We start from the raw sequence: 57,671 nt of genomic DNA on the forward strand, positions 1-57,671 counted from the left end.
GTCAGCAGTCTGAGGCCCCGCCAATGCGGGGCTTTTCTGTGTGTGCGCGTTGTTCGTGCGCACACGGCCGGGGTTGCTCGACGCCTGGCCGTCGCTTTATTCGTTGCTTATTCGCCGCTTATTGCTCGTTTGCCTGCACGCCGCCGCTTTCGAGCGAGCCGTAGAACTTCACCTTCGAGCGCTCGCGCAAGGCTTCGACATACGCTTGCACATCGGACTGCGCATTGACTTGCGCGATCTGCTGCTGCGCGGCGGCCAGATGCTGCGGATCCACCGCCGCACCCGCCACGACCGAGTTCACGCGATAGATCGCGTAGCCGTCGTCGCCGAGGTCGACGCCGACGTAAGCCGGCAATTTCTGCGCATCCGCCTTGTAGATTGCACTCAATGCAGCCGGCGGCACGCCCTGCGCGTCGTTGCGCGATACCTTCAACGGCGACGAGAAACCGGTAGTCGCCTTCGATTTCTCGAATTCGGCCAGCTTCGCCACGCCATCCTTGTGCGCCGCATCGTTCGACTGTGCCGCGATCACCCTCTGACGCACGGCGTCCTTGATGGTGTCGAACGCCGGCACGGCCGCGGCTTTGTAGTCGGTGACGCGCGCCGCGATCAGCGTATTGCCGCCGACGTCGATTGCCTGCGTGTTGTTGCGCGCCGTCACCGAGTCGTTCGCAAATACCGCAGCGAGGAACTTCGGGTTGTTCAGCGGGCTGTCGGGCGGCAGCTTCGGATCCGGCCGCGGCGTCACCGTGGCGGTCTGCAGTTGCAGCTTGAACTTCTCAGCGGCCGGTTGCAGGCTCTTCGCCTTTTCATAGACGATCGACGTGAAGCCTTCCGAGCCATCGCTGAATGCCTTGCTCGCCAGCTGCGTCTTCAGGTCTTTCGCGATCTGATCTTTCACTTCGTCGAACGGCTTCGTGGCCTCCGGCTTCACGTCCGTCACCTTGATGATGTGATAGCCGAAATCGGTCTGCACGATGCCACTGACTTCGTTCTTCTTCAGCGCGAATACGGCGTCGTCGAATGCCTGGCCGCCCGCGATCATGCCGCGGCCGAAGAAACCCAGATCACCGCCCTTTGACGCCGAACCCGGATCCTGCGAATTCGCCTGTGCGATCTGAGTGAACTGGTCCGGATGCGCCTTGATCTGCGCGAGCAACTCTTCGGCCTTCTGCCTGGCCTTGGTCTTGTCGGCCGCGCTCGCGTCTTTCGGCGCGACGATCAGGATGTGGCTCGCGCGCACCTGAGCCTCCGTGCGGTAGTGCGCGATGTTGTCGTCGTAGTACTTTTTCAGATCCGCGTCACTCGGCTGGATCGACGCGCCCAAGGTTGCCGCCGACATCACCAGGTACTGGATCGTGGCGGTCGCCGGCGTCGCGAAGTCGTTGCGATGCGCGTCGTAATACGCCTGCAGCTGCGCGTCGGTCGGCTGGACCTTCGCTGCGTAATCACGCGGATGGAACGCAATGCCCTGCACTTCACGCTGCTGCTCGGCCAGCTCGGTCAGATGCTGCGCGAGCGTCTTCGACGTGAACGCGCTGCCTAGAATGCTCGCCGGCAACTGCTGCGTGGCGATGCTGTAGCGCACGCGTTCGTCGTACTGGTCGGGCGTCATACCCTGCATCGCGAGCATCTGCTTGTAACGTTCGACGTCGATCGAGCCGTCGGGATTCTTCAACGACGAAATCACCGGATCGTTGAGCAGTACGCGGCGCACGGCGTCGTCTGACGCAGTCAGATGCAGGCGTTGCGTTTCATCGGCCAGCACCCGCTGCTCGATCAGACCATCGAGCATCTCGCGACGTCGCTCCGGGGTATCGAACGACTTCATGTCGAACTGTGCGCCCAGCATCTGACGCGCGCGGTCGAGCTGCTGACGCATCACGTCGTCATACTCGACGCGGGTGATCTTGTGACCGTTGACGCTTGCGACGTTTGCACTTTCGTCAAAGAAGCCGCGGAAGCCCTGGATACCCACAAAACCCAACCCCGGCACAATGACGAGGATGAGCATGAACATCATCAGGCGTTTGTGATTGCGGAAAAAATCGAGCATGCGTGAGGAGTGCCAAAAACAGAACGCCCGATCTTACAACAGCGGGCAACAAAAAAGGCGAACCGGAGTTCGCCTTTCGTAGATACTGGCGGAGTGGACGGGACTCGAACCCGCGACCCCCGGCGTGACAGGCCGGTATTCTAACCGACTGAACTACCACTCCTTATACTGCGCTTATACTGCGCTGACTGCACCGGAACACTGATGCCAAACCGGAAACTGGTGGGTGCTGAGAGGCTCGAACTCCCGACCTACGCCTTGTAAGGGCGCCGCTCTACCAACTGAGCTAAGCACCCGTTTCGCGATTCAGCGTGCTTCCGTTGTTGCTGCCTGATGATTCAGATTCACTTTGGTGCAAAGTCACGCGGCACCAAGCTTACAGTGTTCGCCATACTTCTCGCACTTCCGTTCGGGCGAATCCGGCCTTCCTCAAGCAGCAAGCCCGTTAGTTTAGCGCATCCTTCAGCGCTTTGCCAGGCCTAAATTTAGGAACTTTTGCCGCCTTGATCTTGATAGCGGCTCCGGTGCGCGGATTGCGCCCCGTACGCGCCGTGCGCTTGCCGACCGCGAACGTGCCAAAACCCACCAGCGTCACTGAACCGCCTTTCTTCAACGTACCTTTGACGCCACCGATCACCGCGTCGAGTGCACGGCCTGCTGCAGCCTTCGAAATGTCGGCTTGCTGTGCAATGTGATCGATCAATTCCGTTTTATTCATTCCAACCCCCGAGAATGTTTATGGCAACCGTGACGGCGCTTTTCTAGCACCTGGCATCACGCCGCTGGCGGGTAGCGCCGAGCCGCCTCATTAGAATTGGCCGAAACCTTAGTGTCAAGCGGGATTGAGCCTGATTCGGGGCGTTTGGAGGTGGCATTTCATCACCAGATCTTACTTGCCATCTAAACCCAGGCGATCAGAAATAAAAAACCCGCGGCCGTGACCGCGGGTTTCCTGCCCTGCAAACAGCTTCGTTGCTGACTGCCTCAGTGCTTGACGACTTCGGTCGCGGGTTCTTTGCCCGGCTCCCCTGCGACAGGCGCAGCAGTCTTCGGCTCTTCTTCCGGCAACGCTTGCGGCACACGTTCGAGCGCCAACTCGAGCACCTTGTCGATCCAGCGGACCGGCACAATTTCGATCGCGTTCTTCACGTTGTCCGGAATCTCCGTCAGATCCTTGACGTTTTCTTCCGGAATCAGCACCAGCTTGATACCACCGCGATGCGCCGCGAGCAGTTTTTCCTTCAGGCCGCCGATCGGCAAGACTTCACCACGCAATGTGATTTCTCCCGTCATCGCGACGTCGGCACGCACCGGAATACCGGTCAATACCGACACCAGCGCGGTCGTCATCGCGATACCGGCCGAAGGACCGTCCTTCGGCGTGGCGCCTTCCGGCACGTGAATGTGAATGTCCTGCTTCTCGAACGCTTCGTCCTTGATACCGAGACGACGCGAACGCGAACGCACGACCGAGCGCGCCGCTTCGACGGATTCCTTCATCACGTCGCCGAGCGAACCCGTGCGGATCACGTTGCCCTTGCCCGGCATCACCGCGGCTTCGATGGTCAGCAGATCGCCGCCCACTTCCGTCCACGCGAGACCCGTGACCTGGCCGACCTGATTTTCCTTCGCAGCCAGACCAAAGTCGTACTTGCGCACGCCGAGGAACGTGTCGAGATTGATGCCGTCGACCTTCGCCGCGCCTTCCGCCTTCTTCAGCAGCAGCATCTTCACGACCTTGCGGCAGATCTTCGAAATTTCACGCTCGAGCGAGCGCACGCCCGCTTCGCGCGTGTAGTAACGAATGATGTCGCGGATCGCCGTTTCCGTCACTTCGACCTCGCCATCCTTGAGGCCGTTGTTCTTCTTCTGCTTGGGCAAAAGATAACGCTGCGCGATGCTGACCTTTTCGTCTTCCGTGTAACCCGACAGACGGATTACTTCCATCCGGTCGAGCAACGGCGGCGGGATGTTCAGCGAGTTCGACGTCGCCACGAACATCACGTCCGACAGATCGAAGTCGACTTCGACATAGTGATCGGCGAACGTGTGGTTCTGTTCCGGATCGAGCACTTCCAGCAGGGCCGACGACGGATCGCCGCGGAAATCCTGACCCATCTTGTCGACTTCGTCGAGCAGGAAGAGCGGATTGCGCACGCCGGCCTTGGTCAGGCTTTGCAAAATCTTGCCGGGCATCGAACCAATATATGTGCGACGGTGACCGCGAATCTCGGCTTCGTCACGCACGCCGCCCAGCGCCATGCGCACGAACTTGCGATTCGTGGCGCGAGCGATCGACTGACCCAGCGACGTCTTACCGACACCCGGAGGCCCAACGAGGCACAGGATCGGCGCCTTGACCTTGTCGACACGTTGCTGGACCGCGAGATACTCGAGAATGCGTTCCTTCACCTTTTCGAGACCGAAGTGGTCTTCGTCGAGCACGCGTTCCGCATTCGAGAGGTCGTTGTTGACCTTGCTCTTCTTGCGCCACGGCAAGCCGATCAGCGTATCGATATAGTTGCGCACGACCGTCGCTTCCGCCGACATCGGCGACATCAGCTTGAGCTTCTTCAGCTCGCCATCGGCCTTCTTCTTCGCCTCCTTCGGCATGCGGGCAGCCGTGATGCGCTTCTCGAGTTCTTCGAGATCCGCACCCTCTTCGCCCTCGCCGAGTTCCTTCTGGATCGCCTTGACCTGTTCGTTCAGGTAGTACTCGCGCTGGCTCTTCTCCATCTGGCGCTTCACACGCCCGCGGATGCGCTTTTCGACCTGCAGGATGTCGATCTCGGCTTCGAGTTGCGCGAGCAGATGCTCGAGGCGCTCGATCACCGGGAACATTTCGAGGATGTGCTGCTTCTGGTCGAGCTTGAGCGGCAGATGCGCCGCGATCGTGTCGGCCAGACGCCCGGCTTCGTCGATACCCGACAGCGACGTCAGGATTTCCGGCGGAATCTTCTTGTTCAGCTTCACATACTGGTCGAACTGCGACACGATTGCGCGACGCAGCGCTTCGGTTTCAGCGCTGTCGGCGTGGTCGGGCTCGAGCGGCATGACTTCGCACGAGAACTGCGTTTCCTGTTCTTCGATGGAGAGCGTTTTGGCGCGCTGCAAGCCCTCGACGAGCACTTTCACGGTGCCATCGGGCAGCTTCAGCATTTGCAGGATGTTGGCAACACACCCTACTTCGTACATGTCCTTTTCGGTCGGTTCGTCTTTCGCAGCCGTTTTCTGGGCGACGAGCATGATGTGCTTGCCGCCTTCCATGGCTGCTTCGAGAGCCTTGATCGACTTCGGGCGGCCTACGAAGAGCGGAATCACCATGTGCGGGAAAACGACTACGTCACGCAGCGGGAGCAGCGGGAGCGTAATGCGTTCCGGCGGAAGGAGTTGGGTTCCTGACATTTCATTTCCCCATGAGTGGAATCAGTTCGTTCGATAGGTGAGGCCAGCAGAAAATATTGCAAGCCTCCGCGTGTGGGAAAAGTTCAGTGACTCCATAGTGAAAACAACCATCCTGACCACACGATAAACGAAAAAGCCGTTCACGTCGCCATGAACGGCTTTTTTGCAGAACCCGCAAGCCGATCAGTTCGAACCCGCCACCTTGGGCGCGTCTTCGTAGATCAATAGCGGTTTGCCGTCGCCGTCAATCACGTTGTCGTCGATGATGACCTTGCTGACACCTTTCATTTGTGGCAGATCGTACATCACGTCAAGCAACGCCTGTTCCAGGATCGAGCGCAGACCACGCGCGCCCGTCTTGCGGCGGATCGCCTTACGCGCCACGGCCTGCAGCGCCGCCGGACGAATCTCCAGTTCGACGCGCTCCATGTTGAACAGCTTGTGGTACTGCTTCACCAAGGCATTCTTCGGTTCGACGAGAATTTTCATCAACGCTGCTTCGTCGAGCTTGCCGAGCGTGGCGACCACCGGCAGACGGCCGATCAGTTCCGGAATCAGACCGAACTTGATCAGATCTTCCGGCTCCACTTCGCGCAGCACTTCGCCGGCGTCGCGGTCCTGCTTGCTCTTCACGCTCGCGCCGAAACCAATGCCGGTCTTCTCGGTACGATCGACGATGACCTTCTCGAGGCCATCGAACGCGCCACCGCAAATGAACAGGATGTTGGTGGTGTCGACCTGAATGAAGTCCTGGTTCGGATGCTTACGGCCACCCTGCGGGGGCACGGACGCCATCGTGCCCTCGACAAGCTTCAGCAAAGCCTGCTGCACGCCTTCGCCCGACACATCGCGGGTGATCGACGGGTTGTCGGACTTGCGGCTGATCTTGTCGATTTCGTCGATATAAACGATGCCGCGCTGGGCCTTATCGACTTCGTAATTGCAGTTCTGCAGCAGCTTCTGAATGATGTTCTCGACGTCTTCACCGACGTAGCCGGCTTCCGTCAGCGTGGTTGCATCGGCAATCACGAACGGAACGTTCAGCAGGCGTGCGAGCGTCTGCGCGAGCAGCGTCTTGCCGGAGCCGGTCGGGCCGATCAGCAGGATGTTGCTCTTGGACAGCTCGACCTCGTCCTTCTTGTCGAGATGCTTGAGACGCTTGTAGTGGTTGTACACCGCGACCGCGAGAATCTTCTTCGCCCGCTCCTGACCGATCACGTACTGGTCGAGGATTTCACGGATTTCCTGCGGACTGGGTAGGTCGGACTTGGACAAGCCCGCCTCGATGCCCGCGCCAGCAGCCTCGTCGCGGATGATTTCGTTGCACAGGTCGATGCACTCATCGCAGATGAATACCGACGGCCCCGCAATCAGCTTTTTGACCTCATGCTGGCTCTTGCCGCAAAACGAGCAATACAACAGCTTTTCGCTGTTAGAACCTTTCTTGTCCGCCATAGATGTGTGAGCCTCCGGACCACTGTGTTACATGATACGCCGTTTGCCCCCGCCTCGCAGTTTGGGCGGGGCGGGGCTAGTGAGCAAGGTGACGGCGCTTGCCGCAGGCGCTCGGACGAGCCTTGATTATTTCACATTCGACCGGACGGCGAATTTGCCCCAATCTGGGGCAAATTCCCATTCGATCAAGGGCGCTTGTGCGCGACCTGGTCAACCAGACCATAAGCTTGCGCGTCGTCGCCCGACATGAAATTGTCGCGGTCGGTGTCGCGTGCGATACGCTCGACGGGCTGTCCCGTATGGTGCGCGAGCAGATGATTCAGCCGTTCCTTCAAATACAGGATTTCGCGCGCCTGGATTTCAATGTCCGACGCCTGACCGCGCGCGCCGCCCAGCGGCTGGTGAATCATCACGCGCGAATTCGGCAGCGCGAAACGCTTGCCCTTCGCACCCGCTGCCAGCAGGAACGCGCCCATGCTGGCCGCGAGCCCCATGCAGAGCGTGGAGACGTCCGGCTTGATGAACTGCATCGTGTCGTAAATGGCCATGCCCGCCGACACCGACCCGCCCGGGCTGTTGATGTAGAAATAGATGTCCTTGTCCGGATTCTCGCTTTCGAGAAACAGCATCTGTGCCACGACGAGATTGGCCGTCTGGTCGTTCACTTCGCCGACCAGGAAAACGATGCGTTCCTTCAGCAGACGGGAATAAATGTCGTACGAACGCTCGCCCCGGCCGCTCGTTTCCACGACGATCGGCACCAGTCCGAGCGCCTGCGCTTCGAGATCCCGGGACGACTGGGAGGTCAACGTGTCCAGCATTTGGGCGCGAAAGGTCATGCAATGGATCCTTGTCTGGAAATATTCTAAATATCAGATGCTAGACAGGTGTGTGCGACGAGCCCCGTATTCAAGTGCACGATCAGTGCAAACGCGTTGCGCGACACCATGCAAAACGCAATGCACGTTCACAGCACAAAAAAACGGCGTGCGGGCCGTCGCTCCGACAGCCGGCACGCCGTTGCAGCGACGCTTACGCTTGCGCCGTTGCGCTTGCCAGTTCTTCGAAGCTCACTACCTTGTCCGTCACCTTCGCCTTACCGAGAACGAAATCGACGACGTTCGCTTCAACGACGTACGCTTCCATTTCAGCAAGACGTTGCTGGTTCGAATAATACCAGCGGACGACTTCCTTCGGGTCTTCGTAGCTTTTCGCGAATTCGTCGACCTCGGCGCGAATCTGCTCCGGCTTGGCCTGCAGCTCGTTGGCCTTGACCAGTTCGGCCAGCACGAGGCCCAGCTTGACGCGACGCTCGGCCTGTTCCTTGAACATGGCGGCCGGGATCGGCGCGTCCTTGGCGTTCGGCACGCCGCGTTGCTCCAGATCCTGACGGGCCATCGCGACGAGGCGCTCCTGATCCTGTTCGATCAGCGCATTGGGCACGTCCAGCTCCGAAATCTTCAGCAGCGCGTCCATCACCTGGTTCTTGACGATGGCTTGCGTGCGGCGCTTCGCTTCACGCTCGAGGTTGTCCTTGATCTCGCCGCGCATCTTGGTCAGATCGCCGTCTTCGATACCGAGCGACTTCGCGAAGTCTGCGTCGATTTCCGGCAGGTGCGGCCACTCGATCTTCTTCATCTTGATCGTGAATTGTGCCGTCTTGCCCGCCACTTCCTTGCCGTGGTAGTCGTCCGGGAATTTCAGGTCGAATTCGTTCGACGCGCCGGCCTTCAGACCCAGCGCCGCCTTTTCGAATTCCGGCAGCATGCGGCCTTCGCCCAGCACGAATGCGAAGTCTTCGGCGCTGCCGCCCTGGAACGCCTCGCCGTCGATCTTGCCGGCGAAGTCGACCGTCACGCGATCGCCCTCTTTGGCCGCCGTGTCCGCGCCGCCGTCACCGTGCTCACCGGCTTCGCCGCGAGCGTGGAAGTGCACGCGCTGCTTGCGCAGGATTTCCAGCGTGCGGTCGATTTCGGCTTCGCTGATGGTGGTCGTGGTGCGCTCGATTTCAGCCGCGGCGACGTCGCCCAGCTTCACTTCCGGGTACACCTCGAAGGTCGCGTCGAACGCGTAGTTGCCCTCGGCGACGTCGGACTTCGGCGCAAAGCTCGGCTGGCCGGCAACGCGCAGATTTTCAGCGCGGCTGATATCGAAGAATTCCTTGCCGACCTTGTCGCTCAGCACTTCAGCTTCCACCTGGCCCGAATACTGTTGCGTCACCATCTTGAGCGGCACCTTGCCCGGGCGGAAACCCGGCATGCGCACGTTCTTCGCGAGTTGACGGATACGCGAGTCCACTTCCTTCTGCACGGCGTCCTTCGGCAGGGAAATCGTTACGCGGCGTTCGAGCTTGCCGAGGTTTTCAACAACGTTAGCCATGGCTTCAATCGTCCTAAAATTATTCGAGCGAATCAGTTATCTTCTACGTGCCGCTTTTCGATGTCGCTTCGCATCGATTGCGCGCCTGCGCCGCGGGCTTGCAGGCCGCCGGCAGCACGGTTGAGTCCAAAGAGCCGAATATTTTAGCAAACTATTGGCGCGCCTAGCGGGATTCGATGATTCAGCGCTTTTTTATCGGCATTCCGACCGCTTTCCGGGTTGTTTCAGTACGGTTTTCGCGATCTGAACGCCCCGCTTGCCGAGCGGGCGCTGCCGCGATGCAGAACCGCTCGACCGGCGCTGCATTGGCATATGGCGCGCAGCCGACGCACCGCGCGCACGATGTCGCCTATGCCGTTCGACATATTCAGTCGGCACGCCCATGCTGATAAGCTAATGCACGCGCTCGGGGCTACGCCCGCATCCAGTCATCTGACCGCCCTTGCAACGATTCCAACCATTCAGAGACACCATGCCGAATTCGTCGTCTTCACCTGTCGTCGTCATCGCTCCGGACTCTTTTAAAGGCTCGCTTAGTGCGGAACAGGTCGCGCAGGCGATCGCGTCGGGCATCCAGCGCGCCCGCCCCGACGCCAGCGTGCGCATCTGTCCGATGGCCGACGGCGGCGAAGGCACGCTCGACGCGATGCTCACGCGCGGCGGTGAACGCCGCAAGCTGAGCGTGCACGGCGCGGCCGGCCCGGAACGCGAAGCGCTCACCGGCCTGCTCGCGGATGGCAGCGCGATCATCGAAACCGCTGAAATCGTCGGTATTACAGATCCGGTCGGCATGGGCGTGCCGGTCGAGGCGCGCAGCACGCGCGGCATGGGCGAGGCGATTCGCGCGCTGCTGGACGCCGGCGTGCGGCGCTTTTTTGTCGCGCTGGGCGGCAGCAGCACCAACGACGGCGGCGCCGGCCTGCTGGTCGGCCTCGGCCTGAAACTTTTCGACGCGCAAGACAAGGAACTCGAAGGAACGCCCGAGCAACTCGCGCGTGTCGCACGGCTCGACGTCTCGCAACTCGACGCGCGGCTCGCGGACACACGGTTCGTCGGCATGTCGGACGTCGACAACCCCCTAACAGGCGAGCACGGCGCAACCGCGGTGTTCGGTCCGCAGAAAGGCGTCAAGCCGGAGCAGGTTGCCCCTATCGACGCCGCCCTCGCCCGCTTTGCCGATCTGCTCGAGGCCGCGCTCGGGCGCGCGGCGCGCGATCAACCCGGAGCGGGCGCGGCCGGCGGCCTCGGCTTCGCGCTGCATATGCTCGGCGCGCGGTTCGAGCCGGGCGCGGAAACCGTCGCGCGTCAGATCGGCCTTGACGCGGCACTCCAGGGCGCGAACTGGCTGATCACGGGCGAAGGTCGCTCGGACGTGCAAACGCTGCATGGCAAGGCGCCCTTCATCGCCTGTGGCCATGCGCGCACGGCCGGCGTGCCTGCCACGCTGCTGTCGGGCGCGGTGGATTCCGCGGCCTTGCCTCGCCTTGCCGAATACTTCAGCGGTTGCTTCTCGCCGGCACCCGGACCGATCACGCTCGAGGTCGCGATACGCGACGCGGCCCGCCTGCTCGCCGACGGGGCCGAACAGCTGACGCGCCTGAAATACGGCGCGCGTTGACCGGCAAGACGGTTGCGGCAACAATCAAAGCGCCGCGACCGCTCCACTCAACTACGGGATGACAATGAAGGACTCCGCTAAAGCCGGGCTCGAGCAGTTCCTCACCTATCGTCTGCATGTGCTGAACAAACTCTCCGAGCGTGGCGTCAGCGAGCGCTTCCGTGCAAGGCTTGGCGTGAGCCTGCCGGAGGCTCGGGTGATCGCGTCGGTGGGTTCGTTCGGGCCGTTCTCGATCATGGATCTGGCGCGGCATGCGAATCTCGACAAGAGCCAGGCGAGCCGCGCGGCCGAAGCCATGATCAGGCAAGGCCTCGTGCAACGCCAGCCAAGCGCCGAGGACGGCCGCGTCGTGCTGATTTCGCTCACGCCGGACGGCCGTGCGCTATACCGGAAGGTGATGCCGATCGCGCGCAAATGGAACGACGATATGTTCGACTGTCTCGACGAGCAGGAAAAGGCCGCGTTCGGTCACGCGCTCGACAAGATCATCGAGACGATGACGGCCCAAGAGGAATAAGGAAGCGTGGTGTGCAACAGATTGCGCATGCCTTGCGTCGTTCCCTTTGGAAGCACACCGCTGGTCGCCCCGCCCGATTCAGATCACGGCCCGAGACGGCCCGAAACCGCCGCGATGGAAGCCATACCCGACAAGGGCCGCCCCGGCAGCGCAAATCATAGCGCCCGCACGCGATGCCGGTGAATCGTGCAACGACACGGCGCGCTTGTGCAGCGCCATTCGGGTGCGCACGTCGTAACAGGACGCCACTGCAGCAATAACGACGTACCGCCGACGCCGCCCCGCCACGACGTCAGCAGATTCGCGACGAGCCATCAACCATGTCAAAATTCGGGATTGGCCAGCGAGCCTTCACTCTCCCACTTTCAGCCAAGGAAGTTTCAGTGGACATCAACAAACAGGTCGCGGCCCTCACCGCATCGGAGCTCCAGACCGCCGGCGCGAGCCAGGCGAGCGCGATTGCGGTAAGCGTGCTGCTGCGTCATCTTCGCTCGCCCGAACTGGCGAAACTCTTGTCGTCGGCCTTTGAAAATCATCAGGCGGTCATGCTGCAAACGCCGTGGCCGGATCAGATGCTGCAGGCTTTCGAATCGACCCGGCGTTTTCTCGAAGGCGCAGCTCAGCTGGAGCTGCCGGGCACGCAGGAGCAAACCACGTCCCAGCCGCCAGCCGTCTGAGAGCATCGGACGGGCTCTGCGCGTTGCGCGCATCGAAAATAAAAAACCCCGTTAGTCCAAAGACTAAACGGGGTTTTTCGCTACAGATGAATGGTGCGAGGGAGGGGACTCGAACCCCTACACCCTTGCGGGCGTCAGGACCTAAACCTGGTGCGTCTACCAATTTCGCCACCCTCGCAGCCGGGCATGCCGCCGTGCGTTCTGCCCGATGTCCTGCATGCTCGCGCAGCGCGCCAGAAGCACGCGCCCGAAAGCGTAAGCGCGAGATTCTAACCGATTGATTCACGCTTGTCTGCATCCGCGCCGCATCTGTCCACGCAGCGGCAATGCTACAATTTTTGGTTCGACGCACTTGTGCCGTGCGCTTCTTCGCCTGCCCCTCCCCACATTCCAGACCCGTGAATTTCGACGATTATTGCCAGCAGAAAGCGGCTCCCCCCGGATCGAGCACTTACTATGCGCTCCGGCAGGCGCCCGCAGCAACTCAACCGCTGTTGATGGCGCTGTTCGCGTTGCGCCGCGAGTTCGAGGAAACGGTCAAGGAAATCAGCGACCCGGCCATCGGCCGCAGCAAACTCGCGTGGTGGCAAAACGAAATCGCGGCGCTCGCTTCAGGCTCGCCGACGCATCCGGTCAGCAACGCGCTGGCGGCCTATCTGCCGGACGCGAAGGCCGAATATCCGGCGTTGCAGGCATTGCTGGCCGGCTTTGAAATCGACCTCGACCAGGCGCGTTATCTCGACTATCCGAATCTGCGGCGCTACCTGCAAGGCGTGGGGGGCACGTTCGCGGCGCTGGTCGCACGCGCCTCGGCAAACGACGCCGTGCAGGCGTTGGGCTGGGCGGCGCCGCTCGGCGAGGCGCTGCTGCTCGCGCAGTTCGTCGTCGAAACGGGCAACGATGCGCGCCACGGCCGCATCTACATTCCTATCGATGAGATGCAGCGCTTTAACGTCACCGCAGCCGACCTGATCAATCGAAAATATACCGACGCGTTCACCGAGCTGATGCGCTTCGAGACCAACCGCGCCCGCACAGCGCTGCAAACTGCGCTCGCCGCGATGCCGGCCAGTGAGCGCCGTCCGCAGCGCACGCTGCTTGCGCAAGCGGCACTGGCATTGGCGCTGCTTGATGAAATCGAACGCGACGGCTATCACGTGCTGCATCAACGCATCGCACTGACGCCGATTCGCAAACTCTGGATCGCGTGGCGCGCGAAATAAGCCGGCGAGCGAAACCGGTGAGCGCCGTGCGGCGCTCACGCTGTCCTGGTGAGGCGATCGTCGAATGTGTCGCGACGCGCATCCCGCAGTAGTCCTATCTAATCCGTCATCAAGCCCACGGCCCGTGGCGAGCCCTCTTCAAACGCGCAGCATCGGCAGCGGCACGAACCGCGCTGCAGGATCGTGAATGCGTCGAACTCCCACCGAGTCCCCCGCAGCGGTTGCGATCGCGTGTACAGACATGAGCGTCAAGACAGCGTGCTGCCGTTCAAGGCACTGGCGGTCGCACAGGCCTTGCGCCTTTGTGTCGTACGGATGGATGGATAGGCTGGTGTACACGGCCGGGAAATGGGGTGACGACGGGGGTGACGGCGGGGGCAACGGCGTGACGGCGTCGTTTTGCGCGGTCGCCAGCACGCCGTGACTTCGACGACTCAACGGCAGACCGGACGAAAGTTGGTGAAAGTTGGTGATGGGAATGCAACGGGATTCTTTCACGCAAGGAAACCGCATGACAGCCGCGCCCAGAGCCAGTACAAATAAACCTAGCGCTTATAAAGCTCGCGGACAGCGTCTTCGATGTGCTGCCGCAACAAGCGCCGTTCCTCGGGCGTCATATGACCATCGCGGCGACGCTGATCAAGATCGGGGGGAACTGCGGTGCGCAACATCACGTCTGATGCCGGATGGTCAGGACTCGTGCTATGACGATTGGTTCTGGGATTGCCGGATCTGGCCGCGTGTTCACTCGCAGCTCTGTCGGCGGAAGGCTGGGCGTGGGCGAGCGTTGGTCCCAGTGAACCTGCAAGCGTACTGGCTACCGCCAGTGCAATAACGCTCAGGCGCACATTCGGCCAAACCCCTCCCTTCATGTTGTTCCCTTCGTGGCGCGGCAACCGGCTACCTCAAATGCTTGTACAAACCCCGGTTACGAGCCGGGAACGAGAGTTGTTTTCGAGTGAAGTATCCACCGAACGGCCGCATTCAGTAAAGGAGTCTAACTGCCGATGCTTTACGCCGTGCCATATCGCGGGTAAATTTTGTAACTGACTGTAACCCAGGAAATGATGCAACCGCGCGTCACTTTCTAATCGCGCTAAGATGCCGACCATGGAAACCAAAAACCCTTCGAAAATCCTCGTCGTCGACGACGATCCACGCTTGCGCGATCTGCTGCGCCGCTACCTCGGTGAACAGGGCTTCAATGTCTACGTCGCCGAGAACGCGCCGTCGATGAACAAGCTCTGGGTGCGTGAGCGCTTCGATCTGCTGGTACTCGATCTGATGCTGCCCGGTGAAGACGGGCTGTCGATCTGCCGGCGCTTACGCGGCAGCAACGACCGCACGCCGATCATCATGTTGACGGCCAAGGGCGAAGATGTCGATCGGATCGTCGGCCTCGAAATGGGCGCCGACGACTATCTGCCCAAGCCGTTCAATCCACGCGAGCTGGTCGCGCGGATTCACGCGGTGCTGCGGCGCCAGTCGCCATCGGAATTGCCCGGCGCGCCGTCCGAAACGACCGAAGTGTTCGAATTCGGCGAGTTCGCGCTGAATCTCGCCACGCGCACGCTCACCAAGGCCGGCCAGGAAATCCCGTTGACCACGGGCGAATTCTCGGTGCTCAAGGTGTTCGCGCGTCATCCGCGCCAGCCGCTGTCGCGCGAGAAGCTGATGGAGCTCGCCCGCGGTCGCGAATACGAAGTGTTCGACCGCAGTCTCGACGTGCAAATCTCGCGTCTGCGCAAGCTGATCGAACCCGATCCAGGCAGCCCGCGCTTCATTCAGACCGTGTGGGGTCTGGGCTACGTCTTCATCCCCGACGGTGCAGCCTGAGATTGCCGTCACCTCCCCATGCAAAATAGTTGCTGTCTTTGATTTCAGATAAGAAGGGCCCATGCGGATCGACCGGCGCCTCCTGACGCTCGCGTTCGGTGGCCTTTTCTGGCGGACCTTCCTGCTGATCGCGCTATTGATCGCAGTCAGTCTCGCCGCCTGGTTCCAGAGCTTCCGGGTGATCGAACGCGAGCCGCGCGCACAGCGCGTGGCTTTGCAGCTCGTCGCCATCGTCAAGCTCACGCGCACCGCACTCCTCTATTCCGATCCCGATCTGCGGCGCGCATTGCTGCAAGATCTGGAAAGCAACGAAGGCGTGCGCGTGTACCCGCGCGAACGAACCGACAAATACAAACTGCAGCCCGACGAGTCGCTGAACCGCCTGATCGAACACGACATTCGCGGCCGCCTCGGCGACGACACGGTGATTGCGCAGAGCGTGAACGACATCAACGGCGTCTGGATCAGCTTCAAGATCGACGACGACGACTACTGGGTCGCGCTCGACCGCGATCAGCTCGACAACGCGACCGGCCTGCAATGGGCCGGCTGGGGCGTGTTCGCACTGGCGCTATCGCTGTTCGGCGCGGCGTTCATCACGAGTCTCGTGAACCGGCCATTTGCCCGACTCGCGATGGCCGCGCGCAAGGTCGGCTCGGGCCAGTTGCCGGAGCCGCTGCCCGAGCGCGGCATGGGGGTGGCCGCCGAAACCAATCGCAGCTTCAACCAGATGGTGCGGGACCTCGAACAGCTCGAGGCCGACCGCGCGCTGATGCTCGCCGGCATCTCGCACGATCTGCGCACGCCGCTCGCGCGCTTGCGGCTTGAAACCGAAATGAGCCCGTCCGACCAGAGCACCAAGGACGCGATGGTCGATGACATCGAGCAGATGGACATGATCATCGGCCGGTTCCTCGATTACGCGCGCCCGGTGCAGCGGGTGCCGGAACCCGTCGATCTGTCCGTGATCGCCGGAGAACTGGCCGCGCGCATGCAGAGCGAGGACAGCATGCGGCTGATCACGAGGCTCGCGCCATCGGCGGTGATCGAAGCCGACGAAACCGATATGCGGCGCGTGGTCGGCAATCTGCTGGAAAACGCGCGCAAATACGGTCTGAGCGACGGCGACGGCGTCCCGCACGTGATTCTGGAGACGCGGGTGTCGCACTCGCGGGTCGAACTATCCGTGGTCGACGAAGGCCCCGGCATTCCGGAAGACCAGTTGGCGCTCGTCACGCGGCCGTTTTACCGGGTCAATTCGGCGCGCACGCAGGCCAACGGCACGGGCCTTGGCATGGCAATTGTTCAGCGGCTGGTGGGTCGCTACCGCGGCGCGCTGCGCTTGCGCAATCGCACGCCTCTACCGGGTCTCGAAGTCACGATCGAATTCCCGCTCGCAAAGGGCGCGTGATCGGCACGGGGCATGGTGAGACCCCGGCGCCCGCGTGGCGTGTTGAAAACTATCCGGGTCGTTAGTAAAAAACTATTGAATGGATAGTTCAATAGAACTATAGTGGGACGGTGTAACGCGCTCGTTATGACGAGCAGGTAGCCTCAACATGCTGTTTTTTCCAACACACGAAGGAGCACTCGCATGAAAACCGTTGGCGATAAGGTCGAAGCGTTCACCGTCACTGCTGCCAAGCCAGGCTTCAACAGCCACGAAGAAAACGGCGCGTCGGCATTCGAAGAGATCACGGAGCAGTCGTTTCCGGGCAAATGGAAGATCATCTATTTCTATCCGAAAGATTTCACCTTCGTGTGTCCGACGGAGATCGTCGAGTTCGCCAAGCTCGCGAGCGATTTCGAAGAGCGCGATGCGGTGCTGCTAGGCGGCAGTGTCGATAACGAGTTCGTGAAACTGGCTTGGCGCCGCGAGCACAAAGACCTGAGCAAGCTGAACCACTATTCGTTCGGCGATGTGAAAGGCGAATTGATCGACCAGCTCGGCGTGCGTGACAAGGAAGCCGGCGTCGCGCTGCGCGCCACCTTCATCGTCGACCCGGACAACACGATCCAGCACGTGTCGGTGAACAACCTGAACGTTGGCCGCAACCCGGAAGAAGTGCTACGTATTCTGGACGGTTTGCAAACGGACGAACTGTGTCCCTGCAACCGCGCGATCGGCGGCGCAACGCTCTAAGCCGTATCGTCGAAAGCCCGCCAGCCCTGAAAGAGCAGCGGGCTTTTTTGTCGACCATTCGATAGGAGATGCCAATGGAATTCCTGGCTTCGATCAAGGCGCATGTGCCTGACTATGCGAAGGACATCCGGCTGAATCTCGACGGCACGATTGCCCGCTCGTCGCTCGACGGCAACGACGCGGTCGGCGTAGCGCTGGCGGCGGCGTTCGCCGCGAAGAGCACGCTGATCGTCGACGCGATTCGCAATGCCGGCGTGCTGTCCGCGCAAGAGTCCCAAGGCGCGTTGACCGCCGCTGCGCTGATGGGCATGAATACCGTCTGGTATCCGTATGTCGAGATGACGGAGAGTGCGGACCTGAAATCGCAACCGGCGCAGTTACGGATGAATGCGTATGCATCACATGGCGGCGTGGATAAGCGCCGCTTCGAGATGTATGCGCTGGCGGCTTCGATCATCGGCAAATGCCATTTCTGCGTGAAGTCGCACTTCGACAACCTGATCGCCGAGGGGATGACTTCCACGCAATTGCGCGACGTGGGCCGCATCGCGGCGGTCATCAACGCGACCGCGCAGTGCATTGCCGCGGAGAGCAAATAGATGGAGTCATGCGCGCAGCGCGGCGGCTGATTCGCCGCTGCGCGTGCATGAATTTTTTTGCCGTTCTTCGGCAGCCGGAAGTTCAGCAAGCAGAAGACGCGATCAACGTGCGATCCGATGCCGGTCGAATCCCGGTCACTGCCTGATCAGCAGAACCACCGCCTGCGCTTCGATACCCTCGCCTCTGCCAAGATAACCAAGCTTCTCGTTGGTCTTGGCCTTGACATTGACGCGCTCGACCGGCAGGTTGAGATCGGCGGCGATATGCGCGCGCATGTCTTCGATATGCGGTGCCAGCCTGGGCGCCTGCGCCACCACGCTGCTATCCACGTTGACGATCGAAAAGCCCGCCGCGCTCACGCGCGTAACACACTCGCGCAGCAGCACCCGGCTGTTGGCACCGGCGAACTTCGGATCGCGATCGGAGAAGTGGCGGCCGATATCCCCGAGCGCCGCAGCACCGAACAGCGCATCGGTAATCGCATGCAGCAGCACGTCCGCATCCGAATGGCCGAGCAGCCCGCGCTCATAAGGAATCGTCACACCGCCGATGATCAACGGACGTCCCGGCACCAGCGCATGCACGTCATACCCTTGCCCAATTCTGAAATCCATCTGCGTCAAGCCCTCAAGTCCGCTCATTAAAGTTGAAATCGCCCGTCACGACGCCGCAGGTCGGCTCAGAATCGCCTCGGCCAGATCGAAATCTTCCGGATAGGTCACCTTGAAGTTGCGCAAGCTCCCCTGCACCAGCTTCGGCGCATGTCCCGACCACTCGATCGCGCTCGCTTCGTCGGTCAGGTCGTGCCCATCGGCCTGCGCGCGCAGGATCGCTTCACGCAACATGCCGATGCGGAACATCTGCGGAGTCTGCGCCTGCCACAAGCCATCGCGCGATTCGGTGCGGGCAATGCGGGCATCGGCCGAACCGGCGTCGATCCGTTTCAACGTATCCGCGACCGGCAACGCCATGATGCCGCCGACTGCGTCGTCCTTCAGCGCGCCGATCAGTGCGCGGATCAGCGCAGGCGTGATGCCCGGACGCGCCGCGTCGTGCACCAGCACCCAGTCGTCGTCGCGTGCGCCGAATTCGGCGAGCGCATGCAGCCCGTTGAGCACCGAGGCCTGGCGCGACGCACCGCCCGAGCGGCGCACCGCGAAACGCAGGCCGCCGAAGCGGCGGGCGTCGAAGTGCTGGTCATCAGGGGCGATCACGACGAGGGTCTGCGCGAACTCGCTGCAGGCGTCGAACGCCGCCAGCGAGTAGTGCAGCATGTCGCGACCGGCGACAGTGCGATACTGTTTCGGCATCGCGGCGCCAGAACGGCTGCCGGTGCCGGCGCACGGAATCAGGGCAAAGAGACGGGAAGTCACGAGTGCGGGTGCCGCGAAGTCAAAGTAAAGGACGGATTTTATAATAGGTCCTTCGCATCCACGCCCCGACACGCGTAAACTTGCCGATCACGTGTGAGCCCGAGGCCGCTTCTTCTCTCCTATGCCAGACATCGCCGCATCATCGCAGTCCTCTCCGCCCGTCGCGCTCGTCAAGGCCGGCCAGCGTTTCGCCTTCGACGGCACGCACGGCTCGGCCGACGCGCTGCTGATCGCCCGCTACCACCTGGCCTATCGCGAGAAGATGCCCTTGCTCGCGGTCGTCTGCGAAAGCGCCGTCGATGCGCAGCGCCTGTCGCAGGAAATCACCTTCTTCGCGCCCGACGCGCGGGTGCGCCTGCTGCCCGATTGGGAAACGCTCCCTTACGATACCTTTTCGCCGCACCAGGACCTGGTCTCCGAGCGCCTCGCCACGCTGCACGATCTCGGCGAAGGCCGCTGCGACATCCTGCTGGTGCCCGCCACCACCGCGCTCTACCGGATGCCGCCGGCATCGTTCCTCGCGGCCTACACGTTCTCGTTCTCGCAAGGCGAGCGCCTCGACGAAGCGAAGCTCAAGGCGCAACTGACGCTCGCCGGCTACGAGCACGTGAGCCAGGTGGTGCGTCCCGGCGAATACTGCGTGCGCGGCTCGCTGCTCGACCTGTTTCCGATGGGCTCGCCGCTGCCTTACCGGATCGACCTGTTCGACGACCAGGTCGATTCGATCCGCGCATTCGATCCCGACACGCAGCGCAGCCTCTATCCGGTCAAAGACGTGCGCCTCTTGCCTGGCCGCGAATTCCCCTTCGACGAAGCCGCGCGCACTGCATTCCGCAGCCGCTGGCGCGAAACCTTCGAAGGCGATCCGAGCCGCGCGTCGATCTACAAGGACATCGGCAACGGCGTGCCGTCCGCGGGCATCGAATACTATCTGCCGCTCTTCTTCGACGAAACCGCGACGCTGTTCCACTACTTGCCGCAAGGCGCGCAACTCGCGTTCGTCGGCGATCTCGACGCCGCGATCCGGCGCTTCAGCAACGACACGAAGCAGCGCTACAACTTCCTGTCGCACGATCGCGACCGGCCGATCCTCGAGCCGCAGCGCCTGTTCCTGTCGGACGAGGATTTCTTCGCATTCGCCAAGCCGTTCGCGCGGCTCGTGTTGCCCGTCAACGCGGGAGGCGGCTGGTCGATTGCGCTGCCGAATCTCGCGATCGACCGTCACTCGGACGATCCGGTGCTGGCTTTGCGCGCGTATCTCGACACCACGCCCAATCGTGTGCTGCTCGCCGCCGAATCGGCGGGCCGGCGCGAGACGCTGTTGCAGCTCCTGGCCGAAAACCATCTGAAACCGGTATCGAGCGACAGCTTCCAGGACTGGCTAACCGGCGACGCGCGTTTCTCGCTAGGCGTCGCGCCGCTCGCCAACGGTTTCTCCGTGCCGCTCGAAGGCCTCGCGATCATCACCGAAACCGAGCTGTACGGACCGCTCGCGCGCCGCGCCGGGCGCCGCCGGCAGGAACAGGCGAGCAACGTCGACTCGATGGTGCGCGATCTGTCCGAGCTGAAAGTGGGCGATCCGGTTGTGCATTCGCAGCATGGCATCGGCCGCTACATGGGTCTCGTCACGATGGACCTCGACGAAGGCGACACCGAGTTCCTGCACCTCGAATACGCGAGCGAGAGCAAGCTGTACGTGCCGGTCGCACAGCTGCACGTCATTTCGCGCTATAGCGGCGCCGATCCGGACAGTGCGCCGCTGCATTCGCTCGGCTCGGGCCAGTGGGAAAAAGCCAAGCGCAAGGCCGCGCAGCAGATCCGCGACACCGCCGCCGAGCTGCTCAATCTCTACGCCCGCCGTGCCGCGCGTTCAGGCCATGCGTTCGCGCTCGAACCGAAAGACTACGTGAAGTTCGCCGAGAGCTTCGGCTTCGAGGAAACGCCCGACCAGGCCGCCGCGATCGCGGCCGTGATCGGCGACATGACGACCGGCAAGCCGATGGATCGCCTCGTGTGCGGCGACGTCGGCTTCGGCAAGACCGAGGTGGCACTGCGTGCGGCATTCATCGCGGTGATGGGCGGCAAGCAGGTGGCGCTGCTCTCGCCCACCACGCTGCTCGCCGAACAGCACACGCAGACCTTCACCGACCGCTTCTCCGACTGGCCCGTGCGGATCGCCGAGCTGTCGCGCTTCAAGACGACCAAAGAGATCAACGCGGCGATCCAGCAGATCAACGAAGGCGCAATCGACATCGTGATCGGCACGCACAAGCTGCTGTCGTCGGACGTGCAGTTCAAGCGGCTCGGGCTGGTGGTCATCGACGAGGAACACCGCTTCGGCGTGCGTCAGAAAGAGGCGCTCAAGGCGCTGCGCGCGGAGGTGGACGTGCTCACGCTCACCGCCACGCCGATCCCGCGTACGCTCGGCATGGCGCTCGAAGGGCTGCGCGACTTCTCCGTGATCGCCACCGCGCCGCAAAAGCGCCTCGCGATCAAAACCTTCGTGCGCCGAGAGGAAGACAGCGTGATTCGCGAGGCGATGCTGCGCGAGCTCAAGCGCGGCGGCCAGGTGTACTTCCTGCACAACGAAGTCGAAACGATCGAGAATCGCCGGCAGATGCTCGAAGCGCTGGTGCCCGAAGCGCGTATCGCGGTCGCGCATGGACAGATGCATGAGCGCGAGCTCGAACGCGTGATGCGCGACTTCGTTGCGCAACGCGCCAACGTGCTGCTGTGCACGACTATTATCGAAACCGGCATCGACGTGCCGAGCGCCAACACGATCCTGATTCATCGCTCCGACAAGTTCGGCCTCGCGCAGCTGCACCAGTTGCGGGGCCGGGTCGGCCGCTCGCATCACCAGGCCTATTCGTATCTGCTGGTGCACGATCCGCAAGGGCTGACCAAACAGGCGCAACGCCGCCTCGAAGCGATCCAGCAGATGGAGGAACTCGGCTCGGGCTTCTATCTGGCGATGCACGACCTCGAGATTCGCGGCACGGGCGAAGTGCTCGGCGACAAGCAGTCGGGCGAGATTCACGAGATCGGCTTCCAGCTCTACACCGACATGCTCAACGACGCGGTCAAGGCGCTCAAGGACGGCAAGGAGCCCGACCTCACCGCGCCGCTTGCGGCGACCACCGAGATCAACCTGCACGCGCCGGCGATTCTGCCCGCCGACTATTGCGGCGACGTGCAGGAACGTCTGTCGCTCTACAAGCGCCTTGCGAACTGCGAACACAACGACTCGATCGACGGCATTCAGGAAGAACTGATCGACCGGTTCGGCAAGTTGCCGCCGCAAGCGCATGCGCTCGTGGAGACGCATCGTCTGCGGCTTGCCGCGAGGCCGCTGGGCATTTCGAAGATCGACGCGGCCGAAGCGGTGATCGGTCTGCAATTCATTCCCAACCCGCCGGTCGACGCGATGCGGATCATCGAGATGGTGCAGAAGCACAAGCACATCAAGCTCGCGGGCCAGGACAAGCTGCGTATCGAAACACGCAGCCCCGACCTCGCGGTGCGTGTCGCGACGGTCAAGGAGACCTTGCGCGCACTCGGTTCGCCGAGCCGCGGCACGTCGGTTGCTGCCGCCGTGCGCTGAGTCTTTCCGGCACGCCTCGTTAGCGGCAGATTGCAGAAAACGGGGGGACGTGCGGCGTTTTTTTACGCTCGTGCTGCGGTGCGGCAATACCCACCGCAGCATACGGGGCGCATTTTTTTGGGTATGATCGAATGACTCAAATGCCGGAGTCTCGTCATGTCTCACGTTGCTGGATCAGCCCAGTCCCCGTCATCGCCCGCCTCCGCGCCGAACGCTTCTGCACCCGCTTCACCGGTTTCACCGCTTTCACCCATTTCACTGCCCTGGGTGACCCGTCTCGTGTCGATGGACACGGTCAGCCGCAATCCGAATCTCGGCCTGATCGAAACCGTGCGCGACGAGTTGCGTGCGCTCGGTATCGAAGCCACGCTCACGCACGACCCGAGCGGCAAATGGGCGAACCTGTTCGCGACGATCCCGGCACACGATGGCCGGACCAACGGCGGAGTGGTGCTGTCGGGCCATACGGACGTCGTGCCGGTGGATGGCCAGCAATGGGACAGCGATCCATTCAAGCCTGAGATTCGCGGCGACAAGCTGTATGGCCGTGGCACCTGCGACATGAAGGGCTTTATCGGCGCGGCGCTCGCACTGGTGCCGCACATGCAGCGCACGCAGCTCGCCAAGCCGATTCACCTCGCGCTGTCGTTCGACGAAGAAGTGGGCTGCGCGGGCGCGCCGCTTCTGCTCGCCGACCTGATGAAGCGCGGCGTGAAGCCGGACGGTTGCATCGTCGGCGAGCCGACCAGCATGCGCCCGATCGTGGCGCACAAAGGCATCAACGCGTACCAGTGCTGCGTGCGCGGTCAGGCGGCGCATTCGTCGCTCACACCGCAGGGCTTGAACGCAATCGAATATGCCGCGCGGCTGATCTGCTACATCCGCGACATGGCCGATCAGTTCCGCGCGCAAGGCCCGTTCGACGAACTGTACGACGTGCCCTTCAGCACCGCGCAAACCAGCACGATCAGCGGCGGCAATGCGCTCAATACCGTGCCGGCCGAATGTAAATTCCAGTTCGAATTCCGCAATTTGCCCACGCTCGATCCCGAATCGATCTTTGCGCGCATCGATCAATACGCGCGTGAAACGCTGCTGCCGAAGATGCTGCGCGAGCATCCGTCGGCGGCGATCGAAATCACGAAGATCGCCGCGGCGCCCGGACTCGATTCATCTGAGCAAGCCGCGATCACGCAGCTGGTGCGCGCACTGACCGCCGATCAGGACAAACGCAAGGTCGCCTATGGCACTGAAGCCGGGCTCTTTTCGCTGGCCGGCATCCCGACCATCGTGTGCGGACCTGGCGACATCCAGCAGGCGCACAAGGCCAACGAATTCGTTGAATTGAGTCAGTTGGTGGCATGCGAACGCTTTCTGCAGAAATTCATTCACAGCATGTCGGTGGACGCCCTGAAAGAAGTCCCCTTGGGGGGCGCCCCGAAGGAAGTCCCCTTGGGGACACCCTGAAAAAATCCTCCAGGAGACGCTCACGTGCACTGAAACTGAGCATCGCAAAATGGGTCTTATGCATATCGACTAACTCAAGCTCCCGCCATGTCAACCGCCACTCAGCACACCGACCACACGATCGACGGCGAGCCGATCCCCACGCTGGACGACATCGCCTCACAGCATTTTGCGTTGACGCCGTGGGTCATGCGAACGCCGGTGTTCGACCGGCTCGACTTTCCGTCGCTGCAAGGCACGCTGGTGAATTTCAAGTTCGAACTGCTGCAGGCGGGCGGCAGCTTCAAGGCGCGCGGCGCGTTCACGAACCTGCTCGCACTCGACGAAAGCCAGCGCAGCGCGGGTGTCACCTGCGTGTCGGGCGGCAATCACGCGGTGGCGGTCGCCTATGCGGCGATGCGTCTGGGTATCAGCGCCAAGGTCGTGCTGTTTCGTTCGGCCAATGCGGCACGCGTTGCGCTGTGCCGGCAATATCGCGCCGAGGTCGTATTCGCGGAAGATCTGGCCGAGGCGTTCGAACTGGTGCGCCATATCGAGGCCGAGGAAGGCCGCTATTTCGTGCATCCGTTCAACGGCTATCGCACGGTGCTTGGCTCCGCCACGCTCGGCTACGAATGGGTCACGCAAACACCCGACCTCGAAGCGGTGATCCTGCCGATCGGCGGTGGCGGTCTTGCCGCCGGTGTCGCCACCGCGATGCGACTCGCGAATCCGTGTGTGCACGTGTACGGCGTCGAGCCTGAAGGCGCGGATGTGATGAGCAGGAGTTTCGCCGCCAACCACACGGTCAAGATGAGCCACATGCACAGCATCGCCGATTCGCTGATGTCGCCGCATACCGAGCAATATAGCTACGAGTTGTGCCGCCGTCATATCGACCAGCTCGTGACCGTCTCCGACGATCAGTTGCGCGCGGCCATGCTGATCTTGTTCGCACAACTGAAACTCGCGGTGGAACCGGCCTGCGCGGCCGCCACCGCTGCGCTGCTCGGGCCGCTGCGCGAGCAGTTGCAGGGCAAGCGCGTCGGCGTGTTGCTGTGCGGCGCCAATATCGACCCAGTCAGCTTTGCCGCGCACCTCGAACGTGCGCGCCATGGCGAGACACAGTTTCCTCAATAGAAACGTTCGCGTTACGGTGTCTGCAAAACACTAGCCTATCTAGCTCAGGTTGGTATCATTCGGCTATCCACATCCCGGAGGCACCTCTATGAGCATGGTCAAGGAATTCAAGGAATTTGCCCTCAAGGGCAACGTGATGGATCTCGCGGTCGGTGTGATTATCGGCGGCGCATTTTCCAGCATCGTCAATTCAATTGTTAAAGACCTGATCATGCCGGTTGTCGGACTTGCCACGGGCGGTCTCGATTTTTCCAATATGTTCATTCGCCTCGGCGAGATTCCAGCGAACTACAAAGGCAGTCCCGGTTCGTATAAAGACTTGCAGACAGCGGGTGTCGCGGTAATCGGTTATGGCTCGTTCATTACCGTGCTGATCAACTTCGTGATTCTCGCGTTCATCATTTTCCTGATGGTCAAGTTCATCAACAATCTGCGCAAGCCAGCCGACGCCGCACCGGCAGAACCGCCGCCGACACCGGAAGACGTGCTGCTGCTGCGTGAAATCCGCGATTCGCTGCAGAGCTCAGCGCGTTGAGCGTGACGATCCGGCCCATCGGCTGGATCCAGTGAAAAGGCCTGTTGCGATTCGTGTCGCCACAGGCCTTTCTTTTTGTTGCGCGCGAAGCGCACTTACCCGGCACCCGCGTCAAGCATCGTTGCGCGCCTTCCGATGCACCGCGTCTTCGATCATCGTTTCGAGCTGGCCGAAATTGACCGGCTTGGTCAGATGCGACGTGAAGCCCGCCCCCATGCAACGGCGTACGTCCTCGTCGGTGCCGAAGCCGGTCAACGCGACGGCCGGCGCATCCGAATGCTCACGGAACGCCCTGATGAAATCGAGGCCCGTGCCATCCGGCAAACCGACATCGCTGACGATCAGATCGAATACCTGCAATTGCGTGGCGGCGAGCGCATCGTCGACGCGGCCCACCACCTTCACCTCGTGACCCAGGCTGCGGATCAGTTGCGCCATCACCTCGGCGGTATCCACGTGATCTTCGATCAACAGGACGTTCAGCCGGCCGGCCGTGTGCACCGCGTCCGGCGCGACGGTCGGTTGCGTTCGAACCGGCGCGGCGGCGGTCGGCATCGTGATCGTGAAAGTCGCGCCGCAGTGCGGCCCCGGGCTCTGCGCAATCACGGTACCACCGTGCAGATCCGTTAGCGCCCTGGTGATCGCGAGACCGAGCCCGAGTCCGCCGAATTGCCGCGTCATGTTCTGATCGCCCTGCTCGAACGCGTTGAACAGCTTCTCGATCTGGTCCGGCTCGATGCCAATGCCGGTATCTTCCACCGAGATCTGCACGTGCATGCGTTCGTCCTGCGTGCGCACATAGATATGGCCACCATCCGGCGTGAACTTGGCGGCGTTGCGAATCAGGTTCCACAGCATCTGTTGCAGGCGTGCGCGATCGGCCAGCACGTAGTGGTGCTTCGCGTGCTTGTCGACGTGCACGTCCTGCTGCTTGACCTTGATCTCACTGCGAAACAGTTCGAGCACGCTGTCTATCACCTCGTGCACGTCGACGGTCTCCAGCGACAAACGCAGCTTGCCGTTCGCCACTCGCGTGAGATCGAGCAGGTCGTCGATCAGCCGCGCTTCGAGTTCGACATTGCGGCGGATCATGCGCACGTTGCTGCGCGCCTGGTCGGGCAGATCCGGGATCATCTCCAGCATGCTGGCGCCGGCCAGGACCGGCGTGAGCGGCGTGCGCAATTCGTGCGACAGCATCGCGAGAAAACGGTCTTTGGCGCGATTCGCCTCTTCAGCGACCTGACGGGCCGCCTGCTCCGACGCGAGCAGCCGCTCGCACTCCTCGATCGCCTCGCACTGCGCGTGGATGTCCGTGCAACTGCCGAACCATTTGCTGACATGACCTTCGGCGTCGCGCATCGCCATCACGCGGGCGTCGAACCAGCGATATTCGCCGTCGTGGCGACGAATTCGCAACTCGTGCCGATAGTCGTCGGCCGGGCTCGCCACCGCCTTGAGCCAGCCGCGGCGGATTTCTTCGCGATCGTCAGGATGCACCGCGTCGAGCCACGCGAGCCCGTACGAGCTGTGTTTGGCGAGGCCGGTATAGTCGTACCACTGCTTGGACAAAAAATCGCAGTCGCCCGCGGCGTCGTACGTCATCACGAGATGCGGCAATGCTTCCGACAAGGTGCGGTAATGCTGTTCGCGATCGCGCAGCAGCAACGCTTCATCGGACGCGCGTTGCAGACGCACCTGCGACAGCACGCGTTCGACGGCCTCCGGCAGATAGTCGAGATAGCCGCCCGACTTCGGCACTACATCGGACACGCCTGCGCGCAGCGCTTCGATGACACGCGATTCGTCGGTGAAACCAGTCACGAGAATGGCGGGAATCCGCACGCCTTCCGCGCGCAGCCGGCGAAAGAAATCGAGTCCGGTCTGCGGTCCACTGAGTTGATAGTCGAGCACCAGCAGATCGGGGCTGCCGGCGGCGAGCCGCTCGCGGGCGGCCTCGACGCCGGCGCACAGCGCCACCCGGCAGCCGGCGCGTTCGAGCGACTTGCGCGCGAGCCGCAGGATGCCTTCGTCGTCATCGACGACAAGTACATACGCGGCGTGCGGCGTGGACACTTCTTCGGTCATGCGGACGGTTCTCTGGGTAGGTGGAACGGTCTATCTTGTCACGGCCGGCTTTCGGGTAGCTTCACACGCTGCCGGTCATGGCTCGGCAAGCCGATGCCCCGGCGGCAGCTTGATCACCTGCAGGAAGAAGCCGAGACGGCGCACGGCTTCGATGAATGCATCGTATTCGACCGGCTTGCAGATATAGACGTTGCAACCGAGTTCGTAGCAGCGCGCAATTTCACGCGGATCGTCGGTGGTGGTCAGCACGATCACCGGCACCATGGCGGTCTTCGGTGACGCCTTCAGACGCCGCAGCACCTCGAAGCCGTCGACCCGCGGCATTTTCAGATCGAGCAGCACGACGAAGTTCGCCAGCGCGTCGAGTGGCGGGAGCGGCGGGAGCGGCGGATAAGGGCTTGCCGCGGGGCTTGCCGCGCCCATCGGCGCGCCACGCTCGCCGGCACCGCCCGCGCCATCCGCCGGCGCCGCGCCGAAGAAGTAATCGAGCGCCTGCTGGCCGTCGCGCAAGCGTATGAAACAGTTCGAAATGCCCGCACGGCGCAGATTGCGCTCCACCAGCGTGGCGTGGCCGTCGTCGTCTTCGATCAGTACGATGCTGACCGTTTCCCCGTGACTCATAGGCTCTCCGTGCTAACGATTGGTCCGTGCATGAGTCCATCCGTGCACCCGCCCTGTTCGCGGCGCGGCGGCCGTGGCCCGTGCCGCGTCAGACGCGCATGGGCTGCTCGGGCAACACCACGAAAAAGGTCGATCCCGCGCCTTCGGCCGACTCGACCCACACGCGCCCGCCATGCCGCTCCACCGTGCGCCGCACCACCGCGAGGCCGATACCGTCGCCGGTCGCAACCTCGCCGTGCAGACGCTGGAACGCCCGGAACACCTTCGACACATACGCGGCCGGAATGCCAAGCCCGTTGTCGCGGACGTAATACGTGCGCATGCGAACCGCGCCCGGCCCGGTTTCGTCGACGGCTTCGGGCTCCAGCGCGCCGACCTCGATACGTCCATGACGCGCCGGGTCGAGGAAATTCAACGCGTTACCGATCAGGTTACTGAAGATCTGCTCGAGCGCGGCCGGGTCGCCCCATGCGGGCGGCAATTCGCGCACCGTGACGACCGCCGCGCGCTGGCTGATCGGCCCCTGCAGCGCATCGACCACCCGCCCTACCACACGCCCGACGCTGACCCGCTGCCAATGGTATTCGAGCCGGCCGGCGCGCGAGATCCGCAGCAAGGCATCGATGATCGCCGCCGCCCGCATCACCGCGGATCGCAGGTAATGCAGCGATTCGCGTGCGTCGCCATCGAGTATATGCACCATGCGCCGATGTTCCGCCTCCGGCAAGCCGGCCTGCCCGACGATGCTGTCCAGCTCGTCGCACGACATCTGCAATTCCTTCGAAAAGCCCTGCAGATTCACCAGCGGCGAGCGCAGATCGTGCGACACGCTGTAGATGAACATTTCGTTGTCTTGCGTTTCCTGGCGCAGCGCTTCGTTGACGCCCGCCAGCTCTCTCGCGCGTGCTTCGAGCCGCGTCTTCAACATGACCTGCTCGTGGTCCGCCTCGCGCAGACGGGCGTCGGTTTGATGCAGCACGGCATCGAGCGCGGCAATTTCGTCGCGGCCCGACAACGGCGCCGCCAGCGGCCGGCCGCTGCCCAGCCGCTCGGCGTTGTCGGTCAATACTTCCAGCCGCCGGCCGATGCTGCGCGCGAAGCTCACCGCGGTGGCCGCCCAGATCAACATCGAACCCAGCACCGCGGCGATCAGCGCGTATTGCTGACGATCGCGCCGGCGCGTAAGCGCGGCCGAGCGTTCGGTATCGAGCCGCGCGGCCTCGTCGCCGAATGCGGCAAGTTCGTCGCGAACCTGCGCGATCTGCTTCGGCAATGCACTGGTTTCCAGCGCGACATAGGATTTCACGCTGCGCCCCTGATGCAGCGCCGTCGAAATTGCGGCGGTCTGCTCGCGATAGGCATCGACCGCGCGCTGCATGTTGCGTACGCGTTCGACTTGCTGTGGCGTGTCGCTGACCAGCGCATCGAGCTTCGACAGACGATCGGCAAGGTCGACCCATACCGCCTGGTGGTCGATCAGCGATGCGTCGCCGATCGCCATCGCCGTGCGCACCCGCGCTGCCTCACGCAGCAGCGGATCGACCAGCGCCGACGATTGATAGAGGATCTGCCTGCTGTTGTTGACCCACTGCGCAGCCTGCGCTGTCTGCTCCTGGGTATCGAAGACGACGCCAAGGAGCGCCAGCTCGACCGCGCTCGGCACTGCAATCAGCAGCAGCCCCCTGGTGAATAGTTTCATGTTCGCCCGAAGGGTCGTTCAAGCCGCGGTGGTTCGCGAGCACCGGTTTCGCCTCGCGAGGCTCGCGCGCCGCAACGGCAACTGGCCGGCGAGCGCGGCGCAGTGCAGCCGGACGGGCCATTATCGACGCGAATCAGGGATATTTCAACGCAGTGGCAAGATGCGCCTGACCACACAAAAACGACTTTTTTATTAGGATGGGATGTTTTTTCCGCGTCTCGTGCGTCTATGATGGAGACAGATGTGCTTGGAAGCGAAAGCGCGCGGCGAGACGGTTCGGCATGATTCGTGCGGGAGGGGGTGAGGCGGCATAGTCGTCGAATCACCGTGAATCCGGCCTTGTCGTATGCTATAAAAGATCGACGTGCGGCGCGCGAAGCCGGGAGTTGTCGCATGAGGACGCTGCGTTTCTTGCAATTCTTTTTCAGGCGAATTTTTATGTCCTTCCCGAAAAAGCGTAGACGCGCGAAGGTGGACGGCGATGAGTCGTTCCTCGCGGTACTGCGGCATTTCAAGCCGTTCGGTCAGCTCGACACCAAGATTGCGCGAGCGCGAGCGCAAGACGAACCGGTTCTCTATGCGCATGTGCTGCCCGGGCTCGACGTGCTCCTGTGCAGCGTACGCGGGGCCCAACCTCCCTATCCGGCACCGGCCGAGTTGCGGCGGCGCTGTATCGAATCCATCACCAATGCACTGGAGCAGCCACTCGATGGACTCGAGAACGGCGGCTACTGGTATGAGGCGGACGGCTTCGGCTTCCTGGTGTTTGCCAGCCGGGCGCGCGGCAAGATCCTGATGGAATTCGGCGCCACGCGAGTGGGCTCGCGTCGCGGGGTGCGTCGGCAGGATGCGGCTGGCGATGCCACGCCGCGCTCGTTAAGGTAGGCGCGTTTGCGCTTGCCCCGGGCAACGCCGCTGATTCGACCGGCGGCGTTGCGTTGCGCTGCGTTGTGTCGCGTCGCGTCGCGTTGCGTTTATTTCCTTCCCCTGCCTTTCCCACCTTCCCTTGCATTCGAACTCGCCGTGCACGGCCGCGCGTGCATGCATGCCACGCTAGATCATCGTCCAGGAAGTTGAACGACTGGCCGCCGCCAACAATCCAGCTCAACCAGTGCGCAGGCAGTCGGTGGTCAATCCGCAGGCGCTGCGGACAAGCTCAGCTGCCCTTGTACTGCGCAGCGCTCGCCGGCGAGATGACTGCGGGTTTCCCGTTCGCTCCCGCGGACGACGGCGCTCCGCCAGCGGACTTGTTGACCGGCACGCCATCGAGAGAAAGCGCAGCCTTGGGCTGCTGCCTGACGCCAGGCGGCGGCGCCTTCGGTGCCTGACGCACCTGTGCCAGCAACTGCGCGCACGGCAACGGCTGGTTGTTGCTGGGAGCCAGCAACGGAATCAGTGCCGCAAACGGATTGATCAGGCCAAGGCCGATCACCGCGCCGCCTCGCAGCGCCAGCGCGGCGGCGTTGACGCCAACGCGCGGATTCTTGAACGTGCCCTTCGCGTACAACGGCGAACGCAGCGAAAACACCCTGAAGCCCTTGGTATGCGGATGCACGCCGAGGTCAATGGTCTCGTCGCGCAGATTCACGTGGCCGTCGATATTGATCACCGCGTCGTCGGTATCGAGCGCGAAGACGCGCGCCTCGAGCACGCCGTCGGTGGCGACGAAATGGGCGGCGGCGCAGTTGATGTTCACGTCGCGTTCGTCGAACAGCTTTTCATACACGACGTTCGCCACGTTCAGCCCGGCCGCCTCCATCAGCAAACGGCTTATCGTGCCTTGCGTCACCAGCGCCTTCAACTCGCCGTTGGAGGTCGCCGCCAGCGCCGCCGGTGAATTGCCGGTCGCGGTCAACGCGGCGTCGCCGTTGATTTCGCCGAGCGCGTTCTGCATCGTCTTGAAGTTCGGGAACAATTGCTTGAGCTTCAGATGCCGCGCCGACGTCGAAAAGCGGCCCTTCAGCGGCGCCGCGCTGCCATCCAGGCGAATGTCCGACGCGAGCGAGCCGCCTGCCACGCCAAATTTCAGCGGCTCCAGCGACAGCACGCCATCGGTCAGCACGACATGCGTGTATAGATCGGTGATCGGCAGGTTCGAGTTCTTGATGATGCGCCGGCCGGTGAACTTGACATCGGCGTCGATCGCTTTCCAGCGGTCGGTACGGAATTCCTCGACCGGCAGCACACGGTCGCTCGGTTGCGCCGTCGTGTCACCGCGCTTCGCCTTGCTGGCTTTCGAGTCCGCGCCGATCACCGGCGCGAGGTCGGCGAACTGCAACTGGTGCGACACCAGCTCGCCCTGCAGCAGGGGACGCGGCTCGCGCGCCGTATAGGTCAACGAACCGTTCAGATCGCTCCCGCCGACCCGGCCGGTAAAATTGTCATATTTGAAGACATTGCCACTGGACTTGAACTGGCCGATCAGATGTCCATCGGTCGCATAGGGCGGCGTCTCGGGCAACGTCACGCCGGTCAGAGAGTACAGACGCGCCATGCTGGCGCCTTGCAGCCAGAGGCGCAGATCGAGCGCCGCGAGATGCGCCGGATCGGTGATCGTGCCGACCAGGGCGACATGCAGATCGGCCGCTTTGACGTCGGCCTGCACGGGGAACGGCCGGTTCGCGTCCTGCAGCGCGAGCACGCCGCCGACTTTGCCGCTGCCCGAGACCGGCGTTTTGTTGTAGGTGCCCTTGACGGTCCAGGCAATCGCGTACAGCGGAATCTCGCGCTTGCCAGCGGGCGCCGTGGTTGTCCCGCCAACGCCCGACGCGTGGACATCGGTCGACGCCGCGCCGGACGCTGCCGCCGCCGAAGCCTCGGCGGCCTCCGACGCCGCCTCCGACGCCGCCTGTGCGTTGGCCTGTGCGTTGGCCTGTGCGTTGGCCTGTGCGCTCAGCTTGCCGGCGCCCGCCTTGCCGAGCGCTTGCGCCGACGCACTGCGCGACGCAGCTTCCTGCTGTTTCATTGCCTCGCCGATTGGAATCGGCTGGCCGAGCGTATCGATGGCCATCTGCAGTTCGACCTTCTTCTGCTGATCGGACAGCGCGACATTGCCTCGCGCGAACGCGATGTCGTGCAGATCGAGCCGCCATTCGGACGGCCCGCTCGACGACGGCAGTTTGAAGGTCCAGTTGTTGCGCCCATCGAGCAGACGTTCGAGATCGACGGAAGGGTTCACGAGGTTGATCGAGGGAATCACGATATCGTGTGCGAGCAGCGGCAGCACCTTGACCTCGAAATCGATTTCATCGAGCGTGGCGAAGTGCGGCTGCGTCGTCCACTCGGGATTGCCTATCGTGATGTTGGCCGCCGAAAAGCGCGGCCAGGGCAGCCAGCCGCGCCAGCCGATTTCGCCGACCGGATGCCGCCAGCCCACTTTCAGATCGCCGTCGATCGCGAACGGGCGGCCGATTGCCTGCGTGACCTTGTCGTCGATATAAGGCCTCGCGCGATTCCAGTCGAAGGTGAGAATGAAGATGACCAGTGCAATGATCAGGATGACGATAGCCGCGAGCAGCCACGCGATGACTTTTACGATCCGTCGTCCGATGGTGCTCGACACTGGCATTGAAAGGCTCCGTAATTGTTCAAGGTTTGGGGGATCGAGTAGCAGGTATCGTGCCCGAATGTCCGGCGATGAGTCGCGTCGCCGCTGTCGTTTTATCATGCTGCACAGCCGGACGACAGATCGGCAGCACGTCTGCGGCCAGAAAAATGCCCCACTCACGCCACTCACCCCGCGACCATCCACCTCATGACCGATGTTCCCCTCGTCCTCGCCGACAGCATCGTGCGGCGCGACGCACTGCGCGGCCAGACGCTATTGCAGCCGACCACCTTCGTGTTGCACGCGGGCGACCGCGTCGCGATCACCGGACCGTCCGGCTCCGGCAAGAGCGTGTTTCTGCGCGCGCTCGCCCTGCTCGATCCGCTCGACGCCGGACGCATCATGTGGCGTGGCGCAGCGGTCGAGCGCGCCGCGATTCCGCGTTACCGGCGTCACGTCGCCTATATCCGCCAACGGCCCGCGGTGCTCGACGGCAGCGTCGAGGACAATCTGCGCTACCCGTTCGAGTTGCGCGCCTATCGCGACGTGCGCTTCGACCGCGTGCGGGCGGCCAGTCTCGCCGCCGAGGCCGGCCGCGGCGACGACTTTCTCGACAAGCGCGCGAGCGAGCTGTCCGGCGGCGAAGCGCAGATCGCCGCGCTGATTCGCGTGCTGCAGCTCGCACCCGACGTGCTGCTGCTCGATGAACCCACCGCGTCGCTCGACCCGCAGTCCTCGCGTGCGATCGAAGCTCTGGTGCATGCGTGGTTCGACGCCGATCCGGGCCGCCGCGCGTCGATCTGGGTGTCACACGACCCGGCGCAAGCCGCGCGCATGAGCAAGCGGCATCTGACGATGCGCGCCGGCGTGCTGGACGAAACCACGGCGGCCGCGCCCGCGCGCCAGGAGCTGGGCCAATGACATTGCAAAATCTGAGTCTGTGGGACGTCGCGATCGCGGCGCTGCTGATCGTCGTGAACGGCGCGGTATCGGTGGCGCTCAAGCTCGATCTCGAACGCAAGCTCGCGTGGGCCGCGGTGCGTACCGTCGTGCAGTTGCTGGCGATCGGCTATGTGCTCGGCTGGGTGTTCCGCTACGACCGCTGGTTCGTCGTGCTGCCGCTGATGATCGTGATGACGCTGATCGCCGGCATCGCGGGCGCACAGCGCGGCAGGCACACCTACACCGGGCAACGCGCGGACAGTGTGCTGTCGATCTGGGTCAGTTCGTGGCTGGTGGCTGCGGTCGGGCTGTTCGTCGTGATCCGCATTCATCCGTGGTACGCGCCGCAGTATGCGATTCCGATCCTCGGCATGATTCTCGGCAATACGCTCACCGGGGTTTCGCTTGGCATCGAACGGATGACCGAGGAATTGACCGCGCGGCGCGACCGTGTCGACATGGCGCTCGCGCTCGGCGCGACGCGTTGGGAAGCGGCGCAGGCGCCGGCGCGTCAGGCCGTGCGTGCGGGCATGATGCCGACGCTGAACCAGATGGCGGTGGTCGGCGTGGTGAGTCTGCCCGGCATGATGACCGGCCAGGTGCTGGCCGGTCAGTCACCGTTGCAGGCCGTGCGCTATCAGATCGTCATCATGTTCCTGATTGCGGCGGCGTCGGCGTTGGGCACGGTGGGCGCGGTGTTGCTGACATACCGGCGGCTGTTCTCGGCCGAACACCGGTTTCTGTCGGCGCGGCTGCTAGAACGCATGGCGGCTCGGCGATGAAGCGTGCCGACAGAGCTGCATGGGGCGTGCAGCGGCGTGCAGCGCGCCGCACAGGCACGCTTCGTCGGGCCGTACTTCTGTACTTCTGCTTAGCGGCTAGCGCTTCGCAGTGATCGCCACCTGGGTGCCGTCGTTGAGCGTGAGCGTCTTCGTGCTGCCGTTCACCGGCATCGTGAAGCGCAGAATCTGACTGACCGAAACATCGTTCGGACACTTGAGCGTTTTGCCACCGCTCGTGACGGTCTTCACACCGTGCGGCGTCTGCGCCTGGAAGCTCATCTGCACCGTTGCCGTGCCGTCAGCGGCGACGACCGGCGCAAAGCGGATCTGCGTCTGGCGAATCATCGCGCCATTGGCATCGAGCGGCAACGACGAGTAGTTCGGGCAATCGTCCGTGCCGGCCACCGGGCCGCCCGGCGGCACGGTCTTCCATGTGAAGTCGTCCGACTCGCCGGAGCGGATTGTGCGGGTCTCCTGGGAATTGCCAAACTGCTTCGACGTGACGCGAACCGTGTAGCGGATCGGGCCGTCGAGCGCGGACTGGGACGTCACCGTGATCGGCGTGGCCGCGTGGGCCACCGGCACGAGCATGCCGGGCGCAAGCGCGCAAGCGAGACAAGCGACAACCGAAACGGCGGAGAGTTTGAAGCTGGAGCTCATACTGTCACCTCGTTGTTGTGCCGCTGCGCGCCCCGTTCAGCGCTACTGCCTGCGCACCGCCCGACTGACGCCGGTCAGGCCGGACAGTCGGCGCGCGAGACACGCAACAGTTTTTGCATGATGCACCACCAGTCTAACGCCAAGCAGGACGCCGCGCGTGCCGCGTCAGGTCGGGTGTTAACCCGCTTGCGGCGCCGCGTATTCTGCGCCTGTGATCGCAACGGTGCGGGGCTGGCATGACACTCGCGCGGCGCCGTTTTATGCATTTCAAATCAAACCGACCGGCGCGCAGGGCTGCAACACCGGCCGCACGGCTCGATGTGCGCGTGAGCGGGCGCCTCGTCATGGACACTGGCGAGGTGATCCGCGACGCGCTGCTGGCTGGTTTCGGCAGTGCGCTCAAATCGACGTGGGATATAGCGCCCTGCCCGCGCAGCGCCGAACTAGTCCGCGTGCTCGACGCCTATCCGCTCGCCGACGATGTGGCGAACCGTGCCATGTATCCGGGGCCACGCGTTCGTGCCGCCGAAGACGCTGGCGTTCATCGAGTTTCTCGCGGCGCATTTCGGCGATCCGCCGTATTGGGATCAGGAGCCCGAGTGAGGATGGCCTGGCAAGGTTTGGGCGGGCTCGGCCTGGTGTCGCGTTGGCGGCAGTCGGGCCGGGGCGCGATAGGGTTGAACGCGCGTCGCCTTCATCAGCGCTTGCTGTGTCTCCCCGTACCGGATTGTTTGTTATCCGAATTAATGTCGGTGTGCGCGTCGGTTGGCAGACACTCGGCGGGCCTGGATCAGCATGCCTGGATCAGCATGCCTGGATCAGCATGCCTGGATCAGCATGCCTGGATCAGCATGCCTGACTCAGCGCGCCTGACTCAGCGCGCCTCATCCAGACGCTTTTTCATCGCTGCGGTAATGCGCTGACGGCTCTTCGCATAGTCCGCCCACGGATCGCTTTTTAGACCGGCGAGCCGCTCGTGCAGGTTCTCGATGGTCCATTGAGCGCCGCCCGTGGTGCTCGCGACTTCGTCCCATGCCAGCGGCACCGACACGCCCAGCCCCGCTCGCGCTCGCGCCGAGAATGCGGCCACCGTGCTCGAGCCGCGGGTGTTGCGCAGGTAGTCGATGAAAATTTTCCGCTTGCGATTCTGTGCGCCCATCTTCGCGCTGAAGTATTTGGGCAGCGTGGTCGCCATGTGCTGCGCGACGGCTTGCGAAAAGTCCTTCACTTCGTCCCAGCCGGCCTGCTTCGCGAGCGGCACGACCACATGCAAGCCCTTGCCGCCGCTCGTCTTGCAGAACGACTCGAGGCCCAGCTCCTCGAGCAGCGAACGCGTGAGTTGAGCGGCTTCGATCATGCGCCCCCAATCGAGCGACGCGTCGGGGTCGAGATCGAACACCATACGATCCGGTTTTTCTATGCTCGACGCGACGGCATTCCACGTATGAAATTCGACGGTGCCCATTTGCGCGGCACCGACCAGCGCCGCAAGCGTATCGACGGTAAGCAGCGGCGGGTGACCGGGGTCGAGGCCAGCATGCTGCGTGACGTTGGGCATCGCCAACTTCTGGCTGTGCCTCTGAAAAAACAGCTCGCCGCCGATGTCCTCGGGCGCGCGCACCAGCGACACCGGCCGATCCCGCAGGTGCGGCAGCATCCAGTCGGCCACTGATTCGTAGTACTTCACAAGATCGATTTTGCGTGTGCCGGTGCTTTTGTCGATCACGCGGTCGGGGTGCGAGACGCGCACGCCCGCGACTTCGGCGGTGGTCTTCGATCTAGCCGCGACGGCTGTCTCACCGCCCGCTTTCGCGTCATCCGCTTGCGCTTTGGCCGCTTTCGCTTTGGCGGTCTTTTTTGCGGTGCTTTCTGGCGCTGCATCAGACGTCGATGCAGCACTGCCAGCCTTCTTCGATGCCGTGCGTTTCTTCGATGCGGCATCGGACCCGGTATCGATTTGCTGTTCCACGTCGGCTCCTTGTCGAGGTGCTTCCTTGACGATCTGACGCGCCGGCTTGTCGTCGCGCAGACTCACGAACGACGCCTGACGCACGATGCCATCACTGGTCCATTCGGCGAAGTTGCATTCGGCGACGAGCGCCGGTTCGACCCAATGCACCGGTGTGCGGCTACGCTCGCGCGGCGCGCGGGCAAACGGCATGCGCGAGGTTTCGTGCGCGTCGAGCGCCTGCTTGACCGAGCGCAGCAAGGCGGCGTCGAAGCCGGTGCCGACCCGTCCCGCGTACTGCAACCTGCCCTCACCGTCATACACGCCGAGCAGCAGCGCACCGAAGGCCGCGCGACTGCCGGCCGGCTCCGAATAGCCGCCGATCACGAACTCCTGGCGTCGTCGGCACTTCAGCTTGATCCACGCGGACGAGCGGCCCGACATGTAAGCGCTATCACGGCGTTTGCCGATGATGCCTTCGAGCGCCATATCGCATGCACTCCTGAGCAGTTCGTCGGCACTGAAGCCGAAGTCGTTCGAGAAGCGCAGCAGGCTGTCGACCGCGTCGACCTTATCGAGCAATGCGCGCAAAATCGCGCGGCGCTGATCGAGGGGCACGCCGCGCAGATCGTAGCCGTTCAGAAACGGAACATCGAACAGATAGATGACGATGTCCTGCGGGCGATGCAAGTCGAACGCGTTTTGCAGTGCCTGAAAACTCGGCACGCCGTGGTTGTCCAGCACCACCGCTTCGCCATCGAGCCATGCGCTTTCGATGTCGAGGTGGTCGAACGCGGCGACCTGCCTGCTGAACTTCGTGGTCCAGTCGTTGCCGGTGCGCGTGAACATCTTGATGGCGCCGCCCTTGGCCGTCCGGTCGATGCGAATCAGCACACGGTAGCCGTCGAACTTGATCTCGTAAGACCAGTCGTCACCGGGTGGCGCGGAATCGACGAGCGTGGCCAGTTGAGGCTTGAACGCAGCGGGCAGCCGGGCTTTGACCGCGCCTTCGATGGCCGGCGACGCCGCGAGCTCGCGCAGCGACGAAACGCCAGCGCCGGCAGGCTCCGGTGTTTCGTCGAAGCGGCGTTTGCGGTGGTAGGGATCGAGTCTGTCATTCATGCCGATGACCTCGTCGCTAGTGTGTCGAAAGCGCTCAGCTGTGGGTCAACTGCAGGTCAACCGCGGAGTCGAGGGCTCAACAGCGGGTCAGCCGTGCGCTCAGGCCGCCGCGCGCCGCTTGCGGGCCGTCGATGCCGTTGCGCTTTTGGCCACGGCACGCCCCGCCCTGCCGCCGTCACGATCGCTCGGCGTGCTGGTCACGCGCGTTGCACGAGGTTTCTTGCGAGCCGGCGCCGCGGTCTCCTCGTCGGCTTCGGCTTCGGCTTCGGCTTCGGCTTCGGCGTCATCGTTGCCGGCATCGTCCTGAGCGCGCTTGCGGCCGCCCGCCGCCTTGCCCTTGCCATGGCCGAGGCTGCGCTTGAGCAGGTCGGACAGGTCGAGAATGTCGGCGGATCGACGGGACTCGCGCGGCGCCTCGACCTCGGTGATCTCCTCAGTCTTGCCAGCGCGGATCTTGCGATCGACCAGCGCCATGATGTCGTCCCGGAACGTGTCGTGATACTGCGACGGATTCCACGCGTCGCTCATGTCGTCGATCAGCTTTTTCGCCATCGTGAGTTCTCGCGCCGACACGCCGGCCGCTTTCATGCCTGCGGGCGGCAACTTGAATTCGTCGAAGCTGCGCAGCTCGGCCGCCCAGCGCAGCGTGTCGAGAGCCAGCACCGGACCCACCGGAATCAGCGCCGCCAGATGCTGCTTGTTGTGCAGCACGACGCTGGCGACGCCCACCTTGCCCGACGCCTTCATCGCTTCGCGCAGCAGCGTGTACACCTTTTCGCCCTTGCGGTCGGGCGTCAGAAAGTACGGCGTGTCGAGATAGAGGAACGAGATGTCGGGGGCGTCGACGAACGCGAGGATATCGACCGTCTGCGTCGACTCGGGATTGGCTGCGCGGATCTCGTCGTCCGACAGCACGACGTACTTGTCCTTTTCATACTCGAACCCGCGCACAATGTTCTCGCGACTCACATCCTTGCCGGTACGCTTATTGATCTGCCTGTAGCCGACCGGATCGATCGTGCGCTTGTCGAGCAGATTGAAGCCGACCTTCTCCGACTGCGTCGCCGGATAAAGCTGCACCGGGACGTGGACGAGCCCGAAGCTGATTGCGCCCTTCCAGATCATGTGTGCCATCATGCGCTCCCATGGGCCTGAGACCTCACGTGAAGCAGCAAGCGTGCCACGGATTTTCGGCCAGAGCCGGCGCGCCACCGTGCAATGACTGCGCGCCGCCGGCTGTAAGTCTTGCGCCGGTTCGGCAAAAGCTACGGCGTGCGGCCCTGCGCCTGGTTCGGTTCGAGCTCGACCGGCACGGCCGCGAAGCCGCGAAAGCGCACACGTCCGCCGCGCGTTGGCGCGCCGCTCAGACGATACGCCGGAAAGCGCTGCACGAACCGCCCGATCGCAATACGCGCCTCGAGTCGCGCGAGCGACAACCCGGCGCACTGATGGATGCCGAAACCGAACGCGAGATGCCGGTTCGGATCGCGCCGGATGTCGAAGCGGTCCGGCTCCGGGAACTGCTCCGGATCGCGATTGGCCGCGCCGATACACAGCGTGACGGGCGTGCCGCGTGAAACCGCGACGCCGCCGATCTCGGTGTCCACGGTCGCCATCCGGTTGCCGAGCTGGTTCGAACTTTCGAAGCGCAAGCATTCCTCGACCGCCGACTCGATCAGCGCAGGGTCGTTCAACAACGCGATGCGCTGCTCGGGCCACTCGGTGAGCGTGACGAGACCGTTGCCGATCAGATTGGTGGTGGTCTCATGGCCGGCATTCAGAATGAAAATGCAGTTTTGCAGCAGCTCCGCTTCCGACAATTGCTCGCCGCCCGCCTCGCCCTCGATCAGCCGCGTCAGCACATCGTGCTGCGGGTCGCCTGGTTCGCGCCGGCGTCGCGCGACCAGATCGCGCAGATAGTCGATGAATTCGCTCACCGCGCGATTGCCGCGCTCGAATTGCGCATCGCTGAGCGACGGCTCGAGCGCGCCGAGTATCGCGAGCGACCAGTCGCGCAGCGGCTCGCGTTCGGCATGCGGCACGTCCAGCAGATTGCCGATGATCTCGACCGGAATCGCCGACGCGAACTCGCCGATCAGATCGATGCGGCCACGTACGGCGGCCGCATCGAGCAAGCCGTCGACGAGGCGAACCAGCCCCGGCTCCATTGCCGCGATCGCCCGTGCCGTCAGCGCACCGGCGATCAGCTTGCGCACGCGCGTATGGCGTGGCGGGTCATTGAATACCAGACTGGTCGTGTGGTGAGCGTAGAGCGGCGAGTCGCCGTATTTCGGCTTGAACTCGACGGTTTTGTCGGAGCTGAAGGTTTTCGGGTCGCGGTAGACCGCCTGCACGTCGCGAAAGCGTGTCAGAAACAGCGAACCGTCCGGCATGCGCCTGATCGGCTCGTGGCTGCGCAGCGCGTGATAGACCGGATAGGGATCGGCGTAGAACGCGGGGCTCAGGTGGCGCAGATCGAAGTCGCGTGCAAGGGATGATGCGTCGCTGGCGGTCGCTGGGGTCATGCGTTGTCTCCGTGGGTGCGCTTTGTTGTTTGCGCCAGTGCATGCCGCACGAGGTATGTCGCGTGCGGTGAGCGGCGCGACGAATCGGCCGGGGCAATGGCTGCGGGGCGTCGTTGGCTGCGGCGTCGTTGGAGCGACAGTATGAACCGGGCGGTGCAGGATTGCACAGTGGAATGCGCGGCGGCTCCCACGGACGCACGCCTGGGACGGCACGTCTCGCAGAACCGATACAATAGCGGGATTTTCCGCGTGCGCCGCGCGCTCATCTTTCCTGCCTCACTGCGTCGTCCATGAACCTCGTCATTCAAAGCCCTGCGCCTCTTTCCGTCGATCATCACAAAACACTCGTCGCGCTCGCGCGTGGCTCGCGGGCCACCGTCATCGATGCGAACGCGCTTCGCATCGATGACGCGAACGTCGCGCAGCGCGCCGACATCGAGGTCTATTGCGACGCCCATCGGCTGGACAGCGCGTTCGTCGAAGCCGGTCGGCAACTGCGCGACTTCGGTCTGGTTGCGATGGACATGGATTCGACGCTGATCACGATCGAATGCATCGATGAGATCGCCGACTTTTGCGGACTGAAAGCGGAAGTGGCCGCGATCACCGAAGCCGCGATGCGTGGCGAGATCAAGGACTTTAACGAGAGTCTGACGCGTCGCGTGGCGCTGCTCAAGGGTCTGGACGCGAGCGCGCTTGAACATGTCTATGAGGAGCGGCTGCAACTCTCGCCGGGCGCGGAGCGGATGCTGGCCGGCGCGAAAGCGGCCGGACTGAAAACGCTGCTGGTGTCGGGCGGATTCACGTTTTTCACCGAAAGGCTCAAGGCGCGTTTGGGTCTCGATTTCACGCGCGCAAACACGCTGGAAATCGTCGACGGCAAGCTGACCGGCAACGTGATCGGCGAGATCGTCAACGCTGACGTGAAAGCACGTACGCTGCGCGAAACATGCGCGACACTCGGCATCGAACCGGCTCGCGCAATCGCAATGGGCGACGGGTCGAACGACCTGAAGATGATGGCCGCAGCAGGACTATCCGTCGCGTTTCGCGCGAAGCCGGTGGTGCGCGAAGCGGCCAGCGTGGCGTTCAATCATGTGGGGCTGGACGGACTGCTGCGGTTGTTCTGATACGTGGTGATAGACGGCGAGTGAGGAGCGGCCAGTGGCCAGTGGCGAGCGACGGCACGACGCTGCATGGCGCGTGCCGCTGCTGATGGACGACGCTGACAGAATCGTTACCCTTTCAGAACGTCGGTCAGGAGCACCACCGCCATACTGATCGACACGACGATCCCCACGACAGTCGCCCACTTCAAAACGCGCGCATAATTTTCGTCCGATCCAAAGTCGATGATTGGCTTTTCCATAAGTTCCTCCACGAGAGGACCAGTATAAGTGCTGCACTATCTAAAAAATCGAATTTAGATGCATGTGTAGGATTGCGAACGTAGTCGCCGCCATGAAGGTAAAGAAGATCGATACGCCGATCGCGGTGCGCGACATCGTTCCGGCCTCGATCCATGTCTGTCCACTATCGACAGCTATTCTCAACCGGTCACTGCGTGCGTTGAACGAACCCGACATCACGATCGTCGAACATGAAAACGCAATCGCACAGAATCCGACGATGCTGAACGCCAGCAACGACACTTCGCGACTGCCCCGCTCCAGCGCCGTCACCGCCTCGTAAACTGCGGCGGCACACAGTCCGATCGCACACCAGAACAGCTGGCCGTCTTTCACCGATGCGGCGATCAACGCCTTCGCCACGCGCCAGCCGTGTGCGGGTGCGACAAGCGCCAGCGTGAAGATCGGCCCGACAATCGGCACGCCCAGATTCAGCAACATCCAGAAGAAAAGATTCATCGACGCTCACCATAGTGCGAGAACCGTTGTTAGTCGGTTGTGCGCACCATCGTAGCGTCGGAATCCGCTTGTGGCCATTCAGCCAAATGGTTAGTCCTACTGGCCATATAAGCAAAAAAGCCCACCGGGAATCTATCCCGATGGGCTTGCCCGGCACCGCAACGAACAAGACTCGGACGTCTAGGCCAACACCGCCAGACACTGCTCGATGTCCGCGCGCAGATCGGCTTCTTCTTCAAGGCCGATATAGAACCGCACCAGTGTCCCGCGATGCGGCCACTGCGCCGCGGTCCGCATCGACGCGACGTCGTACGGCATCACGAGGCTATGCGCGCCGCCCCAGCTCCAGCCGATCGAAAAGAGTTCGAGCGACTCGCAGAACGCATCGATTTGCGCCGCACTGTAACGGCTGTCGAACACGACCGAAAACAGTCCGCCCGCCCCCGTGAAGTCGCGCTTGAAAAACGCGTGGCCCGGACAGTCGGAAAAGGCGGGGTGCAACACCGCGTCGATTTCGGGGCGGCTTTTCAGCCACGTCGCGAGGCCGAACGCCGCGCGGTCGTGCTGGGCGAAACGCAGTTGCATGCTTGGCAGGCTGCGCAGAATCAGCGAACAGTCGTCCGACGAGACGCCGATGCCCATGCGCATGCGCGCCGCCTTCAACTTCAGATGCAGTTCGCGGTCGACCGTGATCGTCGCGCCCATCAGCACGTCGCCGCCGCCCGACTGATACTTGGTCAGCGCCTGCACCGAGATGTCCACGCCATGGTCGAACGGCCGGAACGCGAGGCCCGCGGACCACGTGTTGTCGATCGCCGTGATGACGTTGCGCGCGCGGGCCGCCGCGGTGATCGCCGGCACGTCGGCCACTTCCATCGTCACCGAGCCGGGCGCCTCGAGCCAGATCAGCCGCGTGTTCGGCTGGATCAGAGCGGCGATGCCCGCGCCGACCAGCGGATCGTAGTAGCGCACCGTGACGCCGAAATCGCGCGCCAGCCAGTCGCCATGATCGCGATTCGGCGAGTAGACGTTATCGGGAATCAGCACGTCGTCGCCCGCCTTGACGAGACCGAAGTACACGTTCGAAATCGACGACAGCCCCGACGGCTGCAACAGCGCATGCTTGCCGCCCTCGATCGCGGCGAGACGCTGGGCCAGCGCCAGCGACGTCGGCGTGGCATGCAGGCCGTAGCGCCATTGCGCATCGTTTTTCCAGTCGAGCGCGCGCATGGCCGCGAGGTCGGGGAACACGACCGTAGAGGCACGCGTGACCGGCGTCGAGAACGATTCGAACCCTGGCGTGATCTGGTCCTCGGCGTGCACGGTACGGGTTTGCAGGCCGCGTTTGAGTTTGGATTGGGTCATGGTCAAGTCAGGTGAAAACAGAAGAACCGGTACGCAAGCGGCGGGCGCGAAGTCTCAGCGCATGCGCGCCGCCCATGCAAGCGTAGCCGAGCCGGCGGGATGCCGTCGCGGACGGCCTGCGACGTGGCGGCCTCACTCGCCGGTTTGCAGGTTGCTGACGCCGCCGACGGGATGGCCGCCGGTTGCTGTCGTGGCCGGGGCCGGGGCCGCGGCCGCGGCCGGCGCGGCAGCACCGCCGTCTGCCGACGGTTGCGGCTGCGGCGCCGCCTTGGCCGGGGCGGCGACAACCGGCGCGCCGGGAGCCGGCACCGGCTGCCCCGCTGCCAGCGGCTTCAGATCGAAGGGCTGCGGATTGGAATCGTCGACGTTCATCCGGTCGCCGGCGACCGAGCCGTCCGCCGCGAACTTGCCGACCCAGTTGCCGGTGATGTGCGTGCCGTCGTTCGATTCCTCGACCTCGAGCGTATCGCCATCGCGATCGCCAGCGATCAGAATCACTTCACCGGTGTCGGTGTACTGATACTCGCCGTGCACGCCGGATGGATCGTCGGTTTTCGCGCCGAGCCGCAGCACGATCTGACGCGTGCCCAGCGTGCCGGCGTAGCGCGGGAATTTTGCGAATTCGGCGCTCGGCTTGAGCGGCAACTGGATCGGCGGGGGCGCCGCCAGTTCCTTGACCGCGTCGCTTTCCGCCCATGCCTGCGCGGGCAGCAAGCTTGCCACACCGGCACCCAGCAGCGCGGCCGCGCTCACCATCGCCCAACCACGCCGCCGCATGGTCCTCTTCACCGTGCCCTTCATGCCTTTCAATTCGCGCATCCGTTCCTTCCTCATTGCCTGATACTGCCTGATACTGCCTGATACTGCCTGATACGTGGTGATGCGTGGGTGCGGCGTGGGTGCTGCCTCGTCATGTCCGGGCGATACCTGTGTGCCGACCAGCCGCCGCCCGTGTGCAACAACCAGGACCACCCCAGGACCAACCCGCGACCAACCCACATTCAGCTGGCCGCGCCGCGCCTGTCAGATCCGCTCGAAGATCGCCGCGATGCCCTGGCCGCCGCCGATACACATCGTGACCAGCGCGTAGCGACCGCCGATCCGCTGCAATTCGTACAGCGCCTTGACCGTGATCAGCGCGCCGGTCGCGCCAATCGGATGGCCGAGCGAAATGCCCGAGCCGTTCGGATTGACCTTGGCTGGATCGAAGCCAAGTTCCTTGCTGACCGCGCAGGCCTGCGCGGCGAACGCTTCGTTGGCCTCGATCACGTCGAGATCGGCGACCGTCAGACCCGCCCGCTCGAGCGCCTTGCGCGATGCCGGTACCGGACCAATGCCCATGTACGCCGGATCGACGCCGGCATGCGCGTACGACACCAGCCGCGCGAGCGGCTTCACGCCGCGCTGTTCGGCGACGCTGCGTGCCATCAACACGACCGCGGCGGCGGCGTCGTTGATGCCCGACGCGTTGCCGGCCGTCACCGTGCCGTTCTCCTTCGCGAACACTGGCTTGAGCTTCGAGAAGTCTTCCGCCGAAGCGTTCATGCGCGCGTGTTCGTCGGTATCGAAGACGACGTCGCCCTTCTTCGACGCAATCGTGATCGGCAGGATCTGGTCCTTGAAGTAGCCGTTCGTGATCGCGTTGGCCGCGCGGCGATGCGATTCGAGCGCGAGCGCGTCTTGTGCTTCGCGCGAGATGTCGTATTTGCGCGCGACGTTCTCGGCGGTCACACCCATGTGGATCGACTGGAACGGGTCGTTCAGCGCGCCGACCATCATGTCGACGAGGCGCGCGTCGCCCATGCGCTGACCGAAGCGCGCGGCGGGCACCGAGTAAGGCGCGCGGCTCATGTTTTCGGCGCCGCCGCCGAGCGCGATGTCGGCGTCGCCGAGCAGCACGCTTTGCGCGGCCGACACGATCGCCTGCAAGCCCGAGCCGCACAGGCGGTTCACGGTCAGCGCGGGCGTGTGCTGCGCGACGCCGCCGTTGATCGCGGCCACCCGCGCCAGATACATGTCTTTCGGTTCGGTGTGCACGACGTTGCCGAACACCACGTGACCGACTTCATCGCCCGACACATTGGCACGCGCCAGCGCTTCACGCACTACGCGTGCGCCCAGATCGGTCGGCGAAAAATCCTTCAGGCTGCCGCCGAAATCACCAATTGCGGTACGCACACCGCTTACCACCACTACGTCCCTGTCCATCGCTCGCTCCTCTCTTTCGGTCTCTCTGAAGATGATGATCTTGCCTTGGCGGGCCGCGCATTGCAGCGCGTGATGTTCAGCCGGCCAGCAGCCGTTCGACTGTCGCACGCGCAGGAATCGGCGCCACCGCGCCGTAACCCTGCGTCGACAGCGCCGCGGCAATATTTGCATAACGCGCCGCGGCAAATGGATCGTCGCCCGCGACGATGCGCGCGATGAACGCGCCGCCGAAACAGTCTCCCGCGCCGGTTGCATCGACCGCATCGACGACGTGACCCGGCACGACGCGACGCTCGTGCGGCGTCGCGATGTACGAACCTTCCTTGCCGAGCTTCAGCGCGACCACGCGCGGACCGTGCGACAGCAGGAAGTCGACGATCTCGTCACGGCCGGTCAAGCCGGTGAGTTCGGTGACATCGTCCCAGCTCGGCAGGCAGATGTCGGTCTGGCGAATCGCTTCGAGCATCACCGCGCGGGCCCGCGCGAGCGGCCACAGCTTCAGGCGCAGGTTGGTGTCGAAGCTCACTTGCACGCCGTTGGCGCGTGCATGCGCGATGGCTTCGAGCGCGGCGTCGCAGGCACTCAGGCTGATCGCGAGACTGATGCCCGACAGGTGCACGACGCGCGCCGCCGCGATCGCGTCGCGCGGCAGATCGTGCGGCGCGTAGCGGCTCGCCGCCGAGCCGGCGCGCAGATAGTCGAATGCGTGGCCGCTCGGGCCGTGCGAGACGAAATAGACGCCCGTGGGCGCGTGCGGATCGACGCGCACGAGCGACGTGTCCACCTGCTCGCGCTCCCACAGATCGATCAGCAGACGCCCGAAATGATCCGCGCCGACCGCCGACACGAAGCCGGTGCGCGCGCCTTGCCGCGCCGCCGCGATACAGAAGTTCGACGTGTCGCCGCCGAAGCCCTGCAGATAGTTCGGCTGGTCTTTCGCCGACTGGTTGAATTCGATCATCGCCTCGCCGAGCGCGAGGATTTCCGCGGGCTGGACTGGCTGCCCGGCGCCCATGCTCACTGTCATCGATCAGACCTCGCCCCACAGATCGTGGCCGTCGGCGCCGGTGATCTTCACCGACACGAAATCGCCGACCTTGTAGCGTTTGGATGCCTTGGTGGCCGGCGCGATATAGACGACGCCGTCGATCTCCGGCGCATCCGCCGCGGTGCGGCCAATGCCGCCGTCGACGTTGATCTCGTCGACCAGCACTTTCAGCGTCTTGCCGACCTTCTTCGCGATACGTTTGGCCGACGCCTGCTCGGCCACTTCCATGAAGCGCGCACGGCGCTCTTCGCGCACCTCGTCGGGCAGCGCGCCGTCGAGTTCATTGGCACTCGCGCCTTCGACCGGCGAGTACGCAAAACAGCCAACCCGATCCAGCTCCGCCTCGCGGATGAAATCGAGCAGCGTCTGGAACTGTTCTTCGGTCTCGCCCGGGAAGCCGGCGATGAACGTGCTGCGGATCGTCAGATCCGGGCACATCTCGCGCCACGCCTTCACACGCTCCATCACCTTCTCGGCGTTGGCCGGGCGCTTCATGCGCTTGAGCACTTCGGGATGCGCGTGCTGGAACGGCACGTCGAGGTATGGCAGCACGTGGCCCTTGTACGGACCCACGGCCATCATCGGAATCACTTCATCGACGCTCGGATACGGATACACGTAATGCAGACGCACCCACGCGCCATACTGCGCGGCGAGTTCGCCGAGCGCGCCGACCAGATCGGTCATGCGCGTCTTGATCGGCTTGCCGTTCCAGAAACCCGTGCGATATTTGACGTCGACGCCGTACGCGCTGGTGTCCTGCGAGATCACCAGCAATTCCTTCACGCCGGACTTGAAGAGGTTTTCCGCTTCGAGCATCACTTCGGCAACCGGACGCGACACGAGGTCGCCGCGCATCGACGGGATGATGCAGAACGTGCAGCGGTGGTTGCAGCCTTCCGAAATCTTCAGATACGCGTAGTGGCGCGGCGTGAGCTTCACGCCCGCGGCGGGCACCAGATCGACGAACGGATCGTGCGGCTTGGGCAGATGCGTATGCACGTGCTGCATCACTTCGCCGACCGCGTGCGGGCCGGTCACGGCCAAGACCTTCGGGTGCACCTCTTCGATCAGCCCCGAGCCGCTCGTGCTCTTCTTCGCGCCGAGGCAGCCGGTGACGATCACCTTGCCGTTTTCGTTGAGCGCTTCGCCGATCGCGTCGAGACTCTCCTGCACCGCTTCGTCGATGAAGCCGCAGGTGTTGACGACCACGAGGTCCGCGCCGTCGTACGTGCCGGAAATCTCGTAACCTTCGGCGCGCAGCTGGGTGATGATCTGCTCGGAGTCGACCAGGGCTTTCGGGCAGCCAAGTGAAACAAAGCCGACCTTCGGCGCGGCATTCGGAGCAATCGTGGGGGTGGCAGACATGGGAACCGCTTGAAGACGTTAAACGTTGAATTGTAGCGGTTCGTCATCGCCGCCGCTCGTAAGTCTTTGAATTTTAGCCTTCAACCAGCCGTGACCGGTGCCGGATCGGGTCGTCCGACACTCGCCGATCGACGCCCGCGGATCGATTCGCCAGACCGCAGCGCGCGCTCGATCACGTCGAGAATTTCGCGCGAATCCTGCAGGCGGCGAATCGCTCCATGCAGGTCGGCCGCCTGCGCCCAGGTCCGCTGCAGATAGCTTAGCCACTTCTTGACGCGGCCGTGCTCGTGGCGAGAGGTAGCGCGGGCCTGCAACTGCCGCAGATAACCGGCGAGCTGACCGAGCACCCGTTGCCATTCTTCGTCGGACGGGCAACGGTCCATCAGTCCCCGTATTCGCAACGCAAGAAATGGATCGGATACCGCGCCGCGTCCCAGCATCACGTCCGCACAGCCGCTGACCGCCCGGCATCGCTCCCAGTCCGCCACCGTCCAGACTTCGCCGTTCGCGATGACCGGCACCTGCACGGCCGCATCGATACGCGCAATCCATTCCCAGTGGGCCGGCGGCCGGTAGCCGTGATCGCGTGTCCTCGCATGCACGACGAGCGACGCCGCGCCGCCTTCCGCGAGCGCCACCGCGCAATCGAGCGCCCGCGAGGTGTCCGACACGCCCAGGCGCATCTTGGCGGTCACGGCGATGCTCGCCGGCACTGCGGCGCGCACCGCCGAAACGATCCGGTTCAACTGTTCCGGGTCCGCCAGCAGCATCGCCCCGCCGCCGTGCTGATTGACGATTTTGGCGGGACAGCCGAAGTTCAGGTCGATGCCATGCGGCGACAAGCTGGCCGCATAGGCGGCATTGCGTGCCATCCATTCGGGATCGCTGCCGAGCAGCTGGATCACCATCGGCGTGCCGCTGGCGGTCAAGCTCCCTTGCAGGACCTCGGGCGCCTCCCGCTCGTAGACGCGCGCCGGCAACAGCGAACCCGTCACGCGGACGAACTCGGACACACATCCGTCGAATCCGCCCGTGCGAGTCAGCACGTCGCGCAATACGTAGTCCGCAAGCCCCTCCATCGGGGCAAGAAACAGCCGGCTCATGCAGAAGTCCGCTTATACGGTCCGACGATCGGCAGCAGCCAGGCGGTCTGGCCTTCGACGTCGAAGAGGCAGGAGCGGCTGGAGCAATGAGGAGATGAACTGCAACTTGAGGCAAGCCCGGCGAATGGCGGCGATGATGACGACAATGGGGAAAGAGGCGATAAGGATTCGAGCAGGACTCAAGCGGGACTCAAGCAGGCTCGAGTCTCAAGGTCGATGAAATGAAAAACCAGCCGCGCAAGACGACATCCGTCGAAGACATCCTGCGCGCGGAATGCGCAATTGTACCGCGCCCAGTCATGCGCCCGAAGGACGGACGAGGACGATCGTGAGAGCGCCGTGACAGTCGTGCCGCACGCCCGTTATGCACCGACGACATCCGCGCCCGCCAGGCATTGAAGCCTCACGCGCCCCATCGACGGCGAGCGCAGCGCGCGATGCGCGCGTCGCCGCAGCGCCGGCGCCACCAGCAGACCGTACCGCGGTTGCCAGCTGCAATCCGCGCTATCCACCGGCTGCGCCGCTACTTCTTCTCCGGCTCCGGATTGGTCTGCGGCGTGTCCGGCGTGTTGGTGGCATTGGTGGCGTTGGTGGCGTTGACTGCGCCACCGGGCGTAAACGGGAAGGTGGCGAACATGTTCTTCGCCTGGTTCTGCATCTGCTCCTGCATCTGCACGAACATGTTCTTCGACTGCTCGATATAGCTGGTCATCATGCCCTGCATCATCGGCGCCTGCATGTTCATGAATTGCGACCAGATTTCCGGATTCATTGCCTTGCCTTCGTACAGATTCTTCGACTGGTCGGCAAGCTTCGCCTGAATGTCGATGAAGGCCTGGATGTTCTTCTCCAGATACGTGCCCATCATCCCCTGCATCGCATGGCCGTAGAAACGGATGATCTGCGAGAGCATCGATGACGAGAACATCGGCAAACCGCCGCTCTCCTCTTCAAGAATGATCTGCAACAGGATGGCACGCGTCAGGTCCTCGTTGCTCTTCGCATCGATGACCTTGAAATCCTCCTGATCCAGCACGAGCTGTTTGACATCCGTCAGCGTGATGTACGTGCTTGTCTCTGTATCGTAGAGCCGACGATTCGGATATTTCTTGATCAGTCGTTCGGCTGCTTTCTTTGTAGTAGTAGTCATGTAACGCCCTTGAGCGCGAGTTGAGCGCAGAAACGGCGTCATGCCGGTTGTGCAATCGGGCCATTGCGCAACCGCGACGCCGCCGGAACCATCTGAGCCGAGGCGCGCCGCCTCGTGAGTGGCGCGCCGGTGACTCAGCCCATATGCAAACCACCGTTCAGCGAAAAATCAGCGCCCGTAGAGAAACCCGATTCGTCCGACGCGAGCCATGCCACAATCGACCCGATTTCGTCGGGCTGACCGAGGCGGCGCACCGGAATGGTTGCAACGATCTTTTCCAGCACGTCGGGACGGATCGACTTGACCATGTCCGTGCCGATGTACCCCGGTGACACGGTATTGACTGTCACGCCCTTGGTAGCCACTTCCTGCGCGAGCGACATCGTGAAGCCGTGGATGCCGGCCTTCGCGGTCGAGTAGTTGGTCTGGCCGAACTGCCCCTTCTGGCCGTTGACCGACGAGATGTTGATGACGCGGCCCCAGCCACGCTCGACCATGCCGTCGATCACCTGCTTGGTGACGTTGAAGAGGCTGGTCAGATTGGTGTCGATCACCGCGGTCCAGTCTTCATGCGTCATCTTGCGGAACACGACGTCGCGCGTAATGCCGGCGTTGTTCACCAGCACGTCGATCTCGCCGACTTCGGCCTTGACCTTTTCGAACGCGGTCTTGGTCGACTCCCAATCGCCGACGTTGCCTTCGGACGCGATGAAATCGAAACCCAGCGCCTTCTGCTCGTCGAGCCACTTCACGCGGCGCGGCGAATTCGGCCCGCAGCCCGCGATCACCTTGAAGCCCTCTTTGTGCAGCCGCTGGCAAATGCTCGTGCCGATGCCACCCATCCCGCCCGTTACATAAGCAATTCGCTGTGTCATACGTACACTCCGTTATCATTTTCGAGGCGCCGACTGGCTGCCTCTTCCCTCTTCCCTCGCCTGATGCATTCTTTCCGCTACCGCCGGCCGACCGGCCGCCGAGGCCACCGAAGCCAAGGTTAAGCGCGCGCCACCTGCTTCGACGCAACGCGCGGCAACCCTGGAACGGCCTTGGCGTCCGACGCCCGGCTGGGCCGGATCAGCGCGGCGTGCCTCAGATCAGACGCGCTCGACTGCCAGCGCGACACCCATCCCGCCGCCGATGCACAGCGACGCCAGACCCTTCTTCGCATCGCGCTTTTGCATTTCGTACAGCAGCGTGACGAGAATCCGGCAACCGGACGCGCCGATCGGATGGCCGATGGCGATCGCGCCGCCATTCACGTTGATCTTCGACGTATCCCAGCCCATCTGCTTATGCACGGCGAGCGCCTGCGCGGCAAACGCTTCGTTGATTTCCATCAGGTCGAGATCGGCCGCCGTCCAGCCCGCGCGCTCGAGACAACGCCGCGAAGCCGGCACCGGGCCCATGCCCATCACCTTCGGATCGACACCGGCGTTGGCGTAAGCCTTGATGCGTGCGAGCGGCGTGAGCCCGAGCGCTTCTGCCTTCTTCGCCGACATCACCACCACGGCCGCCGCGCCATCGTTCAGGCCCGACGCGTTGGCCGCCGTGACCGTGCCTTCCTTCGAGAACGCCGGCTTCAGGCCTGCCAGCGCTTCTGCCGTCACGCCGTGACGCACGAACTCGTCGGTGACGAATCGCAGCGGCTCGCCCTTGCGTTGCGGGATCTCGATCGGCACGATTTCGTCGTCGAAACGGCCCGACTTCTGCGCGGCTTCCGCCTTGTTCTGCGACAACGCCGCGAACGCGTCCTGCTGCTCGCGCGTGATGCCGTATTCCTTCGCGACGTTTTCCGCCGTCACGCCCATGTGATAGTGGTTGTAGACGTCCCACAGGCCGTCGTGGATCATCGAGTCGATCAGCTTCACGTCGCCCATGCGGAAGCCGTCGCGCGAGCCCGGCAGCACGTGCGGCGCGGCGCTCATGTTTTCCTGGCCACCGGCGATCACGATCTCCGCGTCGCCCGCGATGATTGCATTGGCCGCCAGCATGACGGCCTTCAGACCGGAACCGCACACCTTGTTGATCGTCATGCCGGGCACCGCCGCGGGCAACCCTGCCTTGATCAGCGATTGACGCGCCGGATTCTGGCCGGAGCCTGCCGTCAGCACCTGACCCAGGATCACTTCGCTCACCTGCTCCGGCTTCAGTCCGGCCCGATCGAGCACGCTGCGGATCACCGCTGCGCCGAGTTCGGGCGCGGCGATTTTCGCCAGCGACCCACCAAATTTGCCTACTGCCGTACGGGCGGCCGATACGATTACAACATCAGTCATTTCCATATCCTCCGGGCATGTCGGCCGATTGCGCCGCAGCCCGTCAAGTTAAAAAAATCGTTGCTCTTGCGCCCTTGCTCAACCAGACACTCACACTACCCAATAGCGCGCCGTCAAGCGCGTCGCCTTACTCCCGCTGCCGCACGTAGCGTCCCGGCGCCGGCTCGATCGCCGGGAACTCGTCCGAGCCGGCCGCGGCACGCGGCTTCACTTTCTTGCCGCCGTACTGATCGAGCCACGTAGTCCATTCGGGCCACCAGCTGCCAGCGATTTCGGTCGCCTCGCCCAACCAGTCGTCCGGGTTGTCCGGCAATGTTTTGACGTCAGCTTCCAGCGTCCAGTAACTGCGCTTGTTCTTTGCGGGCGGATTGATCACGCCGGCGATATGCCCCGATGCGCCGAGCACGAACTTCAACGGCCCGCTCAGCAGCGGCACTGAGGCATACGCGGATTGCCACGGCACGATGTGGTCTTCGCGCGAACCGTAGATGAAGGTGGGCACGTCGATCTTCGACAGGTCGATCGGCTCGCCGCAGGTGCTCAGCGCACCCGGCTCGCGCAGACGATTCTCGAGGTACGTGTTGCGCAGATACCAGACGTACATCGGGCCCGGCAGACTGGTCGAGTCGCTGTTCCAGAACAGCAGGTCGAACGGCACCGGCGTGCGGCCCTTCAGGTAATTGTCGACCACGTAGTTCCACACCAGATCGTTGGGCCGCAGGAACGAGAACGTGTTGGCGAATTCGATACCGCGCATCAGTCCCGGCGGCGCGCCGTTCTTGCCGCCGATAGTCTGCTCGCGCATCTGCACGTGCGCCTCGTCGACGAAGACGTCGAGCACACCCGTGTCGGAGAAGTCGAGCATCGCCGTGAGCAGCGTCATCGACGCGACCGGATGTTCGCCGCGCGCCGCGGCGACCGCCAGCGCGGAGGCGAGCATCGTGCCGCCGACACAGAAGCCGAGCGTGTTGATCTGCTCACGGCCGCTGATCCTGGAGACCGTTTCGATCGAGGTGAGCACGCCTTCGCCGATGTAGTCGTCCCACGTCTTGTGCGCGATCGATTGATCCGCGTTGCGCCACGAAATCAGGAACACCTGGTGCCCTGCATCGAGGCAATGCGCGACCAGCGAATTCTCCGGTTGCAGATCGAGAATGTAGAACTTGTTGATACACGGCGGCACGATCAGCAGCGGCCGCTCGCGCACGCTCGCCGTGCGCGGCTTGTACTGGATCAGTTGCAACAGATCGTTTTCGAACACCACCGCGCCTTCGGTGTTCGCGAGATTCTCGCCGACCGTGAAACGCGATTCGTCGGTCTGCGAAATCTTGCCGCGCTGCAGGTCGCCGAGCAGGTTCATCACGCCCTGCCGCAAGCTCTCGCCCTTGCTGTCGAGCAAGGTCTTTTGCGCTTCTGGATTCAACGCGAAGAAGTTGCTCGGCGAGGCCGCCGCGGTCCATTGCTGAACCGCGAAACGGATCCGTTCGCGCATCTTCGGCTCGGTGTCGAGCGCGTCGACCATTTCCTGCAGATAGCGCGCGTTCAACAGATACCATGCAGCGGTAAACGCATAGGCCGGCGTCGCACTCCATGCTTCGGCACTGAAGCGGCGGTCCTTGAGTTCAGGCGCTTTGGTCACCGACGTGGCGGCCAGCTGGATCAACTCCATCGCCTCGCGCGAATAGTCCGCTTGCAGTTTCTGCAGACGCTCCGCGGGAATGGCGGCGGCCGGTATGTTCAGACTGGCGAACGACGGCATGGGCGGTAGCGAACCCGCAGCCAGCTTGCTGAAATCGGGCATGCCTGGAAACGACGGCAGTTGCGGGAAACCCATTTGCGGGATGCCTGGCAGTTGCGGCACCAGCGGCATTGTGAACGACCCGCCGCTCGCGCCGGGTGGCGTGCCGAGCGAACGCCATGCGTTCATCCAGGCGTCGAATAAATGCTGCATGCCTGCGGCGGACGTGAAGCCGCTCGTACCGGGCTGCTGCGTGTGCTCCGTCGAGGAGTCCGTGGTGTGGGAAGCTGAGGAATGTGATGCCGCCATGCCTGCTTTTGACCGGTAAGTCCTTGCGGACGGGTTGAGAGGCAGGTTCGTGAGCACGTGAGCGACTGCTCGCGCCTCGTCACGCCCTGTCTCATGTAGAGGAGCTCTCGAGGAACATTCTTGCTCCCCATCACAAGGCATGTCAATGCTTGTTCCCGATTTTGCCGCAGTGCGACAGTTTTTTAATTATCGTTTTCCCTGTGTAGCAGATCGCGCTTTTGGGAGTCGCGCGATTGAAGCTGCAGAAAAACGAATAACATCTCATTTTGCATGGACTTATGTGACGTTGTCCGTTCGGGGGCAGACATTTTTTTCGCCAGATCCGTGCCATCGACACGAATCCGGCAGTGCAGCAAAAACGCGCTGCGCGACTCGGAACAAACCCTCATACGATACTCGCGGCAACGCATCCCGCCAGTCGCCGTGGCGCCCATAGGCAGCCCGCCGGATGACGAAACATCATCCGGCGGGCGGGCCTGTCGATCCGAAACGGGATTGGCGCGCGCCGGACGGTGCGCGGCGTCGCGAGCTAGTCCGCGAGCGTCTGCGCCTGATCGTCCAGCCAGATCAGCGCGGCCATGCGGCCGGTATCGCGATCGCGGCGATACGAATAGAAACGATCACGTTGCGTGACCGTGCAGAGATCGCCGCCGACGATCCGCGTCACGCCGAGCGCCTCTAGACGCAAGCGCGCCAGCGCCGGCAGATCGGCGAGATACTTGCCGGGATGTTTCGGATGCCCGACGAATGCGTTGGCCGTGGCGTCGCGTTGCGCGCCGTCGACGCCGGTCATGAAGGCGTCACGCACATCGGGGCCGACTTCAAACGCGCCGGGACCGATCGACGGCCCTAGATACGCATGCAATGCGCCCGCCTCCACGCCGGCGAGCGCCGCAACGCGCCGCGCGGTCTGCTCGACGATGCCCGCCGCCAGTCCGCGCCAGCCCGCATGCGCCGCACCGACCGCACGGCCCGCTTCATCGCACAACAGCACCGGCATGCAATCGGCCACCAGCACGACACACACCGTGCCGGCACGATCAGTGACGCTCGCATCGGCGCGCGTCGGCGGGCCGCCCGCCTGCGCCTGCGCGAGAACGTCCTCGGCTCGCACGATGGCGGCGCCGTGAATCTGCTCGAGCCACGCGGCCTCGCTCACGCCGGCGAGACCCAGCAGACGCGCCCGATTGAGCGCGACCGCGGCCGGCTCGTCAGCGGTTTTCATGCCCAGATTCAGGCCGCCAGGCTGGTCCGCACCATCCTGCCAGCGGCCGTATGGCGCGCGACTCACGCCGCCATT

At 63.4% G+C, this 57,671-nt stretch carries 46 protein-coding genes, 3 tRNA genes and 1 pseudogene (1 of these 50 running past the window's edge); 17 read left to right on the forward strand and 33 right to left on the reverse strand.

Features of this window, described 5'->3' with window-relative positions; genetic code table 11:
• Positions 1-118: 118 nt before the first annotated feature.
• From BN2475_RS24860 to tig, 8 genes are all read right to left on the reverse strand, one after another.
• Positions 119-2,056: a SurA N-terminal domain-containing protein gene (locus BN2475_RS24860; protein WP_094782139.1), complete on the reverse strand. Its 1,938-nt coding sequence runs from the start codon at positions 2,054-2,056 to the stop codon at positions 119-121.
• 86 nt (positions 2,057-2,142) lie between these two features.
• Positions 2,143-2,219, reverse strand: a tRNA-Asp gene (locus BN2475_RS24865).
• A gap of 57 nt (positions 2,220-2,276) precedes the next feature.
• A tRNA-Val gene (locus tag BN2475_RS24870) sits at positions 2,277-2,352 on the reverse strand.
• 149 nt (positions 2,353-2,501) lie between these two features.
• Positions 2,502-2,774 (reverse strand): HU family DNA-binding protein, encoded by a 273-nt coding sequence (locus BN2475_RS24875; protein ID WP_007585907.1) that lies wholly within the window; start codon positions 2,772-2,774, stop codon positions 2,502-2,504.
• Between the two features lie 266 nt (positions 2,775-3,040).
• Entirely contained in the window at positions 3,041-5,461 is a 2,421-nt protein-coding gene (gene lon / locus BN2475_RS24880; protein ID WP_094782140.1) for an endopeptidase La, read from the reverse strand.
• Between the two features lie 183 nt (positions 5,462-5,644).
• On the reverse strand, positions 5,645-6,916 hold the full coding sequence (clpX, locus tag BN2475_RS24885; protein WP_094782141.1) for an ATP-dependent Clp protease ATP-binding subunit ClpX: 1,272 nt from the start codon (positions 6,914-6,916) through the stop codon (positions 5,645-5,647).
• A 185-nt stretch (positions 6,917-7,101) separates the two neighbouring features.
• Positions 7,102-7,755, reverse strand: a complete 654-nt coding sequence (clpP, locus tag BN2475_RS24890) for an ATP-dependent Clp endopeptidase proteolytic subunit ClpP (protein ID WP_006048927.1) — start codon at positions 7,753-7,755, stop codon at positions 7,102-7,104.
• A gap of 193 nt (positions 7,756-7,948) precedes the next feature.
• Positions 7,949-9,295: a trigger factor gene (gene tig, locus BN2475_RS24895; protein ID WP_094782142.1), complete on the reverse strand. Its 1,347-nt coding sequence runs from the start codon at positions 9,293-9,295 to the stop codon at positions 7,949-7,951.
• Positions 9,296-9,767: 472 nt separating this feature from the next.
• Between tig and BN2475_RS24900 the strand changes: the two genes are divergently transcribed.
• The 3 genes from BN2475_RS24900 (at position 9,768) to BN2475_RS24910 (ending at position 12,107) form a co-directional block, all read left to right on the forward strand.
• Positions 9,768-10,913 carry a glycerate kinase gene (locus BN2475_RS24900; RefSeq protein WP_094782143.1) on the forward strand — a complete coding sequence of 382 codons (1,146 nt, stop codon included), beginning with the start codon at positions 9,768-9,770 and terminating at the stop codon, positions 10,911-10,913.
• A 64-nt stretch (positions 10,914-10,977) separates the two neighbouring features.
• Positions 10,978-11,430 (forward strand): MarR family winged helix-turn-helix transcriptional regulator, encoded by a 453-nt coding sequence (locus tag BN2475_RS24905; RefSeq protein ID WP_094782227.1) that lies wholly within the window; start codon positions 10,978-10,980, stop codon positions 11,428-11,430.
• A gap of 383 nt (positions 11,431-11,813) precedes the next feature.
• Complete coding sequence (locus tag BN2475_RS24910) at positions 11,814-12,107, forward strand: hypothetical protein (protein ID WP_094782144.1); 294 nt, start codon at positions 11,814-11,816, stop codon at positions 12,105-12,107.
• A gap of 91 nt (positions 12,108-12,198) precedes the next feature.
• On the opposite strand, the gene BN2475_RS24915 is transcribed toward BN2475_RS24910, so the two are convergent.
• Positions 12,199-12,285 (reverse strand) — tRNA-Leu (locus BN2475_RS24915).
• A gap of 220 nt (positions 12,286-12,505) precedes the next feature.
• On the opposite strand from BN2475_RS24915, the gene BN2475_RS24920 reads away from it, so the two are divergent.
• Entirely contained in the window at positions 12,506-13,330 is an 825-nt protein-coding gene (locus BN2475_RS24920) for a squalene/phytoene synthase family protein (protein ID WP_094782145.1), read from the forward strand.
• 545 nt (positions 13,331-13,875) lie between these two features.
• On the opposite strand, the gene BN2475_RS35790 is transcribed toward BN2475_RS24920, so the two are convergent.
• The gene (locus BN2475_RS35790) at positions 13,876-14,202 is read right to left on the reverse strand and encodes a hypothetical protein (protein ID WP_094782146.1); all 327 of its coding nucleotides are present in this window, start codon (positions 14,200-14,202) and stop codon (positions 13,876-13,878) included.
• Positions 14,203-14,431: 229 nt separating this feature from the next.
• Here BN2475_RS35790 and ompR point away from each other — a divergent pair, with 229 nt between their 5' ends.
• The 4 genes from ompR (at position 14,432) to BN2475_RS24950 (ending at position 17,908) form a co-directional block, all read left to right on the forward strand.
• The gene (ompR, locus tag BN2475_RS24935) at positions 14,432-15,166 is read left to right on the forward strand and encodes an osmolarity response regulator transcription factor OmpR (protein WP_006048917.1); all 735 of its coding nucleotides are present in this window, start codon (positions 14,432-14,434) and stop codon (positions 15,164-15,166) included.
• 61 nt (positions 15,167-15,227) lie between these two features.
• Positions 15,228-16,577, forward strand: coding sequence for an ATP-binding protein (locus BN2475_RS24940; protein ID WP_094782148.1), 1,350 nt, complete (start codon positions 15,228-15,230; stop codon positions 16,575-16,577).
• A gap of 183 nt (positions 16,578-16,760) precedes the next feature.
• Positions 16,761-17,309: a peroxiredoxin gene (locus tag BN2475_RS24945; protein ID WP_094782149.1), complete on the forward strand. Its 549-nt coding sequence runs from the start codon at positions 16,761-16,763 to the stop codon at positions 17,307-17,309.
• 74 nt (positions 17,310-17,383) lie between these two features.
• Positions 17,384-17,908 carry a carboxymuconolactone decarboxylase family protein gene (locus tag BN2475_RS24950; RefSeq protein WP_094782150.1) on the forward strand — a complete coding sequence of 175 codons (525 nt, stop codon included), beginning with the start codon at positions 17,384-17,386 and terminating at the stop codon, positions 17,906-17,908.
• A 135-nt stretch (positions 17,909-18,043) separates the two neighbouring features.
• Here the strand turns inward: BN2475_RS24950 and ispF are convergent, their stop codons facing one another.
• Positions 18,044-18,523 carry a 2-C-methyl-D-erythritol 2,4-cyclodiphosphate synthase gene (gene ispF / locus BN2475_RS24955; RefSeq protein ID WP_094782151.1) on the reverse strand — a complete coding sequence of 160 codons (480 nt, stop codon included), beginning with the start codon at positions 18,521-18,523 and terminating at the stop codon, positions 18,044-18,046.
• 45 nt (positions 18,524-18,568) lie between these two features.
• Positions 18,569-19,282 carry a 2-C-methyl-D-erythritol 4-phosphate cytidylyltransferase gene (gene ispD / locus BN2475_RS24960; protein WP_094782152.1) on the reverse strand — a complete coding sequence of 238 codons (714 nt, stop codon included), beginning with the start codon at positions 19,280-19,282 and terminating at the stop codon, positions 18,569-18,571.
• A gap of 121 nt (positions 19,283-19,403) precedes the next feature.
• On the opposite strand from ispD, the gene mfd reads away from it, so the two are divergent.
• The 4 genes from mfd (at position 19,404) to mscL (ending at position 26,007) form a co-directional block, all read left to right on the forward strand.
• Entirely contained in the window at positions 19,404-22,886 is a 3,483-nt protein-coding gene (gene mfd, locus BN2475_RS24965) for a transcription-repair coupling factor (RefSeq protein WP_094782153.1), read from the forward strand.
• A 156-nt stretch (positions 22,887-23,042) separates the two neighbouring features.
• Positions 23,043-24,353 (forward strand): acetylornithine deacetylase, encoded by a 1,311-nt coding sequence (argE, locus tag BN2475_RS24970; RefSeq protein WP_094782154.1) that lies wholly within the window; start codon positions 23,043-23,045, stop codon positions 24,351-24,353.
• A gap of 87 nt (positions 24,354-24,440) precedes the next feature.
• The gene (locus tag BN2475_RS24975; RefSeq protein WP_094782155.1) at positions 24,441-25,472 is read left to right on the forward strand and encodes a threonine/serine dehydratase family protein; all 1,032 of its coding nucleotides are present in this window, start codon (positions 24,441-24,443) and stop codon (positions 25,470-25,472) included.
• A gap of 88 nt (positions 25,473-25,560) precedes the next feature.
• Entirely contained in the window at positions 25,561-26,007 is a 447-nt protein-coding gene (gene mscL, locus BN2475_RS24980) for a large conductance mechanosensitive channel protein MscL (protein ID WP_094782156.1), read from the forward strand.
• A gap of 111 nt (positions 26,008-26,118) precedes the next feature.
• Here mscL and BN2475_RS24985 read toward each other — a convergent pair whose 3' ends face one another.
• From BN2475_RS24985 to BN2475_RS24995, 3 genes are all read right to left on the reverse strand, one after another.
• Positions 26,119-28,092, reverse strand: a complete 1,974-nt coding sequence (locus BN2475_RS24985; RefSeq protein ID WP_094782157.1) for a hybrid sensor histidine kinase/response regulator — start codon at positions 28,090-28,092, stop codon at positions 26,119-26,121.
• Between the two features lie 75 nt (positions 28,093-28,167).
• Entirely contained in the window at positions 28,168-28,713 is a 546-nt protein-coding gene (locus tag BN2475_RS24990) for a response regulator (protein ID WP_094782158.1), read from the reverse strand.
• A gap of 88 nt (positions 28,714-28,801) precedes the next feature.
• On the reverse strand, positions 28,802-30,412 hold the full coding sequence (locus BN2475_RS24995) for a sensor histidine kinase (protein WP_094782159.1): 1,611 nt from the start codon (positions 30,410-30,412) through the stop codon (positions 28,802-28,804).
• 393 nt (positions 30,413-30,805) lie between these two features.
• Here BN2475_RS24995 and BN2475_RS25000 point away from each other — a divergent pair, with 393 nt between their 5' ends.
• Positions 30,806-31,297 carry a hypothetical protein gene (locus tag BN2475_RS25000; RefSeq protein WP_094782160.1) on the forward strand — a complete coding sequence of 164 codons (492 nt, stop codon included), beginning with the start codon at positions 30,806-30,808 and terminating at the stop codon, positions 31,295-31,297.
• 271 nt (positions 31,298-31,568) lie between these two features.
• Here BN2475_RS25000 and BN2475_RS25005 read toward each other — a convergent pair whose 3' ends face one another.
• Entirely contained in the window at positions 31,569-33,980 is a 2,412-nt protein-coding gene (locus BN2475_RS25005) for an AsmA family protein (protein ID WP_094782161.1), read from the reverse strand.
• A gap of 186 nt (positions 33,981-34,166) precedes the next feature.
• Between BN2475_RS25005 and BN2475_RS25010 the strand changes: the two genes are divergently transcribed.
• Positions 34,167-34,880 carry an ABC transporter ATP-binding protein gene (locus BN2475_RS25010; protein ID WP_094782162.1) on the forward strand — a complete coding sequence of 238 codons (714 nt, stop codon included), beginning with the start codon at positions 34,167-34,169 and terminating at the stop codon, positions 34,878-34,880.
• Complete coding sequence (locus tag BN2475_RS25015) at positions 34,877-35,683, forward strand: ABC transporter permease (protein ID WP_094782163.1); 807 nt, start codon at positions 34,877-34,879, stop codon at positions 35,681-35,683. Before BN2475_RS25010 ends, BN2475_RS25015 begins: the two co-directional genes overlap by 4 nt.
• A 96-nt stretch (positions 35,684-35,779) precedes the next feature.
• On the opposite strand, the gene BN2475_RS25020 is transcribed toward BN2475_RS25015, so the two are convergent.
• Positions 35,780-36,343, reverse strand: a complete 564-nt coding sequence (locus BN2475_RS25020; protein ID WP_094782164.1) for a DUF6013 family protein — start codon at positions 36,341-36,343, stop codon at positions 35,780-35,782.
• Between the two features lie 299 nt (positions 36,344-36,642).
• Here BN2475_RS25020 and BN2475_RS25025 point away from each other — a divergent pair.
• Positions 36,643-36,946: pseudogene (locus BN2475_RS25025) on the forward strand (LysR substrate-binding domain-containing protein); the annotation flags it as partial.
• Between the two features lie 271 nt (positions 36,947-37,217).
• Here the strand turns inward: BN2475_RS25025 and ligD are convergent.
• From ligD to BN2475_RS25040, 3 genes are all read right to left on the reverse strand, one after another.
• A complete protein-coding gene (gene ligD, locus BN2475_RS25030; protein ID WP_245841570.1) occupies positions 37,218-39,413 on the reverse strand; it encodes a DNA ligase D in 2,196 nt (731 codons plus the stop codon).
• A 99-nt stretch (positions 39,414-39,512) separates the two neighbouring features.
• Positions 39,513-40,547 carry a non-homologous end joining protein Ku gene (gene ku / locus BN2475_RS25035; protein ID WP_094782228.1) on the reverse strand — a complete coding sequence of 345 codons (1,035 nt, stop codon included), beginning with the start codon at positions 40,545-40,547 and terminating at the stop codon, positions 39,513-39,515.
• Between the two features lie 131 nt (positions 40,548-40,678).
• Positions 40,679-41,938 (reverse strand): cytochrome P450, encoded by a 1,260-nt coding sequence (locus BN2475_RS25040; RefSeq protein ID WP_094782165.1) that lies wholly within the window; start codon positions 41,936-41,938, stop codon positions 40,679-40,681.
• A 290-nt stretch (positions 41,939-42,228) separates the two neighbouring features.
• Here BN2475_RS25040 and serB point away from each other — a divergent pair, with 290 nt between their 5' ends.
• A complete protein-coding gene (serB, locus tag BN2475_RS25045) occupies positions 42,229-43,068 on the forward strand; it encodes a phosphoserine phosphatase SerB (RefSeq protein WP_094782166.1) in 840 nt (279 codons plus the stop codon).
• Between the two features lie 107 nt (positions 43,069-43,175).
• On the opposite strand, the gene BN2475_RS36260 is transcribed toward serB, so the two are convergent.
• The 13 genes from BN2475_RS36260 to pgeF all read right to left on the reverse strand — a co-directional run.
• Positions 43,176-43,307 (reverse strand): hypothetical protein, encoded by a 132-nt coding sequence (locus BN2475_RS36260; RefSeq protein ID WP_281254269.1) that lies wholly within the window; start codon positions 43,305-43,307, stop codon positions 43,176-43,178.
• Between the two features lie 40 nt (positions 43,308-43,347).
• Positions 43,348-43,806, reverse strand: coding sequence for a hypothetical protein (locus BN2475_RS25050; protein ID WP_094782167.1), 459 nt, complete (start codon positions 43,804-43,806; stop codon positions 43,348-43,350).
• Between the two features lie 180 nt (positions 43,807-43,986).
• Positions 43,987-45,171 (reverse strand): cystathionine beta-lyase, encoded by a 1,185-nt coding sequence (locus BN2475_RS25055; RefSeq protein WP_094782168.1) that lies wholly within the window; start codon positions 45,169-45,171, stop codon positions 43,987-43,989.
• Positions 45,172-45,303: 132 nt separating this feature from the next.
• Positions 45,304-45,990 (reverse strand): hypothetical protein, encoded by a 687-nt coding sequence (locus BN2475_RS25060; RefSeq protein ID WP_094782169.1) that lies wholly within the window; start codon positions 45,988-45,990, stop codon positions 45,304-45,306.
• A gap of 204 nt (positions 45,991-46,194) precedes the next feature.
• Positions 46,195-47,379 (reverse strand): beta-ketothiolase BktB, encoded by a 1,185-nt coding sequence (gene bktB, locus BN2475_RS25065; protein WP_094782229.1) that lies wholly within the window; start codon positions 47,377-47,379, stop codon positions 46,195-46,197.
• 76 nt (positions 47,380-47,455) lie between these two features.
• Positions 47,456-48,406 (reverse strand): sugar kinase, encoded by a 951-nt coding sequence (locus tag BN2475_RS25070; protein WP_174642039.1) that lies wholly within the window; start codon positions 48,404-48,406, stop codon positions 47,456-47,458.
• A 3-nt stretch (positions 48,407-48,409) separates the two neighbouring features.
• Positions 48,410-49,795 carry a 30S ribosomal protein S12 methylthiotransferase RimO gene (gene rimO / locus BN2475_RS25075; RefSeq protein ID WP_094782170.1) on the reverse strand — a complete coding sequence of 462 codons (1,386 nt, stop codon included), beginning with the start codon at positions 49,793-49,795 and terminating at the stop codon, positions 48,410-48,412.
• Between the two features lie 80 nt (positions 49,796-49,875).
• Positions 49,876-50,898, reverse strand: a complete 1,023-nt coding sequence (locus BN2475_RS25080; RefSeq protein WP_094782171.1) for a tRNA dihydrouridine synthase — start codon at positions 50,896-50,898, stop codon at positions 49,876-49,878.
• Positions 50,899-51,421: 523 nt separating this feature from the next.
• A complete protein-coding gene (gene phaR / locus BN2475_RS25085; RefSeq protein ID WP_094782172.1) occupies positions 51,422-52,048 on the reverse strand; it encodes a polyhydroxyalkanoate synthesis repressor PhaR in 627 nt (208 codons plus the stop codon).
• Positions 52,049-52,182: 134 nt separating this feature from the next.
• Entirely contained in the window at positions 52,183-52,923 is a 741-nt protein-coding gene (locus BN2475_RS25090) for a 3-ketoacyl-ACP reductase (protein ID WP_094782173.1), read from the reverse strand.
• Between the two features lie 219 nt (positions 52,924-53,142).
• Entirely contained in the window at positions 53,143-54,324 is a 1,182-nt protein-coding gene (locus BN2475_RS25095; RefSeq protein ID WP_094782231.1) for an acetyl-CoA C-acetyltransferase, read from the reverse strand.
• 127 nt (positions 54,325-54,451) lie between these two features.
• Positions 54,452-56,275 (reverse strand): class I poly(R)-hydroxyalkanoic acid synthase, encoded by a 1,824-nt coding sequence (phaC, locus tag BN2475_RS25100; RefSeq protein WP_094782174.1) that lies wholly within the window; start codon positions 56,273-56,275, stop codon positions 54,452-54,454.
• Between the two features lie 625 nt (positions 56,276-56,900).
• Positions 56,901-57,671: the 3' portion of a peptidoglycan editing factor PgeF gene (pgeF, locus tag BN2475_RS25110; RefSeq protein ID WP_094782176.1), read on the reverse strand. Its footprint extends 93 nt past the window's final position; 771 of the gene's 864 nt are visible here — the last part of the coding sequence; its start codon lies off the right edge, out of view; the stop codon is at positions 56,901-56,903.

This window comes from Paraburkholderia ribeironis (genome assembly GCF_900019265.1).
Lineage (GTDB): Bacteria > Pseudomonadota > Gammaproteobacteria > Burkholderiales > Burkholderiaceae > Paraburkholderia > Paraburkholderia ribeironis.

Excerpts from the sequence above, each read along its gene's own strand:
- BN2475_RS24900 (WP_094782143.1), top strand. The coding sequence starts at position 9,768 with ATGCCGAATTCGTCGTCTTCACCTGTCGTCGTCATCGCTCCGGACTCT.
- mscL (WP_094782156.1), top strand. The coding sequence starts at position 25,561 with ATGAGCATGGTCAAGGAATTCAAGGAATTTGCCCTCAAGGGCAACGTG.
- BN2475_RS25000 (WP_094782160.1), top strand. The coding sequence starts at position 30,806 with ATGAGGACGCTGCGTTTCTTGCAATTCTTTTTCAGGCGAATTTTTATG.
- BN2475_RS24940 (WP_094782148.1), top strand. The coding sequence starts at position 15,228 with ATGCGGATCGACCGGCGCCTCCTGACGCTCGCGTTCGGTGGCCTTTTC.
- rimO (WP_094782170.1), bottom strand. The coding sequence starts at position 49,795 with ATGTCTGCCACCCCCACGATTGCTCCGAATGCCGCGCCGAAGGTCGGC.
- BN2475_RS24985 (WP_094782157.1), bottom strand. The coding sequence starts at position 28,092 with ATGACCGAAGAAGTGTCCACGCCGCACGCCGCGTATGTACTTGTCGTC.
- BN2475_RS25010 (WP_094782162.1), top strand. The coding sequence starts at position 34,167 with ATGACCGATGTTCCCCTCGTCCTCGCCGACAGCATCGTGCGGCGCGAC.
- argE (WP_094782154.1), top strand. The coding sequence starts at position 23,043 with ATGTCTCACGTTGCTGGATCAGCCCAGTCCCCGTCATCGCCCGCCTCC.
- BN2475_RS25040 (WP_094782165.1), bottom strand. The coding sequence starts at position 41,938 with ATGACCCCAGCGACCGCCAGCGACGCATCATCCCTTGCACGCGACTTC.
- BN2475_RS24975 (WP_094782155.1), top strand. The coding sequence starts at position 24,441 with ATGTCAACCGCCACTCAGCACACCGACCACACGATCGACGGCGAGCCG.
- mfd (WP_094782153.1), top strand. The coding sequence starts at position 19,404 with ATGCCAGACATCGCCGCATCATCGCAGTCCTCTCCGCCCGTCGCGCTC.
- BN2475_RS25080 (WP_094782171.1), bottom strand. The coding sequence starts at position 50,898 with ATGAGCCGGCTGTTTCTTGCCCCGATGGAGGGGCTTGCGGACTACGTA.
- BN2475_RS25060 (WP_094782169.1), bottom strand. The coding sequence starts at position 45,990 with ATGCGCGAATTGAAAGGCATGAAGGGCACGGTGAAGAGGACCATGCGG.
- BN2475_RS24950 (WP_094782150.1), top strand. The coding sequence starts at position 17,384 with ATGGAATTCCTGGCTTCGATCAAGGCGCATGTGCCTGACTATGCGAAG.
- BN2475_RS36260 (WP_281254269.1), bottom strand. The coding sequence starts at position 43,307 with ATGGAAAAGCCAATCATCGACTTTGGATCGGACGAAAATTATGCGCGC.
- BN2475_RS25050 (WP_094782167.1), bottom strand. The coding sequence starts at position 43,806 with ATGAATCTTTTCTTCTGGATGTTGCTGAATCTGGGCGTGCCGATTGTC.
- BN2475_RS24945 (WP_094782149.1), top strand. The coding sequence starts at position 16,761 with ATGAAAACCGTTGGCGATAAGGTCGAAGCGTTCACCGTCACTGCTGCC.
- BN2475_RS25015 (WP_094782163.1), top strand. The coding sequence starts at position 34,877 with ATGACATTGCAAAATCTGAGTCTGTGGGACGTCGCGATCGCGGCGCTG.
- ompR (WP_006048917.1), top strand. The coding sequence starts at position 14,432 with ATGCCGACCATGGAAACCAAAAACCCTTCGAAAATCCTCGTCGTCGAC.
- BN2475_RS24875 (WP_007585907.1), bottom strand. The coding sequence starts at position 2,774 with ATGAATAAAACGGAATTGATCGATCACATTGCACAGCAAGCCGACATT.
- bktB (WP_094782229.1), bottom strand. The coding sequence starts at position 47,379 with ATGGACAGGGACGTAGTGGTGGTAAGCGGTGTGCGTACCGCAATTGGT.
- BN2475_RS25055 (WP_094782168.1), bottom strand. The coding sequence starts at position 45,171 with ATGACCCAATCCAAACTCAAACGCGGCCTGCAAACCCGTACCGTGCAC.
- lon (WP_094782140.1), bottom strand. The coding sequence starts at position 5,461 with ATGTCAGGAACCCAACTCCTTCCGCCGGAACGCATTACGCTCCCGCTG.
- BN2475_RS24905 (WP_094782227.1), top strand. The coding sequence starts at position 10,978 with ATGAAGGACTCCGCTAAAGCCGGGCTCGAGCAGTTCCTCACCTATCGT.
- serB (WP_094782166.1), top strand. The coding sequence starts at position 42,229 with ATGAACCTCGTCATTCAAAGCCCTGCGCCTCTTTCCGTCGATCATCAC.
- ligD (WP_245841570.1), bottom strand. The coding sequence starts at position 39,413 with ATGAATGACAGACTCGATCCCTACCACCGCAAACGCCGCTTCGACGAA.
- BN2475_RS25095 (WP_094782231.1), bottom strand. The coding sequence starts at position 54,324 with ATGACTGATGTTGTAATCGTATCGGCCGCCCGTACGGCAGTAGGCAAA.
- BN2475_RS24990 (WP_094782158.1), bottom strand. The coding sequence starts at position 28,713 with ATGAGTCACGGGGAAACGGTCAGCATCGTACTGATCGAAGACGACGAC.
- BN2475_RS25070 (WP_174642039.1), bottom strand. The coding sequence starts at position 48,406 with ATGACAGTGAGCATGGGCGCCGGGCAGCCAGTCCAGCCCGCGGAAATC.
- tig (WP_094782142.1), bottom strand. The coding sequence starts at position 9,295 with ATGGCTAACGTTGTTGAAAACCTCGGCAAGCTCGAACGCCGCGTAACG.
- BN2475_RS25090 (WP_094782173.1), bottom strand. The coding sequence starts at position 52,923 with ATGACACAGCGAATTGCTTATGTAACGGGCGGGATGGGTGGCATCGGC.
- BN2475_RS35790 (WP_094782146.1), bottom strand. The coding sequence starts at position 14,202 with ATGAAGGGAGGGGTTTGGCCGAATGTGCGCCTGAGCGTTATTGCACTG.
- clpP (WP_006048927.1), bottom strand. The coding sequence starts at position 7,755 with ATGACCTTTCGCGCCCAAATGCTGGACACGTTGACCTCCCAGTCGTCC.
- BN2475_RS24995 (WP_094782159.1), bottom strand. The coding sequence starts at position 30,412 with ATGAAACTATTCACCAGGGGGCTGCTGCTGATTGCAGTGCCGAGCGCG.
- ku (WP_094782228.1), bottom strand. The coding sequence starts at position 40,547 with ATGGCACACATGATCTGGAAGGGCGCAATCAGCTTCGGGCTCGTCCAC.
- BN2475_RS25005 (WP_094782161.1), bottom strand. The coding sequence starts at position 33,980 with ATGCCAGTGTCGAGCACCATCGGACGACGGATCGTAAAAGTCATCGCG.
- BN2475_RS25020 (WP_094782164.1), bottom strand. The coding sequence starts at position 36,343 with ATGAGCTCCAGCTTCAAACTCTCCGCCGTTTCGGTTGTCGCTTGTCTC.
- BN2475_RS24860 (WP_094782139.1), bottom strand. The coding sequence starts at position 2,056 with ATGCTCGATTTTTTCCGCAATCACAAACGCCTGATGATGTTCATGCTC.
- phaR (WP_094782172.1), bottom strand. The coding sequence starts at position 52,048 with ATGACTACTACTACAAAGAAAGCAGCCGAACGACTGATCAAGAAATAT.
- phaC (WP_094782174.1), bottom strand. The coding sequence starts at position 56,275 with ATGCAGCATTTATTCGACGCCTGGATGAACGCATGGCGTTCGCTCGGC.
- ispF (WP_094782151.1), bottom strand. The coding sequence starts at position 18,523 with ATGGATTTCAGAATTGGGCAAGGGTATGACGTGCATGCGCTGGTGCCG.
- clpX (WP_094782141.1), bottom strand. The coding sequence starts at position 6,916 with ATGGCGGACAAGAAAGGTTCTAACAGCGAAAAGCTGTTGTATTGCTCG.